Annotated in this window: 48 protein-coding genes and 4 pseudogenes; 11 read left to right on the top strand and 41 right to left on the bottom strand. The window is 67.0% G+C overall.

Annotated elements, in window-relative coordinates; all coding sequences use genetic code 11:
- Window positions 1-201: 201 nt before the first annotated feature.
- The 3 genes and pseudogenes from ACFWXQ_RS04905 to ACFWXQ_RS04895 all read right to left on the bottom strand — a co-directional run bounded on the left by ACFWXQ_RS04905 (window position 202) and on the right by ACFWXQ_RS04895 (window position 4755).
- Window positions 202-501, bottom strand: a complete 300-nt coding sequence (locus ACFWXQ_RS04905; RefSeq protein ID WP_383943706.1) for a DUF4259 domain-containing protein — start codon at window positions 499-501, stop codon at window positions 202-204.
- Between the two features lie 434 nt (window positions 502-935).
- A pseudogene (locus ACFWXQ_RS04900) lies at window positions 936-4358 on the bottom strand (ATP-binding protein); the annotation flags it as partial.
- Between the two features lie 79 nt (window positions 4359-4437).
- Window positions 4438-4755 (bottom strand): CU044_2847 family protein, encoded by a 318-nt coding sequence (locus tag ACFWXQ_RS04895; protein ID WP_383943703.1) that lies wholly within the window; start codon window positions 4753-4755, stop codon window positions 4438-4440.
- 365 nt (window positions 4756-5120) lie between these two features.
- Here ACFWXQ_RS04895 and ACFWXQ_RS04890 point away from each other — a divergent pair, with 365 nt between their 5' ends.
- The 3 genes from ACFWXQ_RS04890 (at window position 5121) to ACFWXQ_RS04880 (ending at window position 9158) form a co-directional block, all read left to right on the top strand.
- Complete coding sequence (locus ACFWXQ_RS04890) at window positions 5121-5354, top strand: integrase core domain-containing protein (RefSeq protein WP_383943700.1); 234 nt, start codon at window positions 5121-5123, stop codon at window positions 5352-5354.
- A gap of 265 nt (window positions 5355-5619) precedes the next feature.
- Window positions 5620-7935: a DUF3376 domain-containing protein gene (locus tag ACFWXQ_RS04885; RefSeq protein WP_383943697.1), complete on the top strand. Its 2316-nt coding sequence runs from the start codon at window positions 5620-5622 to the stop codon at window positions 7933-7935.
- A 593-nt stretch (window positions 7936-8528) separates the two neighbouring features.
- Complete coding sequence (locus ACFWXQ_RS04880; protein WP_383943694.1) at window positions 8529-9158, top strand: hypothetical protein; 630 nt, start codon at window positions 8529-8531, stop codon at window positions 9156-9158.
- A 10-nt stretch (window positions 9159-9168) separates the two neighbouring features.
- Here the strand turns inward: ACFWXQ_RS04880 and ACFWXQ_RS04875 are convergent, their stop codons facing one another.
- Window positions 9169-10329, bottom strand: a complete 1161-nt coding sequence (locus ACFWXQ_RS04875; protein WP_383943692.1) for a hypothetical protein — start codon at window positions 10327-10329, stop codon at window positions 9169-9171.
- A 1-nt stretch (window position 10330) separates the two neighbouring features.
- On the bottom strand, window positions 10331-11449 hold the full coding sequence (locus ACFWXQ_RS04870) for a helix-turn-helix domain-containing protein (RefSeq protein WP_383943689.1): 1119 nt from the start codon (window positions 11447-11449) through the stop codon (window positions 10331-10333).
- Between the two features lie 322 nt (window positions 11450-11771).
- Here ACFWXQ_RS04870 and ACFWXQ_RS04865 point away from each other — a divergent pair, with 322 nt between their 5' ends.
- Both ACFWXQ_RS04865 and ACFWXQ_RS04860 read left to right on the top strand, forming a co-directional pair.
- A complete protein-coding gene (locus ACFWXQ_RS04865) occupies window positions 11772-12671 on the top strand; it encodes a hypothetical protein (protein ID WP_383943687.1) in 900 nt (299 codons plus the stop codon).
- 114 nt (window positions 12672-12785) lie between these two features.
- Entirely contained in the window at window positions 12786-13292 is a 507-nt protein-coding gene (locus ACFWXQ_RS04860; protein WP_383943684.1) for a hypothetical protein, read from the top strand.
- A 12-nt stretch (window positions 13293-13304) separates the two neighbouring features.
- On the opposite strand, the gene ACFWXQ_RS04855 is transcribed toward ACFWXQ_RS04860, so the two are convergent.
- Complete coding sequence (locus ACFWXQ_RS04855; RefSeq protein ID WP_383943681.1) at window positions 13305-14147, bottom strand: IS5 family transposase; 843 nt, start codon at window positions 14145-14147, stop codon at window positions 13305-13307.
- Between the two features lie 359 nt (window positions 14148-14506).
- Entirely contained in the window at window positions 14507-14956 is a 450-nt protein-coding gene (locus ACFWXQ_RS04850) for a hypothetical protein (protein WP_383943678.1), read from the bottom strand.
- A gap of 200 nt (window positions 14957-15156) precedes the next feature.
- On the opposite strand from ACFWXQ_RS04850, the pseudogene ACFWXQ_RS04845 reads away from it, so the two are divergent.
- Window positions 15157-15267 (top strand): annotated as a pseudogene (locus ACFWXQ_RS04845) (IS5/IS1182 family transposase); the annotation flags it as partial.
- 1 nt (window position 15268) lies between these two features.
- Here ACFWXQ_RS04845 and ACFWXQ_RS04840 read toward each other — a convergent pair.
- From ACFWXQ_RS04840 to ACFWXQ_RS04760, 17 genes and pseudogenes are all read right to left on the bottom strand, one after another.
- Window positions 15269-17140 carry a thiol-activated cytolysin family protein gene (locus tag ACFWXQ_RS04840; RefSeq protein WP_383943675.1) on the bottom strand — a complete coding sequence of 624 codons (1872 nt, stop codon included), beginning with the start codon at window positions 17138-17140 and terminating at the stop codon, window positions 15269-15271.
- Window positions 17141-17270: 130 nt separating this feature from the next.
- Window positions 17271-17567: a hypothetical protein gene (locus tag ACFWXQ_RS04835; protein WP_383943673.1), complete on the bottom strand. Its 297-nt coding sequence runs from the start codon at window positions 17565-17567 to the stop codon at window positions 17271-17273.
- A 143-nt stretch (window positions 17568-17710) separates the two neighbouring features.
- A complete protein-coding gene (locus tag ACFWXQ_RS04830) occupies window positions 17711-17995 on the bottom strand; it encodes a hypothetical protein (RefSeq protein ID WP_383943670.1) in 285 nt (94 codons plus the stop codon).
- A 25-nt stretch (window positions 17996-18020) separates the two neighbouring features.
- Entirely contained in the window at window positions 18021-18278 is a 258-nt protein-coding gene (locus ACFWXQ_RS04825) for a hypothetical protein (protein ID WP_383943667.1), read from the bottom strand.
- Between the two features lie 1296 nt (window positions 18279-19574).
- The gene (fxlM, locus tag ACFWXQ_RS04820) at window positions 19575-20795 is read right to left on the bottom strand and encodes a methyltransferase, FxLD system (protein ID WP_383943664.1); all 1221 of its coding nucleotides are present in this window, start codon (window positions 20793-20795) and stop codon (window positions 19575-19577) included.
- A gap of 93 nt (window positions 20796-20888) precedes the next feature.
- On the bottom strand, window positions 20889-22046 hold the full coding sequence (locus ACFWXQ_RS04815; protein ID WP_383943661.1) for a lanthionine synthetase C family protein: 1158 nt from the start codon (window positions 22044-22046) through the stop codon (window positions 20889-20891).
- Complete coding sequence (locus ACFWXQ_RS04810) at window positions 22043-25099, bottom strand: lantibiotic dehydratase (protein WP_386267558.1); 3057 nt, start codon at window positions 25097-25099, stop codon at window positions 22043-22045. Before ACFWXQ_RS04810 ends, ACFWXQ_RS04815 begins: the two co-directional genes overlap by 4 nt.
- Window positions 25100-25181: 82 nt before the next feature.
- Window positions 25182-25358 carry an FxLD family lanthipeptide gene (locus ACFWXQ_RS04805; RefSeq protein ID WP_383957146.1) on the bottom strand — a complete coding sequence of 59 codons (177 nt, stop codon included), beginning with the start codon at window positions 25356-25358 and terminating at the stop codon, window positions 25182-25184.
- A 239-nt stretch (window positions 25359-25597) separates the two neighbouring features.
- A complete protein-coding gene (locus ACFWXQ_RS04800; protein ID WP_383957141.1) occupies window positions 25598-26521 on the bottom strand; it encodes an endonuclease/exonuclease/phosphatase family protein in 924 nt (307 codons plus the stop codon).
- Window positions 26518-27459: an endonuclease/exonuclease/phosphatase family protein gene (locus ACFWXQ_RS04795; RefSeq protein WP_383957138.1), complete on the bottom strand. Its 942-nt coding sequence runs from the start codon at window positions 27457-27459 to the stop codon at window positions 26518-26520. Before ACFWXQ_RS04795 ends, ACFWXQ_RS04800 begins: the two co-directional genes overlap by 4 nt.
- Before the next feature lie 123 nt (window positions 27460-27582).
- Window positions 27583-28092 carry a GntR family transcriptional regulator gene (locus tag ACFWXQ_RS04790; protein WP_383957148.1) on the bottom strand — a complete coding sequence of 170 codons (510 nt, stop codon included), beginning with the start codon at window positions 28090-28092 and terminating at the stop codon, window positions 27583-27585.
- Window positions 28093-28098: 6 nt separating this feature from the next.
- Window positions 28099-28272: pseudogene (locus ACFWXQ_RS04785) on the bottom strand (GntR family transcriptional regulator); the annotation flags it as partial.
- Between the two features lie 22 nt (window positions 28273-28294).
- On the bottom strand, window positions 28295-29689 hold the full coding sequence (locus ACFWXQ_RS04780; RefSeq protein WP_386267555.1) for a glutamine synthetase family protein: 1395 nt from the start codon (window positions 29687-29689) through the stop codon (window positions 28295-28297).
- The gene (locus ACFWXQ_RS04775) at window positions 29689-31173 is read right to left on the bottom strand and encodes an amino acid permease (RefSeq protein WP_386267553.1); all 1485 of its coding nucleotides are present in this window, start codon (window positions 31171-31173) and stop codon (window positions 29689-29691) included. Before ACFWXQ_RS04775 ends, ACFWXQ_RS04780 begins: the two co-directional genes overlap by 1 nt.
- 284 nt (window positions 31174-31457) lie before the next feature.
- A complete protein-coding gene (locus ACFWXQ_RS04770) occupies window positions 31458-32459 on the bottom strand; it encodes a hypothetical protein (RefSeq protein WP_383957354.1) in 1002 nt (333 codons plus the stop codon).
- 168 nt (window positions 32460-32627) lie between these two features.
- Complete coding sequence (locus ACFWXQ_RS04765; RefSeq protein WP_386267551.1) at window positions 32628-33110, bottom strand: ATP-binding protein; 483 nt, start codon at window positions 33108-33110, stop codon at window positions 32628-32630.
- A 14-nt stretch (window positions 33111-33124) separates the two neighbouring features.
- Complete coding sequence (locus ACFWXQ_RS04760) at window positions 33125-33583, bottom strand: ATP-binding protein (RefSeq protein ID WP_383957307.1); 459 nt, start codon at window positions 33581-33583, stop codon at window positions 33125-33127.
- Window positions 33584-34035: 452 nt separating this feature from the next.
- Here ACFWXQ_RS04760 and ACFWXQ_RS04755 point away from each other — a divergent pair, with 452 nt between their 5' ends.
- From ACFWXQ_RS04755 to ACFWXQ_RS04745, 3 genes are read left to right on the top strand one after another with little or no spacing between them, the layout of a single operon-like run.
- Window positions 34036-35313: an XRE family transcriptional regulator gene (locus ACFWXQ_RS04755; protein WP_383957309.1), complete on the top strand. Its 1278-nt coding sequence runs from the start codon at window positions 34036-34038 to the stop codon at window positions 35311-35313.
- Window positions 35314-35316: 3 nt separating this feature from the next.
- Window positions 35317-35841 carry a GNAT family N-acetyltransferase gene (locus ACFWXQ_RS04750; protein ID WP_386267548.1) on the top strand — a complete coding sequence of 175 codons (525 nt, stop codon included), beginning with the start codon at window positions 35317-35319 and terminating at the stop codon, window positions 35839-35841.
- Window positions 35842-35852: 11 nt separating this feature from the next.
- The gene (locus ACFWXQ_RS04745) at window positions 35853-36398 is read left to right on the top strand and encodes a GNAT family N-acetyltransferase (protein WP_383957345.1); all 546 of its coding nucleotides are present in this window, start codon (window positions 35853-35855) and stop codon (window positions 36396-36398) included.
- Window positions 36399-37334: 936 nt separating this feature from the next.
- Here ACFWXQ_RS04745 and ACFWXQ_RS04740 read toward each other — a convergent pair.
- The 3 genes and pseudogenes from ACFWXQ_RS04740 to ACFWXQ_RS04730 form a co-directional block, all read right to left on the bottom strand.
- Window positions 37335-38534 (bottom strand): annotated as a pseudogene (locus tag ACFWXQ_RS04740) (DUF2637 domain-containing protein); the annotation flags it as partial.
- A 67-nt stretch (window positions 38535-38601) separates the two neighbouring features.
- A complete protein-coding gene (locus ACFWXQ_RS04735; RefSeq protein ID WP_386267546.1) occupies window positions 38602-42126 on the bottom strand; it encodes a hypothetical protein in 3525 nt (1174 codons plus the stop codon).
- Window positions 42126-42563, bottom strand: coding sequence for a TadE/TadG family type IV pilus assembly protein (locus ACFWXQ_RS04730; RefSeq protein WP_383952046.1), 438 nt, complete (start codon window positions 42561-42563; stop codon window positions 42126-42128). The genes ACFWXQ_RS04735 and ACFWXQ_RS04730 overlap by 1 nt, the downstream gene beginning before the upstream one ends.
- Window positions 42564-42913: 350 nt before the next feature.
- Here ACFWXQ_RS04730 and ACFWXQ_RS04725 point away from each other — a divergent pair, with 350 nt between their 5' ends.
- Complete coding sequence (locus tag ACFWXQ_RS04725) at window positions 42914-43831, top strand: pentapeptide repeat-containing protein (protein WP_383952044.1); 918 nt, start codon at window positions 42914-42916, stop codon at window positions 43829-43831.
- 199 nt (window positions 43832-44030) lie between these two features.
- Here the strand turns inward: ACFWXQ_RS04725 and ACFWXQ_RS04720 are convergent, their stop codons facing one another.
- The 13 genes from ACFWXQ_RS04720 to ACFWXQ_RS04660 form a co-directional block, all read right to left on the bottom strand.
- A complete protein-coding gene (locus ACFWXQ_RS04720; RefSeq protein ID WP_383952042.1) occupies window positions 44031-44558 on the bottom strand; it encodes a TadE/TadG family type IV pilus assembly protein in 528 nt (175 codons plus the stop codon).
- Complete coding sequence (locus tag ACFWXQ_RS04715; RefSeq protein WP_383952040.1) at window positions 44555-44980, bottom strand: TadE/TadG family type IV pilus assembly protein; 426 nt, start codon at window positions 44978-44980, stop codon at window positions 44555-44557. Before ACFWXQ_RS04715 ends, ACFWXQ_RS04720 begins: the two co-directional genes overlap by 4 nt.
- Window positions 44980-45195 carry a hypothetical protein gene (locus ACFWXQ_RS04710; protein WP_306944480.1) on the bottom strand — a complete coding sequence of 72 codons (216 nt, stop codon included), beginning with the start codon at window positions 45193-45195 and terminating at the stop codon, window positions 44980-44982. The genes ACFWXQ_RS04715 and ACFWXQ_RS04710 overlap by 1 nt, the downstream gene beginning before the upstream one ends.
- 46 nt (window positions 45196-45241) lie before the next feature.
- The gene (locus ACFWXQ_RS04705) at window positions 45242-46126 is read right to left on the bottom strand and encodes a type II secretion system F family protein (RefSeq protein WP_383952038.1); all 885 of its coding nucleotides are present in this window, start codon (window positions 46124-46126) and stop codon (window positions 45242-45244) included.
- Entirely contained in the window at window positions 46123-47073 is a 951-nt protein-coding gene (locus tag ACFWXQ_RS04700; RefSeq protein ID WP_383952036.1) for a type II secretion system F family protein, read from the bottom strand. Before ACFWXQ_RS04700 ends, ACFWXQ_RS04705 begins: the two co-directional genes overlap by 4 nt.
- Complete coding sequence (locus tag ACFWXQ_RS04695) at window positions 47070-48548, bottom strand: CpaF family protein (RefSeq protein WP_383952034.1); 1479 nt, start codon at window positions 48546-48548, stop codon at window positions 47070-47072. Before ACFWXQ_RS04695 ends, ACFWXQ_RS04700 begins: the two co-directional genes overlap by 4 nt.
- Window positions 48538-49365 carry a hypothetical protein gene (locus ACFWXQ_RS04690; RefSeq protein ID WP_383952032.1) on the bottom strand — a complete coding sequence of 276 codons (828 nt, stop codon included), beginning with the start codon at window positions 49363-49365 and terminating at the stop codon, window positions 48538-48540. Before ACFWXQ_RS04690 ends, ACFWXQ_RS04695 begins: the two co-directional genes overlap by 11 nt.
- Entirely contained in the window at window positions 49365-50009 is a 645-nt protein-coding gene (locus tag ACFWXQ_RS04685) for an SAF domain-containing protein (RefSeq protein ID WP_386267787.1), read from the bottom strand. Before ACFWXQ_RS04685 ends, ACFWXQ_RS04690 begins: the two co-directional genes overlap by 1 nt.
- A gap of 72 nt (window positions 50010-50081) precedes the next feature.
- Window positions 50082-50963 (bottom strand): ATP/GTP-binding protein, encoded by an 882-nt coding sequence (locus tag ACFWXQ_RS04680; protein ID WP_383952028.1) that lies wholly within the window; start codon window positions 50961-50963, stop codon window positions 50082-50084.
- On the bottom strand, window positions 50957-51565 hold the full coding sequence (locus tag ACFWXQ_RS04675; RefSeq protein ID WP_383952026.1) for a hypothetical protein: 609 nt from the start codon (window positions 51563-51565) through the stop codon (window positions 50957-50959). Before ACFWXQ_RS04675 ends, ACFWXQ_RS04680 begins: the two co-directional genes overlap by 7 nt.
- Window positions 51566-51991: 426 nt before the next feature.
- Window positions 51992-52447: a hypothetical protein gene (locus ACFWXQ_RS04670; RefSeq protein WP_383952024.1), complete on the bottom strand. Its 456-nt coding sequence runs from the start codon at window positions 52445-52447 to the stop codon at window positions 51992-51994.
- Window positions 52444-53466 (bottom strand): hypothetical protein, encoded by a 1023-nt coding sequence (locus tag ACFWXQ_RS04665; RefSeq protein WP_383952022.1) that lies wholly within the window; start codon window positions 53464-53466, stop codon window positions 52444-52446. Before ACFWXQ_RS04665 ends, ACFWXQ_RS04670 begins: the two co-directional genes overlap by 4 nt.
- Window positions 53467-53604: 138 nt before the next feature.
- A complete protein-coding gene (locus ACFWXQ_RS04660; protein ID WP_383952020.1) occupies window positions 53605-54228 on the bottom strand; it encodes a hypothetical protein in 624 nt (207 codons plus the stop codon).
- A 564-nt stretch (window positions 54229-54792) separates the two neighbouring features.
- On the opposite strand from ACFWXQ_RS04660, the gene ACFWXQ_RS04655 reads away from it, so the two are divergent.
- The gene (locus ACFWXQ_RS04655) at window positions 54793-55488 is read left to right on the top strand and encodes a hypothetical protein (protein WP_383952018.1); all 696 of its coding nucleotides are present in this window, start codon (window positions 54793-54795) and stop codon (window positions 55486-55488) included.
- 299 nt (window positions 55489-55787) lie between these two features.
- Here ACFWXQ_RS04655 and ACFWXQ_RS04650 read toward each other — a convergent pair whose 3' ends face one another.
- Complete coding sequence (locus tag ACFWXQ_RS04650; RefSeq protein WP_383952015.1) at window positions 55788-56093, bottom strand: hypothetical protein; 306 nt, start codon at window positions 56091-56093, stop codon at window positions 55788-55790.
- Window positions 56094-56386: the final 293 nt, after the last annotated feature.

The following is a 56386-nucleotide window of genomic DNA, read 5'->3' as shown; positions in this document are numbered from 1 at the left end:
TTGGTGATGGTGTCAATCGCCTGCCCGGTTGGCGGGACAGAGATGAACGGCCCCTCGTCACGCGGCATGGCCCCACTCCACACCAATAGGTCGGCGTGCGAGGGAAAGCAGCTCTTGGGTATGGAGTAGTCCTTCGCCTTGCTGTGGCGGTCCCTGCGGGCTCTGGTCCAATTTCTCTGCCCCGTGACTGTGGGTGATCGCTCAGATGGCGAAGAGGGCTTCCTCTTGTGGAGGGAGCGGAGGGTCAAGGACGTCGCGAAGACGGGTGATGTCGTGGTGCCACTTCGAGCCGTTCGCAGCGTTGTCCCAAAGTTCGGCGAGTTCAGACCGCTCGGAGGCTACTTGGTCCAGAGCGTCGACGGCGAGCGTTCGAAGGTCTGCGGGCAATTCTGGCGGCGGCTCTGACGGACCGTAGTTCGAACATGGCAGTTCGCCATTCGGGTGCTGAGCAGCGACCCCGGCCCCGATTGAGACGATCCCGACCCGCTTCGACCTACCCATAGTTCACACCGCACGCGCCCCGCGGTAAGGAAATGGCTTGTCACTTGCCATCCCAGCGAGATCGCAGACAACAGCAACCCCAGTACCGCCATGGTGAGTGTGCCGTCCATGCGTGCAGAGTAACGAGCGTGAGGGATGTCGGACAGGGAGCGTGATCAGGTCGGCATCACGAGATCGCTGACAGAGCCAAATTCAATGAGCCTCATCAACGGTGCCACACGCACCGCCGAGGCGCGGGGGCTGCGGGTGAAGTCAGTGCAGGAGCCCGTGGTTTCGTTCGGGCAGCGCGCTACGAGGGCTCGCGGCAGGGCACGAACGAAGACTACGTGGGCGCGGGACTGGTCCCAAACTGCGAAGTGGTCGCACTGCAGCTGGCGGGACAGGGAAGGACTACCGGAGCCCTATCGGCCTCCTCGATGTTGTGCACTGGCCTGCTATGACGAGGTCATGCATGCATGCAGGACGGACATCAAGTCGTCGGGGTTGACCGGCTTGGTCAAATAGTTGGAAAAGCCCAACTCGATGGCTTTCTCCCGGTCGCCCGGCATTGCCTTTGCGGTGAGCGCGATGATCGGCAGTCCGGCGAACTGGGGCATATTGCGGATCGCCGTCGTGGTCGCGTAACCGTCCATGTCGGGCATCATGATGTCGAGCAGGACAGCCATCGGGCCGTCGTGGTCCTCTAGCACTTCGATGCCCTCGCGTCCGTTCTCCGCATATATCACCGACAGGCCGGCCTTTTCCAGGACGCATGTGAGGGCGAATACGTTGCGGATGTCGTCGTCGACGATCAGCACCGTGTTGCCGTCGAACCGACTAGGGGGCAGGCCCAGCACAGCCTCTTCGTCTGCGCTACGCCTTGTATCCGTGCGGGCTGTCGCCGAAGCCGAGGAGGCGCGGGCGCTAGACGGCGGATCCTCGGACGCAGTAGGGCGTGCAGGCCATCTACGGTTAGGCGCCTCGGTGTCCAGGGGCGAGAGGCGCGAGTCGAGCGGTAAATACAGCGTGAACGTGGAGCCTCGCCCCGACTCACTCTGAGCATGGATCTCCCCGCCGAGGAGATGCGCGACTTCGCGTGCGATGGACAGCCCGAGCCCCGTGCCGCCGTACCTCCGAACGATCGCGATGTCCCCCTGTGTGAACGCCTCGAAGATCATCTCCAGTTCGTCGGGCGCGATGCCGATACCGGTGTCGCGAACGCAGAACGCGATCAGGTCGTCATCCGCGTCGTGTGTTGAGTCCAACTCTAGAAGCTGGTCCCGGATTGAGGTTGGCACGTCAGTACCTGCGGGCCTGATGACTAGTTCTACCGCTCCCGTGTTGGTGAACTTCACCGCGTTGGAGAGCAGGTTGCGCAGCACCTGGAGGAGCCGCTGTTCGTCCGTGTGCAGCGTGGCCGGCAGCTCCGGCGACACCCGTACGGAGAAGTCGAGGTCCTTCTCTACTGTCAGCGGATGGAAGGTGGCTTCTACGTAGTCGACGAGTTGGACCAGTGCGATGCGCGTTGGTGAGACGCTCATCTTGCCTGCCTCGATCCTGGAGAGGTCGAGGATGTCGTTGATCAGCTGGAGCAGGTCGGAGCCCGCGCCGTGGATCGTTTCGGCGAACTCGACCTGCTTGGGGGTGAGGTTGGAGTCCGCGTTGGCGGCGAGCAGCTTGGCCAGGATCAGAAGCGAGTTGAGCGGTGTTCGCAGCTCGTGTGACACGTTGGCCAGGAACTTGATCTTGTAGCTCATGGAGATGGCGAGCTGTTCGGCGCGTTCCTCCAGGACCTGCCGTGCTTCCTCGATCTCGGTGTTCTTGACCTCGATGTCGCGGTTCTGCTGGGCCAGAATTTCGGCCTTCTCCTCCAGCTCGGCGTTGGAGTCTTGCAGAGTTTTCTGACGGCTCTCCAACTCGGCTGACCGCCGGCGTAGTTCGTCGGTCAGTTCCTGCGACTGGCTGAGCATTTCCTGGGTCTGTTGCTGCTCCAGGATTACTGCGCTGCTGTGCTCAATGAAGTCCGCAACGTCCTGGGGGATGTCGTTTCTGCGCTCGCCCAGCCACCGTTGTGCCTCTGCCACCCGGGTGGCGGAGAGCAGGTCTTTGTCCCGGGCGCGTTCTTCCATCACCGCCAGCCATTGCTGAAAGACGGCGTCTTCCTGTACCCAGGCTGACAGTCGGCCCCACTCCCTGATGAGGGCTTCGTGTGCGATTTCTGCTGTCTCGGGTCCTCCGCTGCCCAGGACGACGAGACGGCGGTCGGGGTCGGCCAGGAGCTGGGTGATGTACCAGTCGTTGCCAAGGTGCGACCGCTGGGCAGTGACACGTACGGCGCTGGCGGCCCCGCCACGGGCGCGCACCATGGAAAGCAGGACGCGGCGGATGCGGTGTTCCTGCAGTCCTAGTTGTTCGCGTAGTTCCTGGTAGACCTTTTCGGCGTGCTGGTTGAGTGCTCCGGACACGCCGCCGAGGCCGTAGTAGCTGTCAAAACTGATCTGCCGTTCGTGCTGCAACGGCCATAGTTGTGTGAGGGCGAACTCCAGCAGCGGAAGGCTTCCCGGCGACCTGCTGGCTTCGGCGGCAATCTTCTCTGCCAGCCCCGGGGTGAAGGTGACGCCCGTGAGGTGCGCTGGTTCCACGATCACCCGGGTCAGCGCTGATTCATTGAGGGGAGAGACGTTCAGCTGCCGGTCTTGCAGCCGGGCACCGATGTCCGGCAGCTCCAGCAGGTCGGGGAGGAAGTCCGCACGGAGCGTGCACACCAGACGAACGCGTGGATCCTGCACCGTATCCGGGGGTGGGAGCAGGTGCTGCAAAAAGTGCAGAGGATCGGTGCTGCCCGCGCCGCTGAGTACTTCCTCGAACTGATCTCCCACCAGAGTCAGAGGCTTGCCTGCCAGGACGGCAGTCTTCGACGCCACGGTCCAGAAGCCCTCTTCCCGTAGGGCGCACGCCCGGCGCTCGAGCTGCTCCAGGGAGTGGCTGGCGCCCGGACGTTCCAGGTCGAGCAGAGCGCGGGCCAGCGACTCATAGGGCGCAGCTCCGGGACGGAAGGTGCTCACCTTCCACCCGTCGTTCTCCAGCACCGGATGCAGGCCGGCCGCCACCAACGACGACTTGCCCACGCCCGACGGTCCCGTGACCATGACTAAGGGCTGAGCCTTCACCATGTCCTGGAGGCGTTTGACCTCCCGTTCCCGCCCCACGAACACCCCTGCCTTGGCGTCCTGGGGGGTAAAGGTTTGCAGTCCCCGGTAGGGGCATGGGGGCAGCACAGCCCGGCCCAGAACATCCCCCCAGGCGGCTGCCACCTCCGGCAGAGGAATGGCATAGGCATCCTGTGTTTCGTCGGTCTTGCCGGCGATGGCCAGCAGGCCGACCACCACATCACCCCAGCGGTCTGTCGCTATGACCGGGGCGCCGCTGTAACCGGGCTGGGCTCGCAGAGCTGCCTCAGAGCGCGTATCGAGCTGGATCAGTCCCCCTCCGACTGATCCCCGGAAGACACACGTACTCCATGCACCATTGGTTCGCCGCTCGGGGACACGCGCGAACCCGAAGACGGAAACCGGCGTATCGGCAACCACGCCGACCCGCGCGTCCACCAGCCGGGCCGGGCCCGCCCCGCGAGGCAATGCGTCTCCGCCCACGATCACGAGGCCTGCGATGTCACGGCCGGCGCCGGCGGAACCGGGAGGCGCGTCCCAGGCTGCCACCCGGCACACTCGCAGTGGCGCACCTTCTCCGTCGCCCAATAGCACGAACTCCACCTGAATACGCGCAAGTTCGGACGGGGGTTCACGATGGAACTTGTCACGGCCGAGTGCGGCGTTGACCACGTGAGCACAGGTAACGATGTGTCGGTCGCCCACGACCACCCCTACACCGACGGGGGTCTCCGATGTCTGTGCGCGGATCTTGACGATGAACCCTTCGCGCTGAGCATGCATGAGCTCAGGCGCGCTTCCACAGCACACGGACAGCGAAGTTCACTTCGGCCGTCCCTTTCGCGATGATCACGCCGCTCTCGCCACCGACCTTGAGGCCGAACTCGATCTCCATTTCATCTGGCTGGAGCTCCTTCACGGCTTCGGATACCTGTGCCAGGGCTGGCCGTATCCGTCGTAGTGCCTCGTGCAACGACGTCTGTGCACGGGCGACAGTTCCGTCATCTGCTGCCAGTTCGAGGTCTGAGCCCGCCAGGCCGCTGTCTACTTCGAAGACGGCCGTTTCCTCACAGCCATCCACGACCATCGCGATGAGCTCCGCCACAGGCCCCCCAATTGCTTCCAAGACAAGAAACCTATGGTGGGGCATCCAGCGCTGAACCCGCAGTGAAAGCCCAAGTCCCGCTCCCACCAGATCTCGCCATGAACGCCCGCTGACCGTTCGGCCGAGATAGCGGCCCGCTGCTGGACGCGAAGCACTCCCGGTCCGTGGGAGACGATGCGCCGCGCGCACCGGACCAAGGGGCATCGAGGGCTGTGGCAGACGGTGGTTCGTGATGGGTGGGGCGCCGAGCTGGTCGCCGACGCTCTGAAGGCTGCCTGTCGGCAGCGTCCCCACCCGTCCGGTGATCTTTCACTCCGATCGCGGGTGCCAGCACCAGTCAGCAATCCGCCTTACTGGTAACGGAGTTGGACCTCCAGCTGTCGGTGGGCCACACCGGGCAGTGCTGGGACAACGCGCTCACCGAGTCGTTCCTCGCCACCATCAAACGGGAGTTGCTCGACATGAACACCTGGCCCGGCCGGACCGACGCTCGCACCGTGATCTTCGATTTCATCGAAGGCTGGTACAACTTGCACCGACTGCACAGCAGCCTCGGCTACCGCAGTCCCGCCGACGATGAGATCGCACTCGCAGCCTGACCAGCACACCAAAGGTGTACGCCAAAGCGGACCAAGCTCAGCCGCGACTTTCACGCCGACCGCCCCGGCATCAAGCTGGTCGCTGTGTCGGGCGTATCTCGCGGATACCAAGAAAGAAGTGAGCCGACTGAGCAGGTCAGGAGCACTTCTCACGTTTTCGATCAAAGCCTAGACGGGTGGCCCGGTGAAAGTGCGGGGCTAGTCGTGCAGCCGTATGGCCCGCACGAACCTGCGGAGCGTACGGCGGCAGAGGATGGTGGCATGTATGGACGCCTCTGAGGATGAAGAGATTCGGCTGGCGCTCGTCATGAACGGCGGCGTGAGTCTCGCCGTCTGGATGGGCGGCGTGACACACGAGGTCGACTTACTGCGTCGAGCCTCAGATCCTGACGTGGCCCCAAGCACGGTCCGCGAGAGCGATCAGCCCATGTTCGAGCGGTGGCGGGCTGCTTGCAGCGCTTCGCCGGGGCGCCCGCGGCGTCGTGTCATCGTCGACGTGGTCGCGGGGACGAGCGCTGGCGGATTGAACGGCACACTCCTGGCTACCGCGATCGCGCGAGGCACTGCTCTGGACCCGGCCCCGGAGGCGGGTGCCACGGGTATGCCAGCAGCCGGGTCCAAGCTCAGGAAGGTCTGGCAGGATGACGCAGCCTTGCAGTTCGACAAGCTCCTGCCGCGGCCTGGGACGCCTCCACGTCCTTCCATTCTTGACGGCGCCTTCTTCGCGCAGGCCGTGGACCAGGTGCTGCAAGAAATCGACGGCCCAGTGAATCCAACGGGGGGACTCGCGGCACAGTCGCCGCCGATCACCTTGTTCGTCACGGCCACGTCGACAGGACCGGACGCACGGCTCTACCGGGACGCCTACGGCAACCCGCTGACTTGCCCTGATCACCGCCGGGTCTTCCGATTCCAGAAGCAATCCCTTCAGTACACCTACCAGGCCGCCCTTTGGGGAGAGCGGCCGGAAGAGGCCTTCGTTGCGGACATTGCCCGCAACGACTTCGACAGAGCCACCGGGCTGCCCAACGTCCTCGCTTCGACCGCGCGAGCCTCGGCTTCCTATCCCCTGGCTTTCGCACCGGTTCCCGAGATGGAACTGTCGACCAGCGTGCGGGTGCAAGGGGTTGGCGATGCCTCGTGGCTCATGGACGGCGGCGTCTTGGACAACGCGCCCTTCGGACCAGTACTGGAAGCCATCGCCAGCCGTGAGCTTTCCGGCCCCGTTGAGCGACTGCTGATCTACGTGGTGCCTTCGGCCGGCGCCCACGCCCCAGCAGAAGGGGCTGAACTTGAACCGCGATGGACTCACGTCCTGAGCAGCGCCATTCAGCATCCACGGGAAACGGACCTGCGCGCCGACGTGCAAGACATCCAAGCCCTCCTGGAGCAGGCAGACGGCCTGCACGCCGAGAGCAGAGACTTCTTCGCCACTCTGCTCACCACACCGGATCAGCGCGAGCAGGCAGCCGAGACCGCTCGCCTTATGCTGAACACCTACCGCCAGGGCCGGATCGTCGGTGGCATCTTTGAGGCCCGCCGGCTCGTCGCTACGACTTCACTGGCTCCCACCCAAACTGCCGCAGACCTGGGAGATACGATTCCGCTTTGGGTTCCGGAGATCCCAGAAGCGAGCACTGCCGCTTTGCCTGTGGCTCCGTGGCGATGGGGCATCACGGCAGCCGAGCGGACGATGCGCTTGTTCCTTCGTGACTTGCGGCGACGCCTGAGCGAGGCTCCGGGCGACGTCAACACGGCCAGCGGTCTGACCGAGCTGAGTACCGAGTGGTTGCCCCGCATTGACGCCGTGAAGCAAGCCTTCACTGACATTTTGCGTGTTGAGCTTGAGGGGGCTGGAGATGCTCCGGCCCAGACCGTCGGGGGTATCGTCAATCAGGTGATCGAGGCTCTACAGCTCGGTGAGGTCCTGGCCTGGCTCGTCTCGAGAGCCACGGAGTCCTACTGCAATGCTGCAGGGCCTGGGCTGAGCGCAGACGAGGTCCTGCATACTGCGCTTCATGTTGAGGTGATCTCTCGCGCCTTCCATGCCCGATCTCCATCGCGCCCGGCTGCACCGTTTAAGTTCCTGCGACTTGGCCCAGATGTCGCCATGCCGGTGCTCGGCACGGACCTGAGCGATCAAGTCATGGTCAACCCTCAGAGCAAGCTTTACGGCACCCAGCTTGCTCACTTCGGCGCTTTCGGCGATGCCACTTGGCGAGACTGGGATTGGCTGCTCGGCCGTCTCGATGCCGTTGCTCACCTTGGTCGTGCACTCGGCCTGGACGAGGACTGGGTGCTGGAGTCGCAGCTGGCGGTCCTCCGGAGCGAAGACGTCAGTGAAGCCGAATTGTCTGACCGTATGGGGTCGATGCTGGGATTGACGCTGTCTGGGCTGCTCGGCGAGCTCAGGGAGCTCCCCGGCCACCGGGGGCGCGATCTGGTGCGCAACCTGGTGGACTCCGCCGCGGACGGACTAGCTCACCTTGACTACCCCGCCGCCCTTCGGCGGCCAGCTCGTATTTTCGCCCGCGTGATCCGGCGCCCCCTTCGACTGTGGATGCGGACCAAGGGATTCTGAATGTGCTGCCCTGCACATCCAGTCGTGCAAGGGCAGCAGGCCAGCAGACATGGGGAGGTCGCCGATCGTGGTACACCGGTCCTCTTGTCGGACCCGCCCCGAAGCCATCGCCCGAGTCAGATCCACCACCGCAGGCGAAGCTGCCAGCCACAAAGAGACCGGAGTGGCTACGGCGGTTCCCGGCTCCACCGAGGTGCAGGCCCGTTTGTGAAGCCCTGGACCGCAGCCGACGTGGGTAGGCCGCTGGATGGCCTCAGATCACCGTCACATATGATCGATCACGAGCAGAAAACGCTTGGATCGCACGCCAAGTTGACCATTGTGGAGCCGCGAGGGACCGCACTAAGGTCAAGGCTATGACTCCAGCGGCAGTGCAGGGTTGACCCGCACTAGCCTGACCTGATGACTGAGGCCAGTGCCCGTGACCCGGGCAGCAGTGCCTCAGTTGTGCAGCGTGGCCGCGATGGGTGCGACATCGAAGGCCTTCGGCGCTGGCGCGGAGCGTCGATTCCATGAAAGGTTCCTACCGGTGGGTAAGTAGGCGGTCCTCTGTGAAGGGCTGGCCTCCTTGAGGCGAGGGTAGAGGTAGCACCATGACTGTGGCGGCGCAGGGTCCGGCAGAAGTGATCTCCGGTGCAGCGGCGCCTGGCACCTTGTTCCCGCGCGGCGCGGATATCGGAGTGCTGAACATTTTTGGCTTCGATACCGTAGTTGCTTATAGAGAAGACGCGCGGGAGATTGAACGGCGGGTCAGTGCGGGCGCAGCGGAACTCACGAATCGGCGGGCACTCGATCTACTGATGAACCTGCCGCTGGGCGAGCCAGTCCCGGTCACTTCCTTGAGCGAGGTGGAGCGGCGTGCGCTGCGGCGGATGCCCAAGGGAACGGTCTCACGGCATGGTGACATGGTCGTGCGTCAGGTAACTCAACCGCTCAAGGTTGACCTGGCCGTCGTTCCTGGTCGAAGTTGGACCGCCGCCAAGGAAAAGGCGGAGTGGTTCACTCCATTCTGTGCTCGGGCTGTCTTGATAGAGGGGCCTCTCCGTCGTCGAGAGGACGCCCTGATGGAGGCCGACTTCTACGGCATCGGCCTGCTGGTGGCGACTGGCCGCGACGTTGAGGTGATCGTGCCCCCTCGCCCCTTCGTCCGGCGGCGGTACACCGCAGCTGGCTGGCAGTTTGTAGAAGACGCGTATAGGCAGCTGTGCCCGACGAGTCGGTGAATGCCTGATCTCACGGCTCGACAGGCAGTGTCGCCCACGCCCTGAGGGGCGGAGGCACCTCGAAGCCCGCCTTCGCGTTTGCCGACAGGCCAAGACGCCGATTCTCAATGGCGTACTGATCGACAGCGGTGGCGCACCGGTCTCGCCACCACGTTTTACGCTCCAGTCCCGGCTTGCGGTCGGCGATCTCGATCACCCAGGCACTCCATGTGCTGATGTTGTGATCCTCCGACTCGCGTCGCGCTTCACTGCCGGTGTCGTAGAAGCGATCGAGGCCGCGACCATCACAGACGTCACAGCTGCAGGTGGCCGGCGGATCATTGGCGTACAGGTGGTCCAACGATTTGGCGGTCTTGAAGCACATCATGCTCGGCATCAGCACGGACGGATATTGTGGTCCGCCGCCGTTCCGCGAACCGATCAGCGCCTGCTCGCCGGGAGGGATGCTGTGCCGACGGGCACTATCAGCACCGATGCCTGAGAAGAGAGCACCGTGGACGAGTGCGTCCAGGGCCGCCAGGTCGCTACGGAGCAACGCGATGTCAGGCAGTTCCCTCAGTACGCGCCGCAGGTTGGCGGGAACGTTCTTGTCCTGCTCCATGGGATCGAACTGCCGGAACAGGGTGAGTGTCTTCGGATGGGGGATGCGCTTGCAGACGGCGATCAGCTGGTCGACGTACTGGTCGGTGAGCCAGACGGTGTTGACAGGCAGATTGACGACCGTGTCTGCTCGCTTGATCCGTTGCGCCTCCCGCATGACCGCCTTGAGCACCTTCGAGGCACCGGGAGGGATGTAGCCAGTCGGGGTGAGGGCCGCGCTTGCACCCCGAGCTTTCTGTAGCGCAAGTGAGGTGTCGACGGTGGCGAACAACTCGTTGCCGTCGAGCAGGAAGGGCTCGTCCTCGGTCGCCGTGTGGGTCTTGTAGGCCGCGGTATCGATCAGTAGTGCGCCCTCATATCCGGACGCCCGAAGCTGGAAGGCGCGTTCGCCCGCCTTCTCCCCGGTCGTCACGACGCCGCCGAGGTCGTCGTTGAGCGGAGACCGCATCTTGGGGATGAGGCGAGCGTTCTCGTGCAGCAGTACGCGCCCCTGCAGTAGAGGCGTTGCCGGTACCGACGCATCGAGGATCCGCAGAGCGGGCGTGCGGCCGGGGAACGACGGGTTGGCCATTTCACCTACCTGTTGGTGAGTCCGGTGACCGTGAGGTGACCGGAGTAGAGGAAGGACACGAGTAGATCTCGGTGAACTCCTCGAGTTCCAGGCCGGCCAGGTGAGCCGTCTCGGACAGGTCGAGGTGGTGCTGTTGCCTCAGTCGGGTTACGACCTCAGCGAGGTAGCGCGGGGTCTCGCGCTCGAAGGTAACGGGTTCGGTGGTGCGGTAGCCCAGCGCGGACATCTCCACCATGAGCGAGCGGTATTGCCATTCGGAGAGGACGCCGAGCGCCTTGGCCCTGAGAGCGAGCGCTGCCATTGACACCCCCCACCGACGTTTGAGCTTCATCAGCCGTGCCAAGTCCACCCCCGCCTGAAGATCAGGCAGGACAATCTCGTGCGGCATGAGGAACTCAGCTGCGAATTGGTTCGCTTGTTGTTCCTGCAAGCGGGCGTCCCCGGGTTCAGTGTGCATCACGATGTGCCCGAGTTCGTGAGCCAGGCTGAAGCGGAAACGGTCCCCAGGAGCAGTCGAGTTGAGCAGGAAGAGCGGACGTTGCCCCTGTGGCCACTGGCTGACGGCATCAAGGTCACGAGTTTGTAGATCACGTACCACGAGCAAGGCGCCCGCAGCTTCAAGTACCTCTACCACATTGGTAATTGGGCCCGCCGGAAGTCCCCACTCCAACCGTAGCGTCTCCGACGCATCAGCCGGCGTATCGAGGTCGTCGACGACGATGCGTCGGAACCGGTGCTTGTGGTCCTCACCGTCAGCAGCAGTGATTCCTTCCACCTGTAGACGGGTGAGGGCCAAGGTCGCGTGCACTCGCCGCAGTGCCAAGGCACCCAGGGATGCGCGCTTGCGGTGATGGACGAGCCCAACGCCGACCCCGCCGGTGTCAGTGGCGCGGCATAGCATCTCAGGTGTGTATCGAAGCGCTGCTGCATACAAGGCGAGACGCTCGCCCTTCACCGTGAGGCGACCGGCTTCAGCCCGACTGACATACCCCTGCGATACCGCCTCGCCGACCGCCTGGCGGCTCATCTCCCCTGCCAAGTCGGACTGCGTCCAGCCCCGGGACTCGCGCGCCAGAGTCAACAGAGCAGGTTGCGCAACCAGGTTGTCGAACTGCTCCATCTTGACGCTCACCTCCCGTGACTCGACTCTGCAGACTGGCAGACACGGTACACCTCATCGATGCATGCACAAAAACATGCCTGAAAATATTCCATCGATGATGCGGGTGCGTCTTGGTGGCTCTGCCTGCGTACCGAAGTCACAAACCGTGGTGTCCCGGTCGGTGGTGCGTACGCGCCGACCGCGGTCTTCTGATCGGTGACGGACTCCACCGCGACGCGAAACACGTCACGTCTCTGGGACCAGGATCGGCTCCAGGCCCGGCCTGATGGAAAGGTTGGAGTCGCCGCGGACTCTCACCCTTCGCCAGTAGGCTCCGGCCGTGACAGACAGCGCATCGGTCAGACGCCCCCACGTGGACTACCCACCGATTCCCAACGGGATGGACTATCTCGACAGCGTGGTGGACCACTTGTCCGGAGAGCCGAAGCCGCGCGACTTGAAGTACGCCGTACTCCATCTTCAAGCCGCGGCAGAAGTACTCCTGAAGGCCCGACTGCTCCAGGAGCATTGGAGCCTGGTCTTCAAAGATCCCGGACGCGCCGACCGATCCCGCTTCGAGAGCGGCGATTTCGAGAGCTGCGGTACCGCCGAGGCAGTCAGTCGACTGCGCAACATCGTCGGAGTCGACCTCCCCAAGGCGGCCATCGACGAAATCAATCAGCTGGCCAAGTGGCGCAACGCCCTCCAGCACTACGGCGTGACAGTGCCGGCTCCTGCGGTGGAGTCGCGCGCGGCACGCATCCTGGACTTCCTCCTGCTGTTCATCGCCGAGAACCTACTGCCAGGGCTCAGCGGTCGGGACGCGATGTATGCCGGGGAGGGTGAATATCACATCCGCGCCCGGCTCACCGATATGCGAGCCGTCATCAAGGCCCGTATGGACCGGGTCCGGCCCGTCATCGCATCTGTTGCCGAGCGGACAGTGGAATGCCCCGAATGCGGGCAACTGGCCCTGGTAGTAGGTTCCTCTCCTCTTCAATGCCGGTTCTGTGACGAGGAGCACCGCTCAGCAGTCGGCATCGCCGAGTTCTACGTCGGAGTTACTCTGGGCAAGGAGTGGGAGCCAGGGTACGAGGACTCAGCGACTTGGCCGATCGAGACGTGTCCAGACTGCACTGAGCATGCCCTGGTCCTTGAGACTGAGACCGCTGCGGCTCCTGGAAGACATACGCCTCTTTGCTTCGCCTGCGGAACCGTTCTCCAGAACGGCGGCGGGTAAAGCGGCGAACTCAAAGAGCGTTTTGTCCCGGCAGGGCTGTTTGCGAAGTCGACGGTTGGCCGCCGCTCGGGACTGCTTTGATCCGAAGAAGGGTGGCTCTGGCAAGATGACGTCATGTTCGATTTCGGCATCGCGGGCTACCAGCCGGCATGGTTGGACGGCCGTAGCGACGTCGTGCAGGAGCATGGGCATCGTCTGCGTGGTCTTGCTGGCCGGACGCTCACTAGGGTCTGGATGGTCTGGGACCTCAGGGATGACGAGTGGTTCTGCGATTGCCCGGTGCTGTTCGACTTCGATGGCCAGCAGGTCGAGATCAACCATCAGAAGCTGGGCGATCTCTCCCTGACCTGGAACATGATCGACCCCACCTGTCCAGTCCGGTGGCCTGGCTTCGACCTGCAGTGGCGCCGCGAGCCTTTTCCCGAGCTGCAGGCTCTGCGGGGGCTGCAGCTCAAGGGGGCCGAACTGCTCGAATGGGCGGGCGGGGACGTCGCTCAGGGAAACGTCGACATCAGCTTCGCCTTCGAGGCGGGTCGCGTGTCTATCTTCAACGCACTCGACGAGAACGGGGTGAGCTTTGACCTTCCCAGTCCGAGCCAACGATCCCACCCGTTCCATTGACGCACTCGGAGTTCAGGTATCGCGCCAGTTCGGGGTGGATTCCCTGGTCAGCCGACGGCTCATCAGGTCGACTATCGCCAGCTTGATCATGGCTTCAGAGCGGTGCGGTTGGGTTTCGTAGTCGCGGACGAGGCGGCGGTGGTGCATGAGCCAGCCGAAGGTCCGCTCGACGACCCAACGCCGCGGAATCACCTTGAAGCCCTTGTGAGCGGGGTCGCGGCGGGTGACTTCGACGTCGATGCCGAGGCGGGCGCCGTGGTCGATGACCTTGGTGCGGTAGCCCGTGTCGGCCCACGCCTTCGTGACACGGGGATGGTCTGCGGCGATGCTCGAAAGAACCTGAATGCCGCCGACGTTGTCGGAAACGTTGGCGGCTGTGACCAGCACGGCCAGGAGGAGGCCGAGCGTGTCGACGCCGATGTGCCGTTTGCGGCCCGTGATCTTCTTGCCCGTGTCGATGCCCTGGCCGGCCGCAGGCACGTTGGCCGAGGTCTTGATGCTCTGGGCGTCCAGGACGCAGGCGCTCGGCTCGGCGTCGCGACCTTCGGCCTCCCGGACTAGTCGCCGCAGGAGACCGTTGAGCTGGTCGAAGACCTCGTCCTTCTGCCAGGCGGCGAAGTACCCGTAAACGGTTTCCCATGGGGCGAAGTCATGCGGCAGGTACCGCCAGGGAATCCCGGTCCGGTCGACGTAGAGGATGGCGTCCATGATCCGGCGCAGATCGTGCTCGGGTGGCCGCCCGATGTCCAGGCCCTTCCCTCTTCGCTCGGCCCGCCAGGCTGTCAGAGTCGGTTCCAACAGTCCCCAACGGGCATCGGACAGGTCACTCGGGTAGGGCCGCTGCTTACGAGGCATGTTTCTGTAGTACCGATGGCCGCCGCCCCGCCACAGGGCGCAAACCGGTGCAACCGGGGGCGCGTTGGGATCAGACTGGAGCGAAGGGACCGAAACGGGCCCTCGAAGGCCGTCATCCGCCTCACCTGCCACAAGACATGTCTACTGCCCCAGTCGACACGAAGCGGTCCGTCACCTGATCTGCGATGAAGCACCCCCGACAGGACAAAACGCTCTTTCAGGGGTCGTTTTAACCCTTTAAGCGAACATTCCTCGTATTCCTTGGTGCGTGGGTGTCGTCGTCGTGGGGCTGACGAGTCGGATGCAGGGGATGGGTCATGTGGGGTGACCGGAGAGGCGGAAGGCGCCCTATACCTGTCTCATCCCAGGACGTCTGCCGCATGGTCCGGTTCAGTGACGAGGGGGCACCGCCGCCGCCAGCACCGGCGAAATGGAGCCGATGCATGTCCGCTGCCTTCGCGCTGGTACTCGTGCCGGCGAAGACGGCGCCATAATCGGTATCTGCTGATCCGCTTGCCGCATTCGGTTCCTGCGCCCAGGATCAGCAGCAACGTGAGAAGTGCAGCCACGATCGCCTGAGACGCGCAGGCCACCGGCAGATCAGCCCAAGAGCAGCCGTAGCTGATCAGCGCAGAGGAAGTCGACCCCACGCTCAGTACCAGGAAGAACCGACTCGTCCCACCGGGAACCGGCCCTCCTTTGGCAGCCCACTTCTTCATGCCTTCGACGAACCAGAAGGCAACCAGCGCCGCCACTTCTAGCCCTGACAACAGGACCGCCAGGCCAAGGTCCAGGACCCACTTCGTCATGTTCACCATGCTGAAGCGGACGGACATCCACACGCCTGAGTGCAGCTACTCAAATGGAGTTGCCATCAAGCGGACTTCACAATGCGGCCGTCACAAAGGTTGCGGAAGGAGCAGTTTCCGACGAGGCCACCTGGTCCGTGCTTCCAACGCCGGGACACACGCCTGGGCCCACGCCCCCTGTCCGGCGGTATCACCTGGTCATGGCCCAAAGCCGTGCGTATCCAAGTGACCTGTCCGATGCCCGGTGGGCGTTGATCGAGCCGGCGCTGTCGGCATGGCGGGCCGAGCGGCGCCGGTCTACGAGAACAGGGCCTATTGGGTCATCGCCGGAATGGTCGGCAAACGTCGGCGGACGGACACGGTGACGTCGAAGTCACCGTCCCCGTTCGTCATGTCGTCGTCGTTGAGCCGCAGCCACAGTTCGCAGTCGTCCGACTCGGCGGGCACGTGCACCCGTGCGCCCGAACCGATGGGGAACCACTTGCCATTGTCGTAGCCGCCGATCAGCATGGAGCCCCGTACGCCCTCGCCGTCGGGGAGCGGGTACCACGACTTGGGTGAGCCGCTGATGCCCTCCGGTCCCGTTGCGCCGATGAACATCCACCCCGCCCAGACCCGTCCGGTCGCCGTGAACGTGACCTCGTCCCCGCGGTTCACCCGGATCCCGGTGGGAACCGGTCCCTTGCCGTCGCCCTCACCGACCTTGTAGGTGCCCGCGACCTCGCGTCCGCCGTACACATTCGCGTCGACGATGCGGACAACATCGGTCGTGCGGGAGACCTGCACCAGGTTGTGCGGCGGCGCCAGATAGCGGACCGTGTACTGGATCGGCGCCACGGGCACATCCCTATTCACGGCCAGCTGCCCCTGGATCCAGGGCACGAGGCCCGCGACCGGGTTGGTGATGACCTCCCCGACCACACCGCTCGATCCGCCCAGCACGGCCGCCGTCACCGAGCTGCGCGACAGGGTGTTCTTGTGCTCCCCGGTCAGGGCGGCCGTGCCGGAAACGGCCGACTCCCAGCTCGCGTTGAGCGCGGCCTTGACATCGAAGCTCGTGGCCTCGCTGTCCACCAGGAACGTCAGCAGCCTGCCGTAGAACACCGTGGCGATATGACACGGTGGGTTGTCTGGGCCGCAATAGGCCTTTACCTGCTCCAGAGTGACATCGTCCGCGAAGAATCGGGGCGGCGATCCGTCGGGGTCAAAAGTGACCTGGTAGTACGACTGGGAGAAATAGCCGAAGGTAGTGCTCCGGCTCGCGCGGGTATTCAGCTGGCCTTTGGCGTTGACTCCCCACCCCGAACCCTTGAGATTGAGGCCGAACCGGAGCATCCCCTCTTCCAGTGTGTCTACCTTCTCCAGCTGGATCCGAACGGCCGCCGCGCTGTCCTGCGGCTTCAGCTCGTGGATCAGCTCGGTCAGCGCGTCCTGGTAGGCGCGCAACGACGGCTCGCCCAACCGACGGGACTGGGACTTCGGGGCGGGACCGGTGAGGTTTGTCGCGACCGTGATCCAGCCTGGATGGCGATGCAGCGGAATGGGGGCCAGCGCGCCGGGGGCCACCGAAGCCCCGGTGACGAGTGCACCCGCCCACATGACGTCCGGAATGGGGTTGATCTCTACGAAGTCGGAGACTCGCCGTGACATGCGGATCCGCTGCTCCGACAACTCGACCTCCACACCGTCCACCTCGGTGACACCCGGGCGCTTCACCACCGGACCGGCCTCGTCGGTGTCGTCCCGGTAGGGCAGTGGCGCAAGGGAGCGGATGTAGGTGTCGATGGCCAGCACCTCCGCGCTCACGTCGTGCACGCTGGGCAGCTTTTCGCCGAGGCGCGAGGGGAAGAGCTGGAGGTCCCCGGGCCGCAGTTGGGCGGCGCGGTGGCGGGGATACAGCGCGAGCGTGGCCGCGTCGGGGACGGGATGGAGCCGCCCGCGCCGGGCCAGGAAGGACTTTCCGTCGGTGCCGATGAGCAGACTGCCGTTCGCGAGCGAGGGAATAGGCGGACCGATTTCGACGGCGAGCAGTTCGTCTGCCAGCACGTGTTTTACGGCGTCCCAGCCCTTGGAGTTCAGCGCCAGTAAGGTCGTGTAATCGGGGACCAGACGACGCCTGTCGTTCTCGATGTAATACACCTCGGGTCCGTCGCCGATAATGAGGTCGCCTTTTTCCACCGGCACTATTTCCCCCTCTTTCGAGTGTTCCCCGCACTCTTGAGGAGGCTCAGTTTGGCACCGGCCGGGATTGATCGGAAGGTGGGGCGGCACGCCCATTCCGGCCCAAAACAATTCAACGACCCCTCTGATGGGCTCAGGGCATACCGCTCCCCACGGACTCACCGGCACGAAAGGCTGATGCCGCCTTACAGCAGGGAGTCCCCAGGGACGCCGGGACGTACGGGCGGCCGGTGTCCCGGAGCATCTGAAGGGTGTCATGGTAGAAGTTCGCGGTCACGCCCCGGGCGAACTCCAGCTGGTCGGCCTCCAGGTGCGCGAGGTGTTCGACGATCGCGGCGCGGTCGCGTGCGGCGTAGGCCCGCAACAGATCGTGGGCCCGCCACGCCTCCTCGTTCATCCGGGGGTCGGTGAGGTCCTGGAAGTCCTTCATCGTTTCTCCGATTGGTCGGGCAGTCGCCGCTGTGCGGGCGGGTTTCATTCCGGGTCGAGATCCCTGAGGAGGTCCTGGACCAGCAGATCCTGGACTAGGCTGCTGACCTGGTCGTACTCGGCCTGCAACCCGGTCAGACACGCCTACGCGACGCCCACCTGGTGGCGCGCGTCGCGTAGCGCGGCGAGCGCTTGGCGGTCTACGGCGCCGGGGGCCGGACAGCGCCTTTCGCACGCGACGTGGAGCTCGCTGTGGGCTATGACGCCGGAGTTCGGCGGAGTCTGGCCAGACCGGAGGGCGACGACCTGGGCCGGTTCGCTCGTCCACTGCTCGTCGAACGGGGTCGGGTCGATGACGACCTGCCCTTGGCCGCCGATGGCGACCAGGTCCCACAGGTCAAGGCCCTCGGGCCAGTCCCACTCATCCATCGGCGTGCCCCCGGTGGCATACAGGTCAAGAACGTCGTGACCTACGCCCGCGCCGTCGACGTAAGCACGCACGGCCCAGTACAGACGCCGGCCCCTCGGCACGGCGTTCACCGGGCTCCACCAAGACCTGAGCGGCGGCGTCCGCCGGGGTGCGGGGGCAGGGCACGGCGGCGGTCAGCACCAGGTCGAGCCGCGTGTCCATGTCCAGGCGGAAGGTGCCGTACGGGTTGACGTTGGACCAGAACAGCGCGGTCAGGCCGCGCCGGTCCTCATCGGTGAGCAAAGCACTTGGTCTGTGGCCCAGTTCATCCCTGAAAGGAGGGCCGGTCAAGTGTCATGGTTGCCCGGGTTCTAACTGACGGATGCTGGCCTGGCAGGAGGACGTACTGAGGTGGGGGCTGGGTGATGCCCGTTCCCGGGTGGTGTGCTGTGGTCCCGCCAGGGCGAGTGTTGTGGGGTGTGCACTTCACCAGGTGTGATGCTGAGTTGGCGGCGCTCTGGCTGCCGTTCATCTCTTCGCCGCGCCCGTGTTGGTGGTGCTGCGGTGCGGCATGGTGCCGTTCGGCACACGACCGACGGAATCAATCAGAGAAACGGCCTTGCCGCAGTGCGGAGGCCAGAATTAACGGTGAATCTCCTTTGGGCGTAGCTCCTCTGGAGGGACAGGCTGAGCTGGGACGTTGGCAAATCGACCGTGCCCGGTGCGGCTGCCCCTCGTTGGAGAGCCGTAGGTAGGCGTGTCGGCCACGACCAAGATCGACCGAGCGGTCGTAGCTGGTGAGCGGCACGGGGACCGGAGCCGCCGGAAGGATCACACTCCAATGGAAACTCGCAGCTTTGTGCTGGTGCGGCCGTCCCGCCAGAGGAGCTACACCTGATGAGTATTGGCTCCCCGAGGAGCGAGAGCTGCTCGCCCGATCCGTCTATGGGTACGCACTGAGTTGTGATGTCCTCCAGCGGGAGTTGATCGTCTGATCCGCTCACGGTGCGTCCGCTTGGGGGGACTTGAGGTTGGGCGGGTAGCCTTTGGCGCGCAGGTAGATGTCGAGGGCGAGTGCGACGATGTCGCCGTGCGCGATGTCCGAGTCGGCGTTGTAGCGGCGGATGTGTCACTCTCCCGTGTAGGCAGGACAGTCAGCAAATACGGCGTGCACCCCACCAGTGGCTGGCAGCTGTGTCGTCACCGTTGAACTGTTGCTTGGCCCACTCCGATGTGGGGAGGAAGGCGCCAGGAGATCTCCTTGTCGCCGAGGTGCCGCCTGCGGGCCTGCAAGCGGGAGCGGACGAGTTGGCGAGGAGGTTCTCTAACTGTTGCGGGTACTGGCCGCACAGTTGGGCAAGGAGGTCGAGCTCCGCTCTCCCGGTGCCGACACGGGGTGTCGGCGTCATTGGGGTGCCCAAGCGCAGGTGGGGGTGCTTGGTTGCGGTGGTGGATCAGGACGAGGGTTGTCGATCATGTGCAGGTCTCTCCCTGGCGGCCGGCTCCAGGGCCTTTGCTTACTGGGAGAGACGCGACAGCGATGGCAGCTGTTGCAGCTGGGGCCACCGATCGCACGCTCGGCGGCCCCAGTCGGGTTGTTCAGTAGGTGATGACGAGGCGCACCGATGGCTTGTTGATGAGGTGACCGCTGGCCAGCTTCTCGTCCGGTGTCCCGCCTGGGTAGGCGATGATCGACGGCGGCAGGGTGCGGTCGAGGTCCCATGCCCGCAGTTCCTCGCACAGCCGCTCGGTTAGTTCGGCACCCGCGGGTCCGTACCCGGCCGCGCCGAGGCGGTATCGCCTACTGCCTTGGGCTTCCATGGATTCGAGAATCAAGTAGGCCACGGAGTCGCCCTCGACGAGCGCGGGGCTCAGGGCGGGGATGGCGGGTCGGTGCAGGCTCCCGGCACGTGTGAAGGCTTCGGGGCGGACGGTGATGCGGCAGGTCGCCGGGTCCGAGGCGCTCAGGCGGAGCCAGATCCCGTCGAGCGGTTCGTCTGGGGCGACTGCCACGTTGGTCCATAGGAGGTGTTCCTTGACCTCGGTGAGGCTCTGGCGCAGGCTCAGCGGCTGGATGGTCTGATCAGCGTCCCAGTACAGCTTGATGGAGCGGTCCGGGTCGACGTAGCCCTCACGCTCGCCGTCCTGGCCGATCATCGGGAGGAAGCCGCAGGTGGCGACGGACTCCGAGCGCAGGCAGTCGGCTTCCTTGACGAAGGCGACACTGCGCGTCAGGCCGCGCCAGCGCAGGGGAAGGACGAGCCTGCCGCCGATGGAGAGCTGGTCCCACCAGGTTTCGGGCAGGTCCCAGATCCCGACGGTGGCGATGATCCGGTCGTAGGGGCCGTACTCGGGTGCGCCGATCGCGGCGTCGCGGGTGAGGACGCGGACGTCGGTGAAGCCGGTGTTGTCGAGTCGCTGCCGGGCGTGGGCGGCGACGTCGTCGTGGATGTCGAGGGTGGTGACGTGGCCGGAGGGGCCTGCGAGGCAGCGCATCAGGGCTGCGTTGTAGCCGGTGCCCGCGCCGGCTTCGAGGATGTTGTCGCCTGGCTGGATGTTGAGCTGGGCGAGCATGAAGAACACGACGTCGGGCTGCGAGGCACAGCTGAGGGGCAGGGCATCCGCGTCGGGGTTGTCCTTGATGGTCACGGCCTGGTTGGCGTAAGCGTCATCCAGCGAGGCGCCGGGGATGAAGTCGTGCCGGGGCACGGTGCGCATGGCCTGTTCGACGCGGGGGTCGTACAGGCCGGCGACGTTGGTCTTCACGATGTGGTCGACCAGGCGGTTGCGCAGTTCCTGCGGGGTGTTCGGTTCGGTCATGTCGTTCCTTCCGAGAGTGCCCGGCCGCCTCGTGGAGCGGGTAAGGGGCAGAGCCTAGCTAGGTCGTGGTGGTGCACTGCCTGTTTGAGCCGGTCAGCCGCTCAACAGCAGGCAGAGGTCCCAACTGGTGTCGGGCGTGGCTGAGTTACGGTCGGGCCGGATCAGAAGCGGCCCGGCGGTTCCCTCCATGAGGCCGGGGCCGTCGGGCATCCCGTGGCGCTCCAGATTCGCGACGGCACCGGCCTGCACGCTGGGGAGAAGCTCCGAGAGCTGACCTCCTCTCTCATCCTGGGCTGCGCGTCGCGCGACCTGTATGAGCCCGGCCCACCCGTGGCAGAGGGAGGCGTCGGTGAGCAGGGCGAGCCGGTGTTCGTTGACGAGGCATCCGGCCAGTGCACGCTCCGCCTGGTCCTGGATGCCGGTATCGCCAAGAGCGAGCCCGGCGAGCTGCTGGGCGCGCGCGAGTCCGGGAGTGCCGTAGCACCACGAGGGGCGCCGGGGTTGCGTCTGCTCGCTCTGGCCGCGACGGAGCTCGGACCTGCTGATCCACTCCGGCCAGCGCACATTCCCGTGCGGGCCGATCCTCCACTGGTCGAGCCAGTGGCAGATCCGGGCGATGGCGCTCTCGTGCTCGGGCACCGTGTAGCCGTGCCGGGCGGCCGTTGCCAGGAGTGCGAGAGGCCCGGCGACGCCGTGGGCGATGCCGAAGTTGCCGTGGCCTCCAGGGTCGTGTGGCCGTTGTGTTCCGACGCTGCCGGTGCTCCACCAGCCCGGCAGCGTCTGCCGTTCGACGGTGATCGGTTCGGTGAGCCGGACCAGGTAGGTGAGGATGTCGCGGACCTCGGCCGTGTTGTTCTTGCGGAGGTGGTAGACGCCCAGGCCGGTGAGTCCGCTGATCAGGTCGAATTCGTTTGTCTCGGCCAGATCTCCGCGGTCGATGCGCGCGTGGGCCTGCTCAAGCCGATGGGCAGTCAGCCGCCGCACGTGGCCGTCGAGTTCGGCCAGTCTGCGGGCCGCGGCCGGGCTGTCGATGAAGGTCAGCACGTAGGCGACGGCAGGGGCGCCCTCGTACAGGCTGGCCGCTTCGGCGGCCACGATCGGGCCACGGAGCATGGCCGTGGCCCACGGCCGCATCATCTCCCCGCCGCTGACACCGGTGCGGGCCAGAACGGCGTGCATCAGCGTGACGCCTGCGGCGCCGGAGTACAGCGACTGTCCCCAGCCGGGAGTCGCATCGCTGTGATGGTTCATCGGCAGTCTGCCCCCGACCGGGCGAGACAGGCGAGGGCTGCCTGCCGGGCGATGCGGCGGCACGTCTTTTCGTCGTCGCGGTTGACCCCTCGCAGGCGGTTGTGGTGCATGTGAAGGAGGGACTCCAGGACTGCGTTCACGTCCATGTCGCCATCGAGGCGTTCGCGGTACAGGGCCAGGGCGCCGGCGCGGCGGTGCCAGGCCGTGGCGAGCGCCGGCTGCCAGCCTCGGGCAGCGGGCGTTGTCTCCCGGACCAGAGCGACGGCCTGATCGGTCACCGTGCGCTCTGCGGCAGGGGCTTGCACGGTGCGTTCGGCCAGCCAGCGCAGCCCGTCGTGTGCCCCCAGGAGGCCGCGGGCGATATCGACCAGACCGGTGGCAACGAGTGCCTGACCGTTCACGCCTGGCAGCCCGGAGCCGGTGAGGGCTTCTGCGGCGAAGTGCGAATCGGCGACGAATACAGCCTCGGCGCCGAGCAGTGCCGGGCCGGAACCGTAGCGGCCGATCTCCGGTGAGTAGCTGGTGAAACTGAGGTCGTTGATCAGCCCGTCGCAGCGCAGCACCATGCCCCAGGCGCCGACGGCAGCCGTGTACGCGGCGCGCTGGGCCGGGCTCATCATGGCGTGGATCCGCATCCGGATGTGATCCCGGTCGTGGGGGCTGCGGTAGCGCACGAACCACCACGCGGGTGTCCCGGGCAGTTGGCCGGCCAGGACCGCAAGGTGGTGGGCGATCAGGTCGTCGTGCTGATCGGGATGGGTGTAGAAGCAGGCGCTCACCCACGTCGCGTTGGGTGAGGCCGGGAGCTGCCCGAGCGAGCTGTTCCGCTGCACGGGCAGGGGCCCGCTCAGCGGGTTCACGGAGGGCGGGAGGGTGCTGACCATGGGCAGGGCCACCTCGTGGACGCGGCCGCCCAGCCAGCCGAAGCCTTCTTCGGACGGTGCTTCGGTGAGGACGGCGTGTTTCTTCCGGTCGAGGTGTTCGCGCAGGATGGCCGTGTGTGCGGGCACGTCGAGTTGGAGCCGCAGAGCGCGGTCGTCATCGCGCAGCTCGACCGTGCCCTGGCACTGCCACATCGCGCGCCAGGAAGCGAGTGCACCCGCCCACTGCTCGGCGTCCGCCCCGCTGGGCGGCAGGGACCGGGCGGACAGGTACCAGCGGGCGGGCGACAGGATGGCCTTGTCGTAGCGCACCCGCGGCAGGTACGGCAGCCGCTCGGCGAACGGGCCCCAGTCGAAGCCGGTCCACGCGGGGCCGAAGGCCCGCGTCAGGTGAGCGAGAAACCGGGCCAGCAAGGGCGGCTGCTTCTCCAGCGCCATGGCGTGGAAGACCTGCGGGTCCACAACACTGCGGCGGGAGATGCTGACCAGGTACAGACGGCTGGATGTGGCCGTGACGGCCAGGTCGTCGACGTCGATCAGAGCGACCTCGTGCGCGTCGGGAGGACGGTGCTCACCGAGGGAGATCACGTGCGGGAGGTAGGCCGGAATGCGGGCCACGTTCTCGGTGTGCGCGTACAGACCGGGGAAGGACAGCTGGGCGGTGATGGCTCCCTCGACGCCGGAAGGAACCCGCCGGTACACCTCCTCAAGTCCCGACCCGGTGGCAACAGGCGTGAACCGCGATGTGAGGGTGCCGGCGCTCCGGGCCGGTGTGACCGTGACGGTGAACTCGCCGCGCTCCAGGGCCACAAGGTTCTCAGCGTGGATGCGGGCGCACATCTCCACGTGCGGCGGCGCCTCCCGCCCCGCGGGCCGCTCCTCGGCGACCTGGTCGACGAGCGTGTCGCTCAGCACGATCTCGCGGTTGCCCGTGGCGCTTGCCTGCCAGGCCAGGGACAGCAGCCGCTCGTCGCGCTCGGACATGGCGGGTGTGGGGGCGAGCATGCGGCTACCGGGGTACTCGGCCGGGTAGCCGAGCCCGCCGATGGGGTCGACGACGTCTTTGACGGGCACGAGCGTGCCGGTGCCGTACCGCTCCCAGAACGCGGCGTGGTAGTCCAGCCACACCCCTTGCCCGGCAGGTCGTCGCGTGAGGCGCAGCAGGACGTCGGCCGCCTTCTCCATCTGCCGCACGACAGTGCCGGGGATCTGCACATCGACGTCCACGACCAGATCGACGGCAAGGGGGCTGCGGGCCGCGTCAGAGACCTTCCGGCACTGCCGCACGGTCGCCTCGCGGAGGATGTCCTGGTGGCCGACGGGCGCGCCGTTGTGCTCCTGTACGGCTTGCTGCACGGCCTGCAGGCCGTCGAGGATGCCGGCTGCCGATGTGGTGCGGCGGGCACCGGTGGCATGCAGTTGGCCGATGACGTGGCCGAGCGGGTCGGTCTCGGTCATCGGCGCTCGCAGATTGCTGACCAGGAACTTCTGCTGCAGCAGGGAGGTGAGTACGGCCCGTGTGCGCGTGGGGTCGGTACCGGGAAAGTCTTCCTGCAGTGCGGCGGTGAGGGCGGTGAAAGGGACCGGGTGCGCAGCGTGCTTCTCGATGGCGCGTACGGCGCTGGTGCGCCGGATCGCGGCGCCGCTCGGTCCTCCGTGCTGGACGTGCAGGCGGCTGCCGCGGTTCGTGGCCAGACTGTTGAGGACGACGCTCAGGTGGTTCAGCAGATCGGGGATGGCTTCAAGGCGGGTGACGATGTCGTCCAGCCATTCGGTGTTCGGGCGGATCACAGTGCGGTGGGCGTCCCCCCACTGTGCCCGCGGCGTTGTTCCGATCGCGGCGGCAGCAACTCCGGCGAAGAGGCCAAACGGTGTCGGGCGCCCGGTGGCGCGCAGGACGTAGGAGACGGTGGCCAGGTACGCGCGGCGTACCTGCCGGGCGCGGACGGGGTGCCCGTCGCAGATGGTGCCCAGTCGGGCGGCCAGGTCGCCGCTCGCTTGCTGTATCGCTGCGGCGAACTCCGGTCGCTGCCAGATGCCTTGCAGCCATGTGCGAGTCGCGTCTGTGTTGTCCGGGGCCGGCCACTGCGAAGGAAGTCCCGTCAGTGGTACTGCGGCGGCCCGCAGCAAAGCCGTGCCGGTGCGCTGGTACACCTTCTCCTTGCTTCCCATCAGTGGCCTCCGCCGTTGAGTTCGGAACCGGTGGGCCGGGGAGGGAGTAGCCTCCCCGGCCCACCACTTCAGTGGCTGTGCGTCACACGGCGCTGGCGCAGGACGAGGCGCAGGAGCCCGCGCAGCCGTCGCCAGTGCCACACGCCTGCGGAAGCAGCTCGGAGCCGATCTCGGTGACGACGGTCAATTCGACGTCGAACGGGTCCAAGCCGGTCGGCGCTTCGGCCGACGGAGGCAGGAGAACAGCAGGTGCAGTCATCGTTCGTCCCTTCTAGTTGCTGACGGACTGTCTTACTTTTGGCCGGATGGCCGGTTGTGCGACCCCTCCCCGTTCTGACCCGACCGTGGGGACCAAAGTCGGTCAGAAGCGGGGCAGGGGGCTGAAGGCCCGCAGCGGGGTTGGGACGCGGCGGGGTTCCGCGTCACGCTGGCCCCTGCTGGGAAGCTGCAAGCCGCTCGGTGAGCCGGGCTCGTGGTACGTCCCACCGAGCGGCAGTCTCAGGGGGTGACCAGCGAATCGAGCGCGCTGGGCTGCTGGTTGAGGACGTCCGAAAGAAGGTCGCCGTCGAGCGTGACTCGGACGATGTGGTGGTCCGAAACCTCCTCGGGGACCTCGATCACGTCGACGCCAGTCACGGCGTCCAGCAAGTCGGTGGTGGCGGAGAGGCGGTCGATGCGGGCGTCCGGTCCGTGCGTCTCGCAGGCGTTGACCGTGCGGGAGACAGCCCTTACGTCTCCATGCCTGGCAGACCAGTGGCGGGCCACGTCCTCCAGGCCGGCGGTGCGCAGCGCCTCATCGGGGCGGGTGTCCATCACGCGGGTGCCGTCCGGGCCTATGAACGAGCGGTGGAGGCGGTGGGGTCGGTCGTTGATCTCGTCCAGTACAGGCAGGACGGGGTCGCCCTCGATGCCGGGGACGGGATAGCTGTTGTTGTCACCGGCGACCAGACACGGCATCCGTACGGTCTCGCCCTGAGGGGTGGTCCACTTCTTGTCGGCCCACGTGGACAGCCACTCTGCCTCGGCAACACGGTTGGTGCTGGATGCGTAGTTCAGGTGGTAGGAGGCCAGGGCAAGCGGTGTGGCCTCGCTGCCTGCGGGCAAATAGCGCATGCTCAACGCCGTGGGCGGCAACACCCACATGGGACCCGGCTTCGGCCACTCACGCACCGGCTGGAAGAAACGCGGATCGGCGAAGACCGCGGTGCACGATTGTGGACCGAGCCAGCCGCGCATCCCGAGAACGCCCTCCAGCTCGTACAGGATCGTGTTGCCGTCGGCGGCCGCGCGCCACATCTCCTGACGGAACACCAGGTGCGGGCTCAGGGACACCAGCCTCTCGTACGCCTGAAGGCGCTTGGCGGAGTCACCACCACTGTTGTTCTCGAAGTTCCAGGACAGCAGGGTGATGTGGGTGCTCATGCGGCGACCGCCGTCTCACGGGTGGCCGGGGACAGGGCGCGGCGCAGGCCGTGGAGGCTGAACGTCGCCATCACCAGCGCGTGATCGGACACTTCGACCACCTCGTCGGTCGCGATGACCTCCACCCGGGTCAGGGCTTGGGCGGTCCGCGGCGTCGCGAGCAAGCGGTCAATGCGCTGCCTCGGTCCCTGGTCCTCGCGCCACAACGACGCCGTCGGGGCCAGGGCCTCCGGCTGGCCCAGTACGGTCGCCGCGTGGTGGGCCAGATCCACAAAGACGGGTGACCATCCGTCGTGCTCACCGGCGAGGATCTCATCCGGGACGGTGTCGGAGAGCCGGGTGCCGTTCCGCTCGATCGTGCGGTGCAGGAAGTGGCTCCGGTCCTCGATCTGGTTCCAGTCCGGCAGCGGCGCCATCTCGTCCGCCGTGCGGTGCGGGTAGGAGTTGCAGTCACCTCCGATGATCGTTTCCAAGCCTGGTTTGCCCAGTGTGACCAGCCGGTGGGCTTCCACCGCTCGATTGGCCGGGGAGAAAGCACACAGGTGGAACGAGGCCAGACTCAGCCTCCTCGCGGCACCGCTGAGCTGTACCACCGGGTTGCAGATCGGATGCCACATCGACGTGCGGTGCTCGAAGAACTCGATAGGCCGCAGCAGGTTCCTGTCGACGTAGACACCGGTCGGGTTGGCGGACTCCCGGGTGGCACTGGCGAGGAACGGAATCATGCGGCTGCCGACGCGAGCGGCTTCCGCCCAGACCGCGCGCCCGCCGAACATGTCGGCGCGGGTCAGCTCCTGGCGCAGGAGCACATGCGGCTGAAGTTCGGCGAGGACGTCCATGGCCAGGTGCCATTTCGCGTCGTCACCGCTGTTGCTGGTGCCGTTGTGCTCGACGTTCCACGAGACCACACGAAAGGCGTCGTCATCGATCCCGGTCAAGAGGTTCTCCATGGGAGTAGGTGTGGTGGGGTGTCTCGGAGGTGCTGGCACCTGGAAATGCCTGCCGGACCCCTTCTCTTCACGAGCCACCGTCTGGTCCCGCGAAGAGAAGGGAGCTTGAAGTCAGCCGTCGGGATCGGAAGCCGGCACGGTGGCGTAGACCCTCTTGTTGTGCTGCCGCCTGCTGACGAGCCCTTCTTCCCTGAGCAGTTGGAGGGCACTCGAGATCGTGGAGTGGCCCGCGCCGAACTCGCATTCCAGCTCGGCATAGGTGGGCAGGGGGCTGTCGGGCGGGTAGATGCCGCTGCGCAATCGCTCCCGGATGACCTTTCCGATGGCCACATGGTGTGACGGCGCGCTTGGCGGGGGCGCGCAACGGTGGTGCGGGTCGAGGACGTACGTGCCCTGCGCGTCGAGGGCGGCGAGGAGTCTCTCCTGCTTCAGCGGTCTCAGTGCCGCCTGAACCGTGGCGGGGCTCACATCGAACTCGGCAGCAAGGACCCGCGTCCCTGGCAGCCACGTTCCAACGGCGTACGTGCCCGCGGCCAGCCGTTCCCGAATGATCTTTGTGATCTCCCAGGCTTCGCGGGCGGTTGGTTGCGTGGCCTGCGGGTCGGGGACGAGGTTTCCCATGCCGCAGATGGCGTGCAGGATCCCCGTGTCCTTGAGAGGTCGGAGCGCCTGACGGAGGCCCCAGTGGGATACGCCGAATTCGGCGGCCAGACATTTCTCCGCGGGCAGTACCGTCCCGGGCCCGTACGTGCCATCGGCAACTCGTCCCCTGATGATCTTTGTGATCCTTTCGGGTGTCATGAGGCGGCGATGTGGTGAGGGTTCAGGCACGGAGGAGCCCCCGTTCCCGTTCGGTATCCGTGACGCGATGGCGGTGCCAACGGATCTCGTGCCGGGCCGCGCAGGCGTAGTGCCGCACCGCGGCCGGCCCGAACGCTTCCAGCACGATCTTGCTGGAGCGGAAGTCGGCCAGTGCCTCGACGAGGTCGGCCGGTACGGGCAGGCCATCGTCGGTCTGGTAGGCATCGCCCTTGGTCTCGGGCGGGAACTCGGGCCGCTCTGTGAGGCCGTGGTGGATGGCGGCGAGGGTCGCGGCGAGCGCGAGGTAGGGGTTGGCGTCGGCGCCCGGGAGACGGTTCTCCAGGTGTGCCCCGTCGCCGTGGCCGGTGACCCGGATTGCGCAGCCGCGGTTGTCGCGGCCCCAGGTGAAATGAGTGGGCGCGAACGAGCGCGGCCTGAACCGTCGGTAGGAGTTGACGTTGGGCGCGAGGAGCGGGATCAGGTGTGGCAGGCCGGAGAGCAATCCGGCAATGGCCTCCTGCATCGTCTCGGGCAGATCCCCCTCGTCGGGGATGGCGAAGGCGTTGCGGCCGTCGCGCCACAGGGACAGGTGCAGGTGCAGGCCGCTGCCCAGGTCGGTCCGGGGGCTTGCCATGAATGTGGGTGTCATGGTGTGCCGTCCGCCGAGGTGTTTCACGGCGTGCTTGTAGACGGTGTACGCGTCGCAGGCTGCCAGCGCCTCGCCGTAGGGGAAGGTGGCCTCGATCTGGCCTGCAGCGCCCTCGGTCTTGACCGCCTCGACCGGGGTGCCGGCGCCGCGCAGGACGTCCTCCAGGTCGTCGAAGAAGTCCGTCAGCTCCACGGGATGGTCGAGGGCGTAGTCGAGGTTGTGCGGTGCCACCGGCTCCAGAGCGCGGCATCCGGCCGCGTGTGCCTGCTGTGCGGTGCCCTGGTAGAGCATGAACTCGCTCTCCAGACCGACCTTCACGTCCCAGCCGAGGTCCTTGAGGCGGTCGATCTGGGTGCGCAGCATGGTGCGGGGCGCGGCGTCGATCGGAAGGCCGCTGTGGTGGAGGGCGTCGGCGTGGATGAGAACGGTGCCCGGCATGTAGGGCAGGCGGCGGATGGTGGCCAGGTCGGGGACGACGCCGAAGTCCCCGAACCCCGTCTCCCAGCCGGCCAGTTCGAAGCCCTCCAGCGGCTCCATGTCGACGTTGGTGGCCAGGACGTAGGTGCACATCTCCGCCCCGGCCGTCGCCCTGTCCTGCGTCTGCTTCGTGATCGTTTGCAGGAAGCCGGAGGCGTCGAGGCGCTTGCCCTTCAGCTGGCCCAGCATGTTGGGGACGGCAAGGAGCACCGTGGTGACGTCGCCGCTGTCCACCGCGGTCTTGAGGTCGTTGAGGGACAGGCGTCCGGTGTGCTGGTTGTCCTCGCTCATCACACGACCCCCTCGGCCAGGGCGGCGTGTTCGGCCGAGTTCCCGAGCGGGGGGATTTTGTAGGAGCGCCGCCCCTTGGTGATCCACATGATCCACGCGAGGAGCAGCACGACGAGCAGGGTGACGCCCGCGTAGTTGAACGAGTCGAAGGTGACCGGCGAGGCCTGCGGCAGGACGAACACTCCGGTCAGGACGATCACGTAGACGACGGAGATCCAGCCCAGCGGCTTGCTCCACTTCCCGAGGGTCCAGGGGCCGGGTTCGAAGCGTTCGGGGAAGCGCCGGCGGAGGAACACGGGGATCACGTAGGCGGGCGTGATGCCGATGACGTTGATGGCGGTGACGGCGGCGTACGCGGTCGGCGAGTACAGGCTCGGCAGCGCCAGCACGAGCGCGACGCCCACGGACAGCCACACCGCGGCGATCGGGGTGCGGGTGCGGGAGCTCACCCGCCGCCAGGTCGCGGAGAACGGCAGAGCCCCGTCCCGTGAGAACGCGTACACCATGCGGCTGGCCGCGGCCGTCTCGGCATTGCCGCAGAACAGCTGCGCCACGATCACGACCAGGAGCAGGCCCTTGGCGACGCCGGTGCCGAGGACGTCGATGAAGATCTGGGCGGGCGGCACGCCGGTGCTGGTGCCCAGGGTGCCCGCGTAGTCCTCGATGGCGAACAGCAGCCCGGCCAGGAGGACGAACCCGGCCACCCAGGACCAGGCGATGGCGCGGATGATGCCCCTGGGCGCAGCGGTCTGCGCCTGCTTGGTCTCCTCCGACAGGTGGGAGGAGGCGTCGTAGCCGCAGAATGTGTATGCCGCCAAGAGGCATCCGAGCGCGGCCACGTAGAGGGGGCTGTCGAAGCCCGTGCCGTTGTTGAAGTGCGTGAACACGAACTCGGGGCTCTGGCGCTCGCCCGGGGCGAGGGTGAGCATTCCCACGATCAGCGCGACGCCGAAGAGCTGCCACCACACCGAGATGGAATTGAGGACGTTGACCAGGCGTACCCCGAACGTGTTGAGGGTGCCGTGCAGCAGCAGGGTGCCCGCGAAGATCAGCATGATCGTCTCGGGTGTGGGTTCCAGGCCCCATTGCAGGCTGGCGAACGCGCCGATGAACAGGGCGCATCCGTAGTCGATGCCGGCGATGGCGCCGAGCAGGCCCAGGAGGTTGAGCCAGCCCGTCGCCCACGCCCAGCTGGGGCCGCCGAGCCGGTGGGCCATGTAGTACAGGCCGCCGGAGGTGGGGTAGGCGGACGTCACCTCGGCCAGGCACATGCCGAGGATCAGCGTCATGAAGCCGATGCCGACCCAGCCCCACAGCATGACGGCCGGTCCGCCGGTGTTCAGGCCGTAGCCGAACAGGGTCATGCCGCCGGCCAGGATGCAGATCACGCTGAAGCTGATCGCGAAGTTCCCGAAGCCGCCCATCCTGCGGGCCAGTTCGGGCTGATAGCCGTGCGCACGCAGCGCGGCGTCATCGTCCAGCATGGCGTTAGCGGGTCGTGAGTGGGACACCGGGCACCTCTGCGGCATAGGGAGGGAAACAGGTCGTGTAGGAACGGGCGGCAGCGGTGAGGGCGAGGCCCTGGCCGAGCAATGTCAGGCCGCTGACCATGCTGAAAGCCACCGCGATACGCAGCGCGCGGTTGCGGAGCCTGCCCGGCCGGTGCCGGACGTGTCGTAAGAACAACGGAGAGAGATCCTCTGGATGGGTCGAAGGAAAGGAGGACGGCGGGGCGCGTGGGGTGGTTGCGGAGGGCCTCGGGTGGTCTTCACCGGCGGCTCCGCTCACTCATTGCTCTGTAACGGGCGGAGCGGAAATCGTCCTGCCACCACGAGTAGTTCGGGGTGACCTGGGCCCAGGGGGCGAGAGTCGCGTACGGGCCGATTGCCTCGAACACCGCGGCCGCCTGGCCCACGCCGGTGACGGTCAGGGCGTAGGCCAGGTAGTTCAGGTCCAGCAGGGAGCGGGTGTCGGGCTCGTCCTCCGTGGGCTGTGTCTGCTCGAACCAGTTGTAAAGAGCCTGCTCGGCGCAGAGGGCCGCGTCCTCACTCGACCAGTAGCCGGTCACACCGGCGGTCTGGCGGCCCTGCAACTGCCTCCGGTAGGCCTCGAGGTGGGCGTACAGCGGCAGCAGATGCAGCGCCGATCCCTCGGGGGCGGAGTAGGCCACCGCGTGAGCGAAATTGAGGCCCCCGTGGCCGCGGGCGTGAAACACGCCGAGCATCCGGTGATGGGCCTCGCGGCCGTACGGGTCCATTCGGTGCGCCCAGTCCAGCAACCGCCACGGTCCCAGCGGCAGCGTGATGTCGAGCGGCCGGCTCCAGTTGACCGGGCTGTGCGGGAACATCTCGTCGGTGTCGGTCTGTGCGAGGGCCAGCTGACACACCGGCGGCACGGGATCCTGCGGCCACCAGTCCGCAGCGATCCGGCACGCGGCGTCGGCAGCATCGACAGCCCGTCTCAACGCCCGCCCGGACACACCACCGCGGTGAGTATTGAGGACACGCTCGGTATTCACCCGGGCCCGCATCATCAGCGCATCCGCGTCGTGGGGCTCCTCCGCGCACCAGGCCTCGATCGCCCTGTTGTTGGCGGCAACCCTCGCCAGAACCTGACTGCGGGATGTGCGCAGCGTCCAGTCATCGCCCGTGTCTCGAAGCAGTCGCTTTGCTTCCAGCCACCGGTCCAGCTGGAGATCTTCGCAGGCGAGACGCAGTTTCTCGTCCGGGCCCGCCGGGTGATCGATCAGGTCCATGTCATGGGGTGACATCGGGGCCTCCCCGCAGGAAGCGAGGGGCCTGCACCAGCGAAACGGACTCGCCAGGCGGGCGTAAGAGGGACATGGGGGTGGAGTCCTCAAAGCAGGTGGGGTGATGACCGCCGGGCCGCGGGGGCGATCCTGGGGAGGCTCGGCTGACAGCCGCGGTCCGGCGGTCGGTCAGTGGGAGTCGGCAGCCGGAGAGGGATGCCTGATCAGGACCTGGACGGTCTTCTTGTCTCCGTCGTCGGACGGTCGCCAGGTGGTCTCTCCGCCGAGCTCACGGACGCGCGCAAGGCCTGTGCATTTCTGCGCGGTGAAGGCCGTGAGGAAGTCGGGGAACGCGGGGCTCGGGTCCGTCACGGCGATCAGCAGCGTCTCGTCATCGGCAACGGCCAGCTTCAGCACAAGGACGCCTTCAGAATGCTCCGCGCCGACGTGGTCAACCGCGTTCTGCATCAGCTCCGCAACGACGGTTACGGCGTCCTCCTGGTCTCCTGACCAGCTCATCATCGTGAACCGCGTACGGGCGTGCAGGCGAGCGAGACGCACCGCCTCCAGCTGAATGGAGAAGGCTCTGCTCCACTCCTGAGGACGCTCGGGCCGGAGCAGAGGGAGGGCGGCGGAGCATTCATCCGAGCTGGAGGCCACGGCGAGTTCCATGTCGTCGATCCTTCTCAAAAGGGGAGGGTGCACCAGGTCGTCGTGCCGTCGTGACTGACGCCCCAGTCGTCGGCGATGGCAGTTACGAGGAGGAGGCCGCGGCCGTCTTCGTCATCGGGAGCGGCGTTGCGCGGCAGAGGAGATTCGTGAGAGCCGTCTTGGACGTCGAGCCTGAGACGATCAGCAGCGAGGTGAAGGCGCACCACGATGTCGCCGCAGCCGTGCCTGAGCGCGTTGGTGACCAGCTCGGTGGCGAGGAGTTCGGCGGACTCGGCGAGGTCCGGCCGACCCCAGTGCCTGAGCCCGGCCCGGACGATGCGGCGTACTTGGCTCGGCCAGACCCGGTCCGCTTCAGCGATGCCGTCGCCCTCAGAGTCGCTGGCGCGGGCGAAGGACACCTCAATGCCGTCGCACACGCTGAGATGAGGGGCGGTGCTGGGGTCCGTCCGCGCGATGGCCGCAGTCGGTGTCATGCCGAGTCCTCTATCCGTCCTCACTTGGCGACCAGCGTCCGGGATTCAGCAGCCTGGGGTGGTCCGGTCGGAACGCTGGGGCACGGTCTGCGCGTCGAAGCCTGAAAGCGCACTAGGCGTCGTCGGGGGAGGAAATGCGGTGCGATGCATCTGCAGGTTCACGGGGAACTCCTGGCTGATCATTTGGCTTCGCCGAGCGGTGCGATGGTCGATCCCTTTCCTGGGACCTACACGGGAGGTGCAGAACTACGCCTAGGAAAGGGATCACCCTCCTCCGCGCCGGTGGATACGACGACACCGGAGCGACGGTCGGGGCGTCACTCAGGTAACCGCGTAAGTCCCACCAGCTACAGGACAAGTTGCACTTCGCCCACTTGCAGCCAACCGGACAACTTTGCTCGCTCATTACCCTTGGCGTGGCCGAGGGTTGCCCGGACGGCTACGTTCGTCACATGGGAGTGAACGTCGTCTTAGCGGCCTGCCTAGCTGACCTTGGGCTGAAACAAGACGAGTTGGCTGGTCAGATGAATGACGCCATTGAGGCGGTGACAGGCAAACCGGGCACCTTCTCAGACCGGACGATCCGGCGACTACTCAACGGATCGACGCGGCGCCCGGCAGGGAACACCAAGGTCGCGCTGGAGAGGGTTTTCGGCTGCTCAGCGGAAGACCTAGGGTTCTACCCAACACGCACCACCGCAGCACCGCCGGAGGAGCACGTGCGGCGTCGCCGCTTCATCACTTCAGCAGCAGGTACGGCGGCCGCCGCCGCAACGCCTCACCTGACGACCCCGCCCGCCCGTGTCGGTATGGCCGACGTTCGCAGGCTGCAAGATCAGATCAACAAACTGACGTTGCTCGATGACCGTCACGGTGGCCAAACGACCCTGGACGACAGCCACACAACCCTCGTCGAGGACGCACTCGCCTGGGCGACGAGGGCTCTAGACCTACAGCAGCAAAACGTTGCTGGAGAACGCGTGCGACGAAGCCTGTACGGAGTCGCTGCGGACTTCACTGCCCTGGCCGCCTGGTGCTGTATCGACGCGCGTGACCTCGCCCGAGCTCAGAGGTATCTAGACCGGGCGATGACCCTTGCGGGCATGGCACAGGACCACGTCATCCAGCTCCGGGTGTGGAACTCGATCGCGATGCTGGCTCACCAGCAGAAACGCTTCCCAGATGCCGTTGCAGCGGCTCGGGCCGCCCAGAATCTCCCGATCACCCGCAAGGATCCATTCTTCGCATCCTTTGCCCACGCCCGAACTGCGATCGGTTTCTCCAACCTCGGGGAAGGCCAACAGGCTCTCCGCCGCATCGGGTACGCACAGGAGGCTTTGGCAAAGGCGACGCCACTGGAGCGGCCGAGCTGGACCCACTTCTACGGGCCGGCTGAGCTGCTCGCCATGACTGGCATTGTCCAGGAAAATCTAAAGATGCCCGCTGCTTCCGAGGCGTCCTCTCACAAGGCGCTGGCCGCGCTGCCCGACCGGTTCCAGCGCAACCGGGCACTCGCCACAGCGCGGCTCGCCCTCGCGCAACTTCACCAGGGCGATGTCGAACTTGGGTGTGCCACGGCGTCCAGAGTCTTCGACATCATGGGAGGTGATCCAATACCCGGTCGGATGCGAACGCTGCTCGGCGACTTCCACCGAGACCTGCTTAGCCTGGCGCCAAGATCACCACGCGCCTACGAATGGGCCGATGAGCTGCGCACGAAATGGAGCTGACGAGTGATAGACCTTCGCCACTACGGGCACGACGACCTGTCCCAGATTCGGCAGGTGCTCCTCGACGTACATGCCGACATCCCCGAGTACCACGTCGGGAGCGAGTTCGACGAACGCTTCCCATGGTTCGTCGACCACTGGGGCGGACAACCGGAGTACCGCTGTGTCATTGGCTATGACGAAACTGAGCCTGTGGGTTTCGTCTACGGCGCGCCGGCGACGAAGGGGCGCGAGTGGTGGCGCGATACCCCCTATCCTGAGCCGAAGAGCTCGCTCACCTTCGCCGTCTCCGAGCTGATGGTCCGTCCGAAATGGCGGAAGTCGGGGGTGGCAGAGGAGTTGCACAGGGCGCTCCTGGAAGGTCGGCCGGAGGACCTTGCCGTCCTCTTGGTCGACGTCACGCACCCCAAGGTCCAGGAACGCTACGAAAGCTGGGGGTACAAAAAGGCTGGCGAGCGCCAACCGTTCGCCGACTCGCCGGTGTACGCGGTCCTGGTGAAGGAACTGTTCGAACGGGCCGCGTCATAGACACTCGCCGCATGTGTCCCGTCAGACGTTCCAGCCAACGCCTGGACCTCCGCGAACTCGCGATCGACGACGTGGATGCGGTGTTCAAGATCTACGGAAGCGAAGAGGCGACGGAGCATCTGTCATTCGAGCCGCGCTCCCGAGTTCAGGTCGGCGACATCGTTGCCCGGTCCATCGCATCAGCCACCGCTACGCCGCGTACCGAGTACGCACTCGCAGTCATCCGGCGGGACACTACCGAACTGATCGGGTTCGGGCGCATCGCCACAGATCCACACCAGCAGCGCGGAGCCACATTCGGCTTCGCGCTGCGCCCGGATGCCTGGGGCATCGGCTATGGCGTCGAAACCGTATGCCTTCTCCTGGGTTTTGCCTTCGAGGTCGGCCTCCACCGTGTCTGGGGTGCGCGCTCTCCAATCAACGAAGCCTCCGCAAGAACGATGATGGCGGCGGGTATGACCAAGGAAGGCGTCATTCGGGAACACATCCATAAGGCCGGAGTGTGGCGTGACTCCGTCGTGCACTCGATGCTCGACCACGAATGGGACGGTCGCTAGAGCTTGGTTACCTAGGCGGCTGTGTGTCGCGTCGTCGGGTCGACTTCAGCAATGAGGTCTGGGCGCGGAGCAAACCCTCTGCGACACCGTGGATGGGGAGTGGGTCAGGCGGCGGCCGCTTCGGCGGTGTGGGTTGTCTTGTCGGGGTCCTGGTGAGGGTGCCAGCGTTGTAGGCGATTGCTGGCTTGGCGAGGGTGGCGGCCCCGGCTCAGGCGCGGACCAGGACGAGGGCACCGTTGGACGACATCTCGCTTCGCTGTCGAACTCGACACTCACCTGGATGTCAGATGTCCTCGCTGGTCCCAGAGTTGATTGGTTGACACCACGCGAGAATCGGCGGTGGCGTCTGCTGAGAAGGCCTGGAGCATCAGCGTGAGACGTCCCCGCCGGTTACCGAGGGGCGCGTATCGGGACTGCTGCTTCTGACGGTGCCTGGAGTGTGGTGTAGCGACGTTGGAAGGTGTTGAGGTATTTGCTGAGGTCGGATGGCTGGATTGGTTTGTTGTACTGGGCGGTGATTCCGCGGTCGGTGAGATCACGGGCGACCTGGTCGGGATTGGGGATCTCAACGTGGGTGCGGTGTTCTGCCCATGCGGTGTAGATCCGGAATTCAAGGTAATAGCGGGTCAGAGATTTCGGTTTGATGGGTTGGCCGTCACGGTCGAGTACGTTGCGTTCGGCCAGGTATTGGGACAGTTCGGGGCCTTGGGGTTCGTAGCCGTGCTGTTGCTGGAAGGTGTGCCAGGCCAGGTAGTAGCGGTCGACAGTGGGCAGCTCGGACAGTGTCGTGGCAGGCGCTGGCGTGTCGCCTGTCAGTGTGTTGTTGAGGGAGGTCTTCACGGGGCGGGTGTGCTGGGCCTGAGCTGGAAGAGTCATCAGAAGTGGTGCGTTTTCCTGTGCGGGAGCTTCAACAGGGCTGGCTGGATGCGGGCCTTGCTCGGTTTCCGGTTCCAGGGCGCTGCTCTGGCTGCGTTGGCGGGTGCGGCCGATTCCTCTCGCTGTGGAAGGGTTGCCGGTGTCCTCGGGTGAGGGCTCGCGCTTCTCGTACTCCTGAAGCACCTGGCCCTGTCCGTTCTGGTATGTCTGGCGCTGCTCGGCCTCGTACTGGGCCCACATCTGGTCCGGGGCGTACGAGGGGTCGTAGCCGCCCTCGTAGACGATCTCCTGCTGCGGGGGAGCGAACCACGGGCTCGAGTTGGGCTCCTCCTCCCGGTACTCCGGCTGCTCTTGCGCGCGGTCCGACTGCTGCTGTTCGTCGGGGGCAGGGGGGCGGTCGGGTTCCTGGCAGCGCTGCTCTTCTTGCGGTGCTTGCGCGCCCAGGTGTCCTGGCCCGTACGCTTGTTCTGTGGATTGTCCGTGCGCTGCTGGCTCCGTACGGGTGGCCGCGTCCGGGGGTGTGGCGGCTTGTGCCGGCTCGGTCTGCTGCCGTGGCGCCGGAGGCAGCAGCGCGGGCTCGATGCCCGCCGCGGCCAGGCCCGAGGGGGCCGTCTCCGCCAGGGGTACGCCGTAACGCGCGAGCCGCAGCGGCATCAGGGACTCGACCGGGGCCTTGCGGCGCCAGGCGCGGCCGAAGCGCGAACGCAGCCGGGCCTGGTAGACGAGACGCTCCTGCTCCAGCTTGATGACCTGCTCGTAGGAGCGCAGCTCCCACAGCTTCATCCGGCGCCAGAGGAGGAACGTGGGGAGCGGGGAGAGCAGCCAGCGGGTGAGGCGCACGCCCTCCATGTGCTTGTCGGCCGTCATGTCCGCTATGCGGCCGATCGCGTGCCGGGCCGCCTCCACGGAGACCACGAACAGGATCGGGATGACACCGTGCATCCCGACGCCCAGCGGGTCCGGCCACGCGGCCGCGCCGTTGAACGCGATCGTCGCCGCCGTCAGCAGCCACGCCGTCTGGCGCAGCAGCGGGAAGGGGATCCTGATCCAGGTCAGGAGCAGATCGAGCGAGAGCAGGACACATATTCCCGCGTCGATACCGATCGGGAAGACGTAGCTGAACTTCCCGAAGCCCTTCTCGAGGGCGAGTTCGCGCACCGCCGCGTACGAACCGGCGAAGCCGATACCGGCGATGATGACGGCTCCGAAAACGACCACCCCGATGAGCAGGCGGTGGGTACGGCCGGCCCCCACAGCCATGTCCGTGTTCCCGAGGCTCGTACGCTGCTGCCTTTGATTCATCAACGGCCTCGTATCTGCAAGGTGTTCACGACTGCGCGTCGGGCGATTCGGCGGGCACGTCTGTCCGCCGGACGGGGGCCTTGCGACCGCTGGAGCCAGACGCCGATAAATGCGGGACGCTCACGGCTCCGCGCGTTCGATCGTCTCGTGTCGTGCTGAGCAGTTCGTTGATCAGCTGTTCGGTGGCTATCTCGAGTGAGCAGTCGAGCCCGCGGTTGACTTGTTGGACGCGGGCAATCGCGGTGTGCAGTCCCTGCCGGTTGCCCGCCGCGTACTCGATCCTGGCCCAGTCCCGGTACAAGAGCTCAGCAGTGTCGTCAACGTCGAGTCCGGTCGCGACGGCCTGGCGGGCCGCGCTCAGGTTGTGATGCGGGCCGGCAGGGGTGCGGTGCGTGGCTACGGTGTGCGCCACGTCGATGATCCGGGTGATCATTTCCTGCTGGTGGGGCTCCGCCCAGGGCAGGGGCCTGCCTCCGAACGGCCGGCCCCGGACGAGAGTCAGGGCCCGCTCCAGATCGGGCAGGCCGGCCGGGCCCAACGGCAGGGCACGCTCGACGAGGTGGAGAAAGGCGGTCCAGTCGCAGCGCACGGCGGGGGAGAGGCTGTAGGGGGTATCGCCGGTCTTGCGGCGTGGCACGTAGGGGGTGCCGTCGGGATCGTTGCCCAGGGTGCGGCGCAGGCCTTGCAGCCGGGCGTTGAGGGTGCTCGACGACCACGGGCTGACCGGGTCCATGTCAGAGCACAGGATGTCCGCGCTCCGCCCGGGCCGGAAGAGCAACAGGGCGGCCAGCTGCGCCATCCGCGGTCCGTGGCCGGTGCTGTCCACGCCGGTCACCTCGACCGGGCCCAGGACCCGGATCTCCGGCGCGTGCTGGCTAAGGCCTTCGCCTTCATCTGCTTCTGTCATCGCGCCCAGTTCGACGCCGCCCTCGCCGTCCGCTTCTGCAGACTCAGCCGACGGCGCGGACTGCGGGGCCGGGGGCATCGTCGGTCCAGGGCCCGCGTGTTCTTCCTCGGTCTGCGCCGACGTCCGGGCGGCGGGCCGGAGATGGAGCGCGGACGGATCGGTGGTGGCGGCGAGCAGGGCAGGGAAGCCCTCGCTGCTCACCTCTGCTGCCGGCATACCGGAACTGCTCGTGGGTACGTCGGTCGCGGATGCGGCGGAATCCTGCGGCGCGCTGCGCCGGGGCGGTTCCATGCTGTCGGGCTCGTACGGCACACCCTGCCAGGGACCCTCGGCCGGGTAGGCCGGCTGCCCGGACACCTGCAGGGCCGTGACGATCTGGAGGTAGGAGGCGTGGTCCAGGCGCTGCAGCGTGACGTCCGTGCCGGCGTAGTCGACGTGCTGCGGTGCCCCGAGCGAGGCGTTGAGGATTTCCGCGTGGGGGAAATGCCCGGCCGCCGTACCAGCTGGGGCGACCAGGGTGATGGGAACTGGCCCGGCCTTGTCGATGACGTCGGCGAACTCCCAGGCCAGGTCCGGGTCCAGAGCGGACGCGCACAACAGCAGGTAGGGCTGATGCCGGGTTTCGGGCATCTGGTGGGCTTCCAGCAGCCGTTCACTCAGATCACGCAGCGCGTGCGCCGGCTGGCGCATGTGCGCGATCCTCGCGGTGGGCAGCAACTGTGGCATCTCCTCGCCGAACCCCACGACGACGACCTCAACGTCGCTTGCCCACGGGCTCTTTCCGAGCTCCAGGGCGAGCGAGGTGCACACCTCGGTGATGTGGGCCGGGTCGCCGTCCAGGAGCAGCGCGGGCATGTATGCGAGGTTGAGCAGCAGGAGGTCACCCGACTCGGTACTGCCGATCGTGGCAAGCCCCGGATACGGCGCCGGAACGTCGCGGGCCGCCTCCTCGTCCAGGAGAACAGCGTCGGCGGGCAGGACCCACCAGCCGCCCTGCCCGGACACGAAGGGCGTCTGCGGCTCAAGAGCCTGGTCCTCGGGCAGCACCTGAAGTGAGCGGGCGCCGATCCGCGCGGCCTGCAGCTGCGGGAGCCTGTCGGAATCGGCATCCCGCGGTGCATGGTGGGCCAGGGTTCGCAGGGCCACGTCCAGGCGGGCTGCGCTGCCGGGCTCGGCGGCCGCCGCCAACTGAGCTTCCGTCCTGGATGTCTCCGGCGCGATGGCGATCTTCTCGCCCGGTTTGCGGCGGCGGCGCTGCAGCGTCCGGCGCAGGGCGAGAGCCGCTGTGATCGCGGCGGCCAGCAGCGCGCCGGCGCCGAGAACGGTGTGCAGGGTCAGCGGGCTGTCGGCCGGAGCCGACGTCTCGGACGCCGTGGCGGCGGGGGAGGAGGCAGCAGAGCCGGACGGCCCAGTCGACGACGACGGTGATGCGGCAGAAGGGGAAGCGCTGGAACTGGGCTGCGGCATCCCAGAAGGGGAGCCCTGTTCCTGCCCGGGCCGTTCGGCAGGACGGCTGCTGGGTGTGCTGGAGGCTGATGACTCCGCGGTGGGCGCCGTGGTGTGGCTCGGCGCGGATGCCTGCCCATCGCCCGTGTCATCGCCTGGCTTCTGGGTGGCCGGGGGAGTGGACTCCTGGCTGTCTGCCTCATCGTCTGGGGCGCTGTCGTGAGGCGGGCTGTGCTGGTCGGGCAGGGTGCCGGGCATGGTGACCTGCTGCCCGGCGTAGATGACATCCGGGTCGGAGATGGCGGGCAGACCATCCGGCTGGGGCTTGCCCCGGCTGGCCTCGAAGAGGGCGGGCCACTTGTCGCCGTCGCCGAGCTCCTCCTCCGCGATCTTTGACAAGTAGTCGCCCGGGTGGACCGTGATGGCGGGCGCGCTCTCCTCGGCAGCAGCCGGGACGCCGTCACCCAACTGCGCACGGACTCCTTCCGACGCTGCAGCGGAATCCGGCATCTGAAGCTGCCAGCCGGGCTGCAGAAAGCTGTTCGCCTTGAAGACCTGGCCGCCGGCCATGGTGCGGCCTTCGTTCAGGGCGGAGATCTCCCGCCACCGCTCGCCGTCACCCAACTCCCGTTCGGCGATGCCCCACAAGCTTTCCGCCGGCCGCGTCTCGCGCACCGTGTACGAAATACGGGCCGTTTGCTTGCTCGCGGAGGACGGCGCGGCCCGATCGGCTTCAAAGGCCTGCGGGGCGTGGGCCTGGCCGGGCAGCTGGGGCGCGGTGGTTGCCGGTGCGGCCTGGGCATCGGAGGCCAGGGCCGAACTGGTGGGCAGCAGCACCAGGATGCTGCCGACCAGGAGAGCCGCGGCGCGCTGCGAGGAGCCCATCCCGCGGGGGGCGTGCCAAGTCCGGCCCCGCACCTGTGCGATCAACTCGCGTACGGCGCAGAACGTGAACTGCATCCACCCGATCCAGCCCACCGCGACGAGCAGCAGCAGGAATACCGCTCCCGTGTCCTGCCGGTCCAGCAGGTGCGTGAGGTCGTCGTGGCTGGCCCACCAGATGACCGGTGTGGCCCAGGCCAGCAGCAGCGGCAGCCCACCGACCGTGGCGGCCAGCACGAGCAGACTCAGTACGGCCTTGACGATACGGCCCAGGGTGCGGGCGGCCGCTGCGGCGGGCGAGGGCGTGGCGCGCATCAGTTTCCTTCGGGAGCGGTGACGCCGTGCAGGAGGGTGGCCTTGCCCTGGCCGGCCACCGGCAAGGAGCCGATCCCGACGGCCGACAGGAACTTTGTGTCGTACGTGCCGGTGACGTTCACGGTGAGGGTCTTGCCGTCGCCGGACACGCTGACCGTGCCGGTGGCGCCGGCCGAGCGCAGGTATGCCTGGGCAGCGGCCTGGGCATCCTGCGGATCCACGACGATCGCGTTGCCGCTGATGGCCTCGGCGGGGTCGATGGCCTGCCCGCCTGCCCGGGCGGCCTCGCCGGCGACGTAGTCGGCGCGTTCGGTGGCGCGCATTTTGCTGCCACCGTCGACGGCGACGCCGATGATGCCGATCAGGGCGATGACGCACACGGCGACGAACACGGTGACTCCACCCCGGTCATCCCACCGTGCCCGGCTCAGCCTCATCTGCCGGAAGATCACCAGTCACCTCGTGTCCGAAGGGTGTTGAGTTCGGCGAAGGGTGAAGCCTGCTGGTAGGCAGTGTTAGCTGGTCGGTCCAAATTCACCCGAACGGGACGGGATTCCGACAAAGCGCCGGGATTCCTGAGCGTTCCGCAGTAGTCAGGCATGGAATGCGTCTCCGTTGAACCCCACCGCTCGAGTTCCCGCCCGAAGACCATTCGGGATTCGTGAACTCGGGAGCAATCTGCAGGCTTTCGGCATGCTGAGACTGACGGCCTTTGGAGTTGGGCAAGGTAACGAGTCCAGCCTTGTCGGCAGGGGGGAACGTGATACCAATGCGGTTGCATCCGAGGGTGCTCGGCACACTGGGCGGAGTTGCTGTACTGGTCGCTCTGGCTGCGGTCGTCTGGCTTCCCCGGATGGTCTATCCACCCCTCACATTGCGCGAGCTGGGTCACGTGGCAAGTGCAGAGAAGCGCGTCGAACTGCAACAAGCCCAGTCCCAGGTACAGAACGACTTTCGCAGCCAATTGCTGCAAGCCATGGGCGGCTTCGTCGTAGTCGCGGGCGCAGCCGTCGGCTGGCAGCAACTCGGGCTTGCCCGCGAGGGGCAGATAACGGAACGCTTCACCCGCGCCATCGATCACCTCGGCAGCGAAACACTCGATGTTCGGCTCGGGGGCATCTACGCACTGGAACGGGTCGCCAAGAACTCTCCCGACGACCGACCGACCGTCACCGATATCCTGTGCGCGTTCGTCCGTGAACACGCTCGATGGCCGGTTGGCGCCCCCGACGGACCAGAACACCCCACACCCACCGTGGACCGTAATGTGCCCTGGCTGACCACCCGGGCCCCGGATGTACAGACCGCCCTGTACGTGCTGGGCCGCCGCCCTGGGCATCCCCAGGAGCACACGTTGTACCTGTCGCGAGCAGATCTGCGCCGCGCACAGCTCTCCAAAGCGCAGCTGGACGGTGCCAACCTGCGCCATTCGAATCTGTCCCGTGCCTACATGCCCAATAGCAACTTGGAAAACGGCCAACTGGTGAACGTTGATCTCCGTCACGCCCACCTGCGAGGCGCCCGGTTGTCGCACGCGGACCTGCGCGACGCACATCTGGAGCACGCTGACCTGCGGCAGGCAATCTTGCGCGGTGCTGATCTGCGGGGAGCCAACCTGTCGGACGCCTACTTGAACGGTGCCGACCTCACGGATGTCCGCGCCGACGACACGACGACCTGGCCCGACACCCACCGCCGTACATAGTTTGCACAACCCTGCTGGGCAGAAGCGCTTCCCCGATTCCTCCCAGCCAGCTTCTACCGGGTGTTCCAGGGTGCTAGCGCGCTGCCCCCTCGTCCCACACGGATCGAACTCCCGTGGCAGCCACGGTTCACCGTCACCGGCGCCAACGATGCCAGGCCGTGTCCGAAACGGCGAGGACGGAGTTCGCGAACCCAAGCAGTCAGACACCATCCTCACGTCCCTCGGTCCCTGAGTTCCGCAACGAAGACACCTCAGAATTGGTGAACCCAAGAGCTCTCTGCCGGTACTGATCCACCACTGAGGTCGCGGTCGACGTGAGAGTCCGGGACCCTGGCACGCCCGGCAGCAGGAGATCCGACAGGTTGACCGTGCAGTTCACAGTCACGGTGACCGTGCCTACCTGGCCCACCGGCACGCTGAGGCCTCCGGTGTTGATGTTGACGCTGGTCGACGCGCACCTGATGCCCTGGTCGTTGAGGGAATCGGCGGCCGCCGCCTGCGCGGCGCCCTGCGCGGCCCCCGCCGTGCGGTGAATGGACGCCTCCCGGGCCGCGTCTTCCGCTGCTGCGTCGATCTTCGAGCCGGAGGTGACCAGGCGGCCCCCGGCGATGGCCAGACACAGGAACATGATCAGCGATGGTAGAACGATGGCAGCCTCGATCGCGGCGCTGCCCTCGTCGCTGCGCAGCCTGCGAGCCCATCGGGCCGTGTATCGCACGTAGTTCACTCTCCCGGGGCCGTCCAGCGTTCCACCGGACCGGACGCTGACTGGGTGACCTGCAGACCCGATACGCCCGGGATCATCGACATGGCCGTGCCGGAGACCTGTACCTGCACCCGCTGCCCGTTGCTGGTGGCGGCGACGCTGTAGCCGCGCAGGCTGTCACCTGCGACGCGCCCCAGCACATCCCGTGCCTGGGCCGCGCCGTTGGCCGGGCTCGCCTTGTAGGCGCGGGCCGCGGTGAGGCCCTCGCGGGCCGCGGTCAGGGCGATCTGCCTTGCGTAGTACCACATCGAGGCCTGGATGACGGCGATCGTGGCGAGCAGCACGAACGGGTAGATGATGGCCATCTGGATGGCTGTGTCGCCGCGGTCGTCGTGCCATCTTCGCCCCTGCCACCAGGCCTTCAGCTGCTCCGGAGCCGACATCACAGCCCGTTGAGTCGGCCGTTGTACTTGGCGATGACGACGGCGATGGTCCCGGCGATCAACACGGCTCCGGTGACGGCGGCCACCCAGATGATGACGGTGGTGGTGCTGATGTCGCCGCGGTCCGGCCTGCGTTTGGCCTCCTGAAGGCCCTCCTGCACACGCGTGGTCGCCCAGTGCACCGCACGGTAGGTGCGGGCTGCGGTGTACTTCATGATCTGTACTCCTTGCTCCTTCAGAGGTTCGTGACTAGGGGGATCTTCAGACGGTGAGCATGCGGATGACTGCGGGGAACGCCATCAGCAGCATCACCAGGACGGCCAACAAGGCGCCGGGGGCGGTCATCTTCTCGCTGGCCGCGTTCGCCTCCGCGGCCTGATCGGCCAGCAACTCGGCATTGAGTGCCGCGGTCCGGGCCCGCAGCGCCTTGTAGACGGCGGCGCCGTCGGTGGCCGAGCCCCGCATGATGTCGGCGACGTCGTCCAGGACGGGCAGCTTGTACTCGGCGGCGAGTTCGGTCAGCGCCTGGTAGGGCGGGATCTTCTCCATCCGGGCCCGGCGCAGGGCGCCCTGCAGAAACAGGAAGGGCCAGCCGAGGCCTACCTCGGCGGCCTTCTCCAGCGCTTCGGCGGGTCCGGCGTCGGCGGCCCGCTTGAGCGCGACCAGGTCGAGGTAGGCGGACAGGGCGTGCGCGAACTCCTCCCGGGCGCGCTTGGCCTGGTCGCGGACCGCGAGATCCGGGGTGATGAACAGCAGCCCTGCGATGAGGAGTCCGGCACCGGCCGGCACGTAGAACGGCAGGGAGACGCCCGCGATGATCCACGGGATCGTCGCGATCACCGGGCAGAGCAGGCCCAGCGCTGCGAGCGCGGTTTTCTTCAGCATGAACTGGCCCGGCCCCTGCCCGAGCAGGGCCAGGTTGGTGGTGGGGATCCGTACGCCGGGCACGCGCTCGAGGCGGACCAGCAGCCACCGGCCCCACACCTCCTCGCGGTCCAGCTCCGGCTCGGGCATGGCCAAGGTGGCCGGGGCACTGCGCTGCAGGGCCGGCCCCAATGCGGGCTGAGGGCGCAGCAGTTCCCGCACCAGCAGCGCGATGCCGGCGCCGACCGTGCCACCGGTCAGGACGACGGGAAGCAGGTTCACGACGTAACTCCTTCCGGCTCAAGGCCGGCGACCGGCACATCCGGCTCTGTGACGGGCGCGGGCAGCCGGACAGTGCTGGACGGGTCGGTGATCAGAAAGCGCGGTATGCGGCGGAAAGCACCCAGCTGCCGCATCAGGGCGAGAACCCCGATGAACCCGGCCGTCAGGAAGGCGAGCACGAGCTGACCCAGGAGCGTGGAGTACGGCTGCGTGTAGGACGGCACGAAGAACCCGGCCACCACGATGCCCACGGTGATGATGGTCATCCACCGCACGGTGGTCCGGGGCTTTGCCCGGTCCGCCTCGATGGCGCGCCTCTTGGCGACCTCGTCGCGGACTGTTCCCGCCAGGTCTTCCAGCGCCTGAGCCAGGCCCGGGCCGCGGTCATTGACCGACAGAATGAGCGCAGCAACGACCTTGTCCGCGGTGACGTCGTCCAGCTCCTCGGCGAACGCGCCCAATGCTCCCTGCGGTCGCCAGCCCAGCCGCAGCCGGTCGGACAGATTGACGATCTGCGGCGCCAGTTCCTCCGGCGCACCCCGACGGCTGGTGACCATCGCTTGCTCCAGCCCCATGCCCAGCCGGAGCAAGCCCGCCAGCCGTTGTGTCCACTCGCTGAGCGCCTCCAGCTGCCCGATTCGTTCCTGCGCCATCTGCGCCGGACTGATCAGCCAGGGCACGCCGACCACGGCCGCGCCCAGCAGCACGCCGCCCACGAAGTTCCCCGAGACCAGCCACACGGTCATGAAGACCACGACCGCCAAGACCGCGAGGGTCCGCCGGCGAAGACGGACGTCCTCGCCTTGGTCCTTCCCGGCGCGCAGGGCCTGCCATCGCTGCCGCAGCGGAGCCCGGCGCGGCGCCGTCGTGCCCACGGCACCGGCCACGATGCCGATCAGCCCGCCGATGACGGCCATGCCGCTCAACAGCCCCCACAACAGGGTCATCGGCTCACCCCCACCTTCAGCGGCAGCGGCGCCTGCCACGCCCCGTAGGGCTGCTGCAGGAGGGCGGAGTCGAAGCCGACCCGGCGCAGGTCGTCGACGCAGCCCGGGTCCATCCTCGGCACCGCGCGCAGATCCCCGAACTCGGCGCCGGGGGAGAAGACCGTGTTCGTGGCGGGACGGCCGTTCTCGCCGATCCCGGTCAGTTCCAGGACGTGGGAGACGTAACGGTGACGGCGGCCGCCGATCTGCGTCTCATCCGTCATGTCGACGTACACGATGAAGTCCAGGCCGTTGGCAGTCTGCCGGTAGGCGAGCTGCTCGGACAGGTTGTCCTGGGCGAGCGCGTACAGTTCGGCGATCCGGTCGAAGATGATGTCCGGGCGCCGGGCATGGATGGTGCACAGGTTGCCGCCCGAGCCGTTCGTCAATGCCTGCATCATCGCGACGACTTCAGGGCCGCGGACCTCGCCGACCACGATCCGCTCTAGCGACATCCGCAAAGCGGGATGCATCAGGTCCAGCAGCGTGACCTCGCCGGCGCCCCGTCCGGTGACGTCCTTCTCACCGTTGGACTCGCGGCCCACCAGGGAGACGACCTGCCGGTGGTATCCGTTGGCGTGGGCGAACAGTTCGTCCTCGGTCTGGATGGTGGCAAAACGCGTCTCCGGGTTGAACTCCTTGAGCATCGCCCGCAGCAGCGTGGTCTTCCCTGCCTTCTGCTTTCCCGCGATCATGATGTTCTTTTCCGCGCGCACGCACGCGCCGAGGAAGTCGCGCAGGATCGGATCGATCGTGCCCAGCCGCACGAGGTCGTCGAGATCGGCGTGAGAGACCCGGTGGCGGCGGATGACCGCATAGGTCATCGGCCCGAGTCCGGTGATCGCCTGGAGCCGGGAGCCGTCCTGCAGGGACAGGGCCAGGGTGGGGTTCGCGGTGGAGATGGTGCGCTCGTTGTGCCCGGACCCCCTCGCCAACTCCCGTAACAGCTCCAGCAGTTCCTCGTCCGAGTCCGCGATCGGCCCGACCATGCGGCGTTCGCCGTCGCCGTAGTCGAGCCACACCTCGTCCGGGCCCTGGATGATGATGTCCTCGACCCGTTCGTCGTCCAGGTACGGCTGGAGCCGACCGGCCCGAAAGAGCAGGTCATAGACGGCACGCCGAAGTGCTTCGTCTTCATGCGGCGCCATGGCCGCTGCGTCCGACCACAGCGCGACCGCCTCGTTGATCCAGTCCAGGCAGCGCTGTTCTTCGCTGGCCCGGTCCATATCCGGCGTCGTCTTCAGCAAGTCCTCGCGCTGTTTGGCGACCTGGCCGGCGATGTGCCGGGCGACCTTGTAGTCGACGGTGACCTGAGGCGTGGCGGCGCCGAGCACGTGCGTACTTGAGGCAGCACCAGCAGGTGTGCCGTTCGCCTGCCGGGGGCGGCTGGGCGGCGGAGACACAAGAGGGTCGTTGTGCAGGGGGCTACCGCGCACGGGTTACCTCCCCGCCTGCGGCGAACGTGCCGTGTGGATCCAGGCGGAACCGGCGCATTGCGGCTCGCTGGACCAGCAGGGTGCTGCTCGTCCTGGCGGCCTTCATCAGCGGTGACTTGGTGAAGTGGCGCGGCTGCTCGGCACCGTCGGACAGCACGCGGGTGTCCTTGGGCGCGTACGGCAGGGTCGCCACCACTGGAACCTGCAGCACCCGCTGCACCTCGCCCGCGGGATACGGGCCTTCGTTGATCATCAGCACGCTGACGTCACCGACCCGTTCCTCCAGTGCGCGCACCCGGCCCTCGGCCGCTTGCAGGCAGCGCAGGGTGTTGCGCACCACGACGATCACGGCGTCGGCCTGCTCGGCCAGGACACCGGAGGGGCCAAAGGCGCCGCGGCGGCCGAGGTCGATCAGAATGTCGTGGCCGTGTTCGGCCTCGATGCCGCGGAAGATGACGCTCAGGGCTTTCCACACTGAGCCCAGGCTTGCTGACTGCGCGGGGTCGGTGATGCCTGGCAAGAGCAGGCGGTCGCGCGGGGACTCCGTCTTGCCTTCTGCGCTGCCCAGGTCGATCAGCTGACGCCAGAAGGCATCGCCGAGGTCGCCCTGGCGGGCGGCGACCGAGAGGTTGCGCAGTCCGTATCGGTCGCCGAGCGTGCCCTGGAGCAGCCCGTGCAGCACGGCCCCGCCGTCCGGGTCGCACTCAGCCAGGACCATCCGCCGGCCCGGCTCCAGCGGCCACGACAGCAGCAAAGCGAGAGCGCTTGTGGTCACGCCGGGCGCGCCACTGCAGCCTGCCAGTGCGATGACAGTCATCAGTTGCCGTCCGGAGCGGCGAGGACTAGGCGCAAGGTGCCAGCGGACACCCAGGCGGCGGCCGTGGGGCCGTCAGCGGCGGATGTGGCGACGTCGACCACTACGATCCCGGTGCCGGGGGCGGCACTGGAGGCCTTCACGACCCGCCCGTCAATGGTCTCCGGCGGGGTACCGGACGTCTTGCCGGTGTCCGCCTGGCCCTGGGCCGGGACGTGGACCAGCTGTACCTTCTGGCCCGGCATCAACGCGGTGGCCGGGATCTGCTTGGGCTCAAGCCCGATGGGCACCAACTGCTCGCCAGCCTTCACCAGCGAGTCCTTCGTCACCTGAGCCGGAGCGAGGAGCGATCCGGGCTTGAGCTCGACAGCGGCCCGCTTGCCCACCACCGAGTCCAGGTCGTCGCTGCGCACCGCTTTGACGGCCGGATCCAGGGCGATGGAGGCCTTGCCCAGGTCGTCCTCGGTGAGGACTTGCCCGACCTGGACGTCGCGGACCACGGTCACCACGTCGGTGCGGTTGCCGACCTGTAGCAGCAGGACGGCAACACCGGCCCCTCCGGCCGCGATCAGCGCCAGCGACAAGGCGATGACACCCGGTCGGCGCCTGCGGGCCGACACCCGAGGGGGAGTCACCGGGCCGGCCACCGAAGGCACGCCGTCCGTGGCGGCTGTGCGTTCTTTGGTCTTGCTGCTCAACACTCTCTCCTTCCGGCGGCTCTACCTGACGACCTGCAGTTCGCCCATCGCGACCTGTGCCTGGGACTGCCTGGTCTCCGTGAACTGCCCCGCCTCGCCGCCGCCGTTCACCTGCCAGTCCACCGTCCACGTAGCGGTTGCGTTCACGCTGTACTTGCCTCCTGACCGGGAGGCCGAGGTGCGGCTAAAGGTATGGCCGCAGGTTGGCGACTCCTGCTTGCCGTACGAGGCCTGGTAGGCAGTGCCGGGGCCCCGGCACGTGACAGCGTTGCCGTCGCCCATCGCCCAGTCGATCTTGGTGACCTTCGCCTTCGCGGTCACGGTCACTCCAGCCAGCGACGCTGAGGCTGTGTTGGGCCCGTACGTCGTAGGGCTCTCGTTGACCCACATCCACATCGGCACGCCCACGATGTACTTGCCGGCCGCGCGGGGGCTGGCGATGTCCGGGCCGGTCAACAGCATCCGGTCGACAGCTTGGCGCGCCAGTTGCTCTGGGTCGACGTTGACCGCGGGGGCCTCCGCTGCCCAGAAGACCTGGGGGACGATCTGAGCGCCAGCAGCGGCTCCCAGCGCATCGCTGAGGCAGACCCGCGTGTAGATCGCGCCGTCGCCGGGTTTGTGGCCGTTCCAGATCGGGTCGCTTGCGGGTGGCTGCGGATCGAGTCGCTCGACCGCACAAGTCTGCGGCCGGGGCTTGCTGTCCTTGCCGGTGCCCGGCTGATTGCCTGTCTGGTCCTGGCCGCCCGGGTTGCCCGGCTCCTGCCGGCAGACCGTGACGAAGGAACTCGCTCCGTCGCAGTCACCGCCGATGACCGGATCGTCCGCCGCGTGGGCCGGTAACGCCGCGAGAGCACAGAGCGCGGCTGCGGAAAGGACTGCTGCCAGCGCGGGACGCTTCAGCATGTGCGTTTCCCGTCTGGCGTGAGTTCTGTGATCATCCACTGGTTCCCCCACTTCTCCGCCTTGGCCGTCGTCACGTAACGCAGAGGCTGATTGGACGGGAACGGTTGCACGGCACCTGTCTTCTTCTTGACCGTCTTCCAGCCCGAGATGTCGAGACAGTCACGCACGCTGGCCTTGGGCGTCTTCCCGGTGAGCGCGAGCGAGGTGACCTGCGCCTCGTGTGTCGGGGCGCCCTTGGCGGCGGTGCCCGCCTCGTTCATGATCAGGACGTCGCCCATAGCGCGCCCTAGTGCTTCCTTCGTGGCGTACTTCTTCAGGTCGGTGCCCTTGATGTCGGCCTGCCCGTAAGCCTTGACCTGCTCGGTCCAGAAGTCGTCATACGCCTTCAGCACGTCGCCTTTGGCCTGGGCCTGGGGATCGGCACTGGACGACGACGTCGCGGGGGCTGGCTTGCTGTTGGTGGGCGAAGGGCTCTTGGCCGAGTCGTCGCCGCTTCCGCAGGCGGTCAGAGCGACCAGTCCGCCCGCGATCAGCAGAGCGGTTGCATGCTTTCGGCCGCGAACGGCAGTGCGCTTTGTTGGACGTCGGGATGCTCGTGTCACGTTGTCTCCCCGTACGACGCGGTGCGATACGACCGCTGCCCCGGCCTCCGACAAACGGCGGCCCAGACCCGGCCTGGTCCACCTGCGGTCATGCGTTTGCGTGATCGCGAGGTTGCGCCTGTGCCAGTGAACTTCCCAGCGCGATATCTGAGTTGGCTCGCACGACTCGGGACGTAACCGGTCACCTTCGGAACGTGAAATCAATTGTCGTTCTGTCCCTTCAACTCATCGCATGCGTGAACAACCCACCCAGGCAGGTACGTTGAAACAGCCGGTGCGCCTGGACAACGACACACACCGGGGCAGGGATGCAGCAGCTGAACCCGGGAGATCCCGAACGGTTCGGGCCTTCCTCGGCAGCCCAGACCTGCGGCTTGGCCAGCCGGCAGTGTGTTTGCGTATCGCCCCACACGTGCGTTCGCTCCCTCAGCTGGATTGGTGTGCGGTCACGTTCCGAGGTGGATGACGTTGCGAACTCCCCGCGTTCGCGTGCGCCAATGCCTTGATCGGGTCGACTGGGGGCCTGGTGGCCGCAGGATGGAACGCCAGCTCCCACTCGGGATGCCCGGCCCAGACGCTGTGAGCGATGCTGCGCAGCGTCCAGCCCAGCGCACTGACCTGAACGGCGAGAAGATCGTCGTCGACGATGGAGGCGAGTTCCCGCTGGGCAAGCCACTTGTCCAGGACATCTCGCGCGCCGGCGAGCGTTTCGAGCTCGGTGCGGCAGCCGCCGGGCATTACGGCCTCGGCCATCCGGGCGGTCAGGAACCGCGCGAACCTGTGGTCGCGGTCCCGGGCCCAGGCGCTGCTTCCGAGCTCTGGGGTCAGCCACAGGCGGGTCAACTCGTGGGGAGTGACTGTGGTTTCGTACTGGGGTGTCATCGGGAGTCCACCATCGAATACCTCCAGGTGATCACCTTGGGCTTCCCCGACGGGGCCAGCCCCGCGAGGGCCTGGCCCTGGTACTCGTCCGTGACCACCGGCCGCCGCTCGGCGTTGTAGACCGCCTCGGCCGGGCCGGGGATGATCCTGCCGCCGTTCATGAACCTCTTGTGGAGGTACTCCACGGTGTACGAGGTCGGGAAGAGGGCGAGAACGCCGCCGTCGGCCAGGCGCAGCGCGTACACCGTCGGGTGCGCGGGCTTCCCGTCAAAATGGTTGATCTTGGCGAAGGTGGCCTGTTTGCCTTCGGTGCGGTTCGCGTAGCGCTGCGCGAACTCCTTGGTGGCTGTGGTGGTGGCCAGTTGCCGGCCCTGCTTCATGCCGCCGGTCTCCACCAGGTCCTCGAAGGCATCGCCGAGTTGGTTCGGGGCGAGCGTTCCTACGCGCTTGGCCGGGTCGACGGCCGTAGCGAGCCCGTTCTTCACCGCGATCTCGGGTATCGCGGTCTTCTCGTCCGCGTATACGGAAGCAACCATCTTGAGACGGCCGCCGACCTTGTCGAAGATCAGGAGCGCCTCTGACGCGGATCCGCTGGACTTCGCCCTGACCGCGAACCAGCTCTGGCCATCCGGGATGTAGTACCTGCGGGACGTGAAGACGAACCCCGTCCCGTACTCCTCCTGATCCTTCTTGGACCAGGTCTTGAACTGTTCGTAGCCGGCCAGGGACTGCTCGTGCACCTGACCGCCCTCGACCGTGCCCAGCAGTCGTGCGCCGCGGCTGCCCCGCGTCCGGTTGGCCTCGTTGTTCGCCTTCTCGTACGCGTCGACCGTCGCGCGGGCGGCCTCGACGGTGACCACGCCCTTCGGGGCGGAGCTCGCGGCCTCGGCGCCGTTAGTCCCGGACTCCTTGGCGCCGGCACTGCATCCGCTGAGTGCGGCGGCCGCGAGCATGCTGATCGGCAGCAGCATCGTGCGGCGTAAGCGCGGGGGGCGGGCGGCGCGGTAGGGGGACGTCATTGCTGTGCTTCCTCCTGGAGCCGAGAGAGTGGGTGGGGGAGAAGGACGGAACACGGCCCGTGGCGGTCCCGGCCCCGAGGCTGCCTGCCGGTCCGGCTGGCGTGTAGCGCGGGCGCCCTGAACGCAGTCGCAGGCGTTTCAGTCAGCCGGCTCGGGTGTCTTGAGGGGGCCGGCAGCCGCGGGGCGCGTCCGGCCTGCGGTCGTGCAGTTGGGGGCGCAGGCCCGCAGCCGGGTGGGCTCGGCGAGCATCCCCTCGACCGTGCAGAAGACACCGAGCTGCCTCTTGCGGTGGAGCAGGTCTCCGCACAACGCACAGCGCAGGCCTTTGACCTGGTCAAGAGTCAGGTGCGCCAGGTCCGGCCGATCCGTCGAGGGCCTGCCAGGCCGCAGACCGAGTGCGGTCTCGACGGCCGAGTGCAGGTCGCCGGTCTGGGTATGGAGGTGGCCGGGACGAGGGGGAATCAGCCAGTAGGGCCCAGGCGGGCGCTTTCGGTCCGTCGGTGGCAGAGCGATGTGGCTGGCCTTGCCGAGGGCGACGGTCTGCGGCAGTTCCCACGTCCTTGTTGTGCCGGGCGGAACGAGGAAGTACATGCCGCGGCTGCCCGGCGCCATGGCCACGGCGCCGAGGGGCCCGGTCACGGAGTTGAAGGCCTCCAGACCGAGCTCGCGGGGCAGCCGTACGGCGTCCCAGTTCCGGCCGGCTGCTGTGATCCAGGTTCCGTCGACACTGCGGACGGCATCGGTGCTGGTGATATCAGTCATGGAGAGTGTCCGGTCGGCAGGAGAAAGAGCTGCTGGAGCGCCCGGACCGTACCCGGGCGCCCCAGTCCAGGCCGGGACCGGACGGCGCAGGGGGGAGCGCGATCCGGGTAGCCCGTACCTGGCCCGGCCACGGCATGCCGCAGACGGGAGGGGTGGGGAGCGGAGGACGACGGTGCGCTGGCAGCGCAGCGGATCGCTCGGCCGCTGCGCGCCCGTTCGTCCGTGCCGCGTGCGTCATCGTGTTCCTCCAGGCCGCCTTGTCTGAAGTCCTCGGCCTCTGACCCTGTGGTGCGCCGGCCAGAGGCTGCCGGACGGAACGGTGTGGGCAGACCGGCCGGCCCGCGCCGGGGCATACCCGTAGATGGAGCCGGGCGGCTGCGATCACCGGCATATGCAGATCCTGATGCAGCACGAGCCAAAGTGTCAATGATTGTGAACGATCGTGGCGGCCGGGCACTCCCAGCCCGTAGGATCTCGCCAGGCCACCCATTGCGCGGAACGGTGATCGGGGTAGCCTCGTGACGCCCCTACCAGTCCTGTCGGTTCCAGCTATGGAGAGCTCTGGTGAACGAAGCCGCCGAGCCGGCAGAGGAGAGCGACGAGCTGTCCGGCGTCGAGGAGCTCGCAGCAACCGAAGTCGGCGACCTCCTCGATGAGCTTCGCGACCTGCGGCAGGGCCTAGTCCCCACAGCCAGGAGAAAGCTCGATCCTCTTCTGGCGCCTGAAGCGGTCAACTACGCGACGGGGATCGCGATCGAGCGTGTGCCCGCACTACTCGCCGGCGCAGACCCGGACCGCGACGACTCCAAGGAAGCCTCGAAAGCCCGGTACCTGCAGCGCATGACCTTCCTGCGTGAGACCCGGCTGGCGACACCGATGACCCGGCGGCTCAGCGGCAGGACGCCGAGGCAGTACCGCCTGGGTGAGATCGCCAGGGGCTCCAACAACAGCCGGCAGACGGTCCATTACGTCTTCCAGGACGGCCGCCTCACGAGCCCGGAGAACACTGCCAAGATCGAACGGTTCTTCGGCGTACTGCCAGGGTTCTGCTCCTACACCGAGCAGGAGGCACTGGTCGCGTACCTCCGCCCGATCGTGAAGGACCTCAGGTTCCTCAGCAAGGTCGCCAAGGCGCTCGGGCAAGGCGTGACCAAGGTTGCCGCACGCACCCAGGACTTGAGCCAGGACACCGCTCATGACACCGCGATGGACGAGATCCTGTCCGCAGTCATCCGCGCACGCCGCCGCAAGCGCCGCTGAATTACAGACGCTCGGCTCCCTTCTCGCAACGTGGCCGTGGTCGCTGCCACGGAAGACGGCACATCAGGATCGGGCGGAATTCCCCAGGGGGAACGCCGGTCATCGAGATCAGGCGACGAGGCGCCTGATCGTGGGCTTCTACGCTCGCACCAGCGCCCCGCCCGGCACCACCCTCAGCTTTCTGCATGAGGAGGGGGTCGCATACGCCAACTAGCCGCCAAATAAGGGCCATACGGGGCATCGCGGTGTGCCCAACAGGGCTTGGAGGTGCTCCTGTGAAGAGGGCAGCCCGGATATCTCTACGGGAGTGCAGTGGGACCGGAGGCGCGTTTCCGGGCCTCGGTATTGATCTTGCGGATCGCCCTGCGCGTCTTGGTGAGAGTTCGCGACAGCTCGGCGATGAGGTCCGCGGCCTCGTCCAACTCCTGAGGAGTCCCGGCGGGACTCCAGCCGCCATCGGGCGCATATTTGGCGGACGAGGCCGTGCATGCGGCCAGGAGGTCTGTCATCAGGCCGCGGAACTCGACGAGTTCACCTTCGGTGTAGTCGCCGGCCGTCGGCTGCTCCACCGTCAGCCCATCGAGTGCTGTCAGGTGTGCTGGCATCCTCTTCCTCCGCTACCTCGGTGCGTGGCCACAGGGCACGCAGATGGAGTCTCCGGGTAGCTGAGATCCTGATGGACCACCAGCCAAAGTGTCAATAATTGTGAACACGTGTGGCGTGCTCTGGCACTGCGCCCGTCGCCGCGGCATACCCATCTGACGCCTGCCGATCTGGAGCAGGCCGGGAGCACACCGTCGGTCCTCTGGGGTGAACGGCCGCTCTGCAGGTGTGCGGGGGGGGGCCCCCCCCCCCTGGGTGGGGGGGGGGGGACGACACCGCGACTGAGAGGGGGGTG

It is taken from the genome of Streptomyces sp. NPDC058697 (genome assembly GCF_042715345.1).
GTDB lineage: Bacteria > Actinomycetota > Actinomycetes > Streptomycetales > Streptomycetaceae > Streptomyces > Streptomyces liliifuscus.
Note: the sequence above shows the minus strand (reverse complement) of the source record. Positions and strands in the feature narration are given on the sequence as shown.

Excerpts from the sequence above, each read along its gene's own strand:
- ACFWXQ_RS04905 (WP_383943706.1), bottom strand. The coding sequence starts at position 501 with ATGGGTAGGTCGAAGCGGGTCGGGATCGTCTCAATCGGGGCCGGGGTC.
- ACFWXQ_RS04885 (WP_383943697.1), top strand. The coding sequence starts at position 5,620 with ATGGACGCCTCTGAGGATGAAGAGATTCGGCTGGCGCTCGTCATGAAC.
- ACFWXQ_RS04880 (WP_383943694.1), top strand. The coding sequence starts at position 8,529 with ATGACTGTGGCGGCGCAGGGTCCGGCAGAAGTGATCTCCGGTGCAGCG.
- ACFWXQ_RS04875 (WP_383943692.1), bottom strand. The coding sequence starts at position 10,329 with ATGGCCAACCCGTCGTTCCCCGGCCGCACGCCCGCTCTGCGGATCCTC.
- ACFWXQ_RS04870 (WP_383943689.1), bottom strand. The coding sequence starts at position 11,449 with ATGGAGCAGTTCGACAACCTGGTTGCGCAACCTGCTCTGTTGACTCTG.
- ACFWXQ_RS04860 (WP_383943684.1), top strand. The coding sequence starts at position 12,786 with ATGTTCGATTTCGGCATCGCGGGCTACCAGCCGGCATGGTTGGACGGC.
- ACFWXQ_RS04855 (WP_383943681.1), bottom strand. The coding sequence starts at position 14,147 with ATGCCTCGTAAGCAGCGGCCCTACCCGAGTGACCTGTCCGATGCCCGT.
- ACFWXQ_RS04850 (WP_383943678.1), bottom strand. The coding sequence starts at position 14,956 with ATGACGAAGTGGGTCCTGGACCTTGGCCTGGCGGTCCTGTTGTCAGGG.
- ACFWXQ_RS04835 (WP_383943673.1), bottom strand. The coding sequence starts at position 17,567 with ATGAAGGACTTCCAGGACCTCACCGACCCCCGGATGAACGAGGAGGCG.
- ACFWXQ_RS04830 (WP_383943670.1), bottom strand. The coding sequence starts at position 17,995 with ATGGATGAGTGGGACTGGCCCGAGGGCCTTGACCTGTGGGACCTGGTC.
- fxlM (WP_383943664.1), bottom strand. The coding sequence starts at position 20,795 with ATGACCGAACCGAACACCCCGCAGGAACTGCGCAACCGCCTGGTCGAC.
- ACFWXQ_RS04815 (WP_383943661.1), bottom strand. The coding sequence starts at position 22,046 with ATGAACCATCACAGCGATGCGACTCCCGGCTGGGGACAGTCGCTGTAC.
- ACFWXQ_RS04810 (WP_386267558.1), bottom strand. The coding sequence starts at position 25,099 with ATGGGAAGCAAGGAGAAGGTGTACCAGCGCACCGGCACGGCTTTGCTG.
- ACFWXQ_RS04805 (WP_383957146.1), bottom strand. The coding sequence starts at position 25,358 with ATGACTGCACCTGCTGTTCTCCTGCCTCCGTCGGCCGAAGCGCCGACC.
- ACFWXQ_RS04800 (WP_383957141.1), bottom strand. The coding sequence starts at position 26,521 with ATGAGCACCCACATCACCCTGCTGTCCTGGAACTTCGAGAACAACAGT.
- ACFWXQ_RS04790 (WP_383957148.1), bottom strand. The coding sequence starts at position 28,092 with ATGGGAAACCTCGTCCCCGACCCGCAGGCCACGCAACCAACCGCCCGC.
- ACFWXQ_RS04780 (WP_386267555.1), bottom strand. The coding sequence starts at position 29,689 with ATGAGCGAGGACAACCAGCACACCGGACGCCTGTCCCTCAACGACCTC.
- ACFWXQ_RS04775 (WP_386267553.1), bottom strand. The coding sequence starts at position 31,173 with ATGCTGGACGATGACGCCGCGCTGCGTGCGCACGGCTATCAGCCCGAA.
- ACFWXQ_RS04770 (WP_383957354.1), bottom strand. The coding sequence starts at position 32,459 with ATGTCACCCCATGACATGGACCTGATCGATCACCCGGCGGGCCCGGAC.
- ACFWXQ_RS04765 (WP_386267551.1), bottom strand. The coding sequence starts at position 33,110 with ATGGAACTCGCCGTGGCCTCCAGCTCGGATGAATGCTCCGCCGCCCTC.
- ACFWXQ_RS04760 (WP_383957307.1), bottom strand. The coding sequence starts at position 33,583 with ATGACACCGACTGCGGCCATCGCGCGGACGGACCCCAGCACCGCCCCT.
- ACFWXQ_RS04755 (WP_383957309.1), top strand. The coding sequence starts at position 34,036 with ATGGGAGTGAACGTCGTCTTAGCGGCCTGCCTAGCTGACCTTGGGCTG.
- ACFWXQ_RS04745 (WP_383957345.1), top strand. The coding sequence starts at position 35,853 with ATGTGTCCCGTCAGACGTTCCAGCCAACGCCTGGACCTCCGCGAACTC.
- ACFWXQ_RS04735 (WP_386267546.1), bottom strand. The coding sequence starts at position 42,126 with ATGCGCGCCACGCCCTCGCCCGCCGCAGCGGCCGCCCGCACCCTGGGC.
- ACFWXQ_RS04730 (WP_383952046.1), bottom strand. The coding sequence starts at position 42,563 with ATGAGGCTGAGCCGGGCACGGTGGGATGACCGGGGTGGAGTCACCGTG.
- ACFWXQ_RS04715 (WP_383952040.1), bottom strand. The coding sequence starts at position 44,980 with ATGTCGGCTCCGGAGCAGCTGAAGGCCTGGTGGCAGGGGCGAAGATGG.
- ACFWXQ_RS04710 (WP_306944480.1), bottom strand. The coding sequence starts at position 45,195 with ATGAAGTACACCGCAGCCCGCACCTACCGTGCGGTGCACTGGGCGACC.
- ACFWXQ_RS04700 (WP_383952036.1), bottom strand. The coding sequence starts at position 47,073 with ATGACCCTGTTGTGGGGGCTGTTGAGCGGCATGGCCGTCATCGGCGGG.
- ACFWXQ_RS04690 (WP_383952032.1), bottom strand. The coding sequence starts at position 49,365 with ATGACTGTCATCGCACTGGCAGGCTGCAGTGGCGCGCCCGGCGTGACC.
- ACFWXQ_RS04680 (WP_383952028.1), bottom strand. The coding sequence starts at position 50,963 with ATGCTGAAGCGTCCCGCGCTGGCAGCAGTCCTTTCCGCAGCCGCGCTC.
- ACFWXQ_RS04670 (WP_383952024.1), bottom strand. The coding sequence starts at position 52,447 with ATGACACCCCAGTACGAAACCACAGTCACTCCCCACGAGTTGACCCGC.
- ACFWXQ_RS04665 (WP_383952022.1), bottom strand. The coding sequence starts at position 53,466 with ATGACGTCCCCCTACCGCGCCGCCCGCCCCCCGCGCTTACGCCGCACG.
- ACFWXQ_RS04660 (WP_383952020.1), bottom strand. The coding sequence starts at position 54,228 with ATGACTGATATCACCAGCACCGATGCCGTCCGCAGTGTCGACGGAACC.
- ACFWXQ_RS04650 (WP_383952015.1), bottom strand. The coding sequence starts at position 56,093 with ATGCCAGCACACCTGACAGCACTCGATGGGCTGACGGTGGAGCAGCCG.